Source organism: Sodalis sp. RH20 (assembly GCF_047324205.1).
In the GTDB taxonomy this organism is placed as follows: Bacteria; Pseudomonadota; Gammaproteobacteria; order Enterobacterales; family Enterobacteriaceae; genus Acerihabitans.
Window position 1 is genome coordinate 2,650,825 of sequence record NZ_CP178733.1, and the last position, 57,671, is coordinate 2,708,495.

The 57,671-nt window shown below is 61.5% G+C and carries 51 protein-coding genes (2 of these 51 only partly in view); 23 read left to right on the plus strand and 28 right to left on the minus strand.

Going from position 1 to position 57,671, the window contains the following annotated elements:
- The 7 genes from ACL2XM_RS12265 to ACL2XM_RS12295 form a co-directional block, all read right to left on the minus strand.
- Positions 1-283: the 5' end (the start) of an ABC transporter permease gene (locus ACL2XM_RS12265; RefSeq protein ID WP_410015558.1), read on the minus strand. 593 nt of this gene lie to the left of the window's left edge; 283 of the gene's 876 nt are visible here — the first part of the coding sequence; it begins with the start codon at positions 281-283; the stop codon falls past the left edge of the window.
- Between the two features lie 3 nt (positions 284-286).
- On the minus strand, positions 287-1,252 hold the full coding sequence (locus ACL2XM_RS12270; RefSeq protein ID WP_410015559.1) for an ABC transporter permease: 966 nt from the start codon (positions 1,250-1,252) through the stop codon (positions 287-289).
- 4 nt (positions 1,253-1,256) lie between these two features.
- Entirely contained in the window at positions 1,257-2,900 is a 1,644-nt protein-coding gene (locus ACL2XM_RS12275; RefSeq protein WP_410015560.1) for an ABC transporter substrate-binding protein, read from the minus strand.
- Positions 2,897-3,334 (minus strand): PaaI family thioesterase, encoded by a 438-nt coding sequence (locus ACL2XM_RS12280; protein ID WP_410015561.1) that lies wholly within the window; start codon positions 3,332-3,334, stop codon positions 2,897-2,899. Before ACL2XM_RS12280 ends, ACL2XM_RS12275 begins: the two co-directional genes overlap by 4 nt.
- A complete protein-coding gene (locus tag ACL2XM_RS12285; RefSeq protein ID WP_410015562.1) occupies positions 3,331-4,344 on the minus strand; it encodes a zinc-binding dehydrogenase in 1,014 nt (337 codons plus the stop codon). Before ACL2XM_RS12285 ends, ACL2XM_RS12280 begins: the two co-directional genes overlap by 4 nt.
- A gap of 27 nt (positions 4,345-4,371) precedes the next feature.
- Entirely contained in the window at positions 4,372-5,220 is an 849-nt protein-coding gene (locus tag ACL2XM_RS12290; protein ID WP_410015563.1) for a VOC family protein, read from the minus strand.
- A 166-nt stretch (positions 5,221-5,386) separates the two neighbouring features.
- Entirely contained in the window at positions 5,387-6,331 is a 945-nt protein-coding gene (locus ACL2XM_RS12295) for an AraC family transcriptional regulator N-terminal domain-containing protein (RefSeq protein ID WP_410015564.1), read from the minus strand.
- 190 nt (positions 6,332-6,521) lie between these two features.
- On the opposite strand from ACL2XM_RS12295, the gene ACL2XM_RS12300 reads away from it, so the two are divergent.
- From ACL2XM_RS12300 to ACL2XM_RS12315, 4 genes are all read left to right on the plus strand, one after another.
- Positions 6,522-6,767, plus strand: a complete 246-nt coding sequence (locus ACL2XM_RS12300; protein ID WP_413730611.1) for an Atu4866 domain-containing protein — start codon at positions 6,522-6,524, stop codon at positions 6,765-6,767.
- A 16-nt stretch (positions 6,768-6,783) separates the two neighbouring features.
- Positions 6,784-7,521: an SDR family oxidoreductase gene (locus tag ACL2XM_RS12305; RefSeq protein WP_413733040.1), complete on the plus strand. Its 738-nt coding sequence runs from the start codon at positions 6,784-6,786 to the stop codon at positions 7,519-7,521.
- A 67-nt stretch (positions 7,522-7,588) separates the two neighbouring features.
- Positions 7,589-7,792, plus strand: coding sequence for a hypothetical protein (locus tag ACL2XM_RS12310; RefSeq protein WP_413733041.1), 204 nt, complete (start codon positions 7,589-7,591; stop codon positions 7,790-7,792).
- 196 nt (positions 7,793-7,988) lie between these two features.
- Positions 7,989-8,639, plus strand: a complete 651-nt coding sequence (locus ACL2XM_RS12315) for an HAD-IA family hydrolase (RefSeq protein WP_413722534.1) — start codon at positions 7,989-7,991, stop codon at positions 8,637-8,639.
- A gap of 123 nt (positions 8,640-8,762) precedes the next feature.
- On the opposite strand, the gene ACL2XM_RS12320 is transcribed toward ACL2XM_RS12315, so the two are convergent.
- Positions 8,763-13,499 carry an ATP-dependent helicase gene (locus tag ACL2XM_RS12320; protein ID WP_413733042.1) on the minus strand — a complete coding sequence of 1,579 codons (4,737 nt, stop codon included), beginning with the start codon at positions 13,497-13,499 and terminating at the stop codon, positions 8,763-8,765.
- 467 nt (positions 13,500-13,966) lie between these two features.
- On the opposite strand from ACL2XM_RS12320, the gene ACL2XM_RS12325 reads away from it, so the two are divergent.
- From ACL2XM_RS12325 to araC, 3 genes are all read left to right on the plus strand, one after another.
- Positions 13,967-16,003, plus strand: coding sequence for a beta-galactosidase (locus ACL2XM_RS12325; protein WP_413733044.1), 2,037 nt, complete (start codon positions 13,967-13,969; stop codon positions 16,001-16,003).
- Positions 16,003-17,376: an MFS transporter gene (locus ACL2XM_RS12330; RefSeq protein ID WP_413733045.1), complete on the plus strand. Its 1,374-nt coding sequence runs from the start codon at positions 16,003-16,005 to the stop codon at positions 17,374-17,376. The genes ACL2XM_RS12325 and ACL2XM_RS12330 overlap by 1 nt, the downstream gene beginning before the upstream one ends.
- 83 nt (positions 17,377-17,459) lie before the next feature.
- Complete coding sequence (gene araC / locus ACL2XM_RS12335; protein WP_413723426.1) at positions 17,460-18,329, plus strand: arabinose operon transcriptional regulator AraC; 870 nt, start codon at positions 17,460-17,462, stop codon at positions 18,327-18,329.
- Positions 18,330-18,475: 146 nt separating this feature from the next.
- Here the strand turns inward: araC and ACL2XM_RS12340 are convergent, their stop codons facing one another.
- From ACL2XM_RS12340 to ACL2XM_RS12355, 4 genes are all read right to left on the minus strand, one after another.
- Positions 18,476-19,858 carry an MFS transporter gene (locus ACL2XM_RS12340; RefSeq protein WP_413733221.1) on the minus strand — a complete coding sequence of 461 codons (1,383 nt, stop codon included), beginning with the start codon at positions 19,856-19,858 and terminating at the stop codon, positions 18,476-18,478.
- A 147-nt stretch (positions 19,859-20,005) separates the two neighbouring features.
- Positions 20,006-20,887 (minus strand): aldose 1-epimerase, encoded by an 882-nt coding sequence (locus ACL2XM_RS12345; RefSeq protein WP_413733047.1) that lies wholly within the window; start codon positions 20,885-20,887, stop codon positions 20,006-20,008.
- The gene (locus ACL2XM_RS12350; protein ID WP_410015572.1) at positions 20,865-22,295 is read right to left on the minus strand and encodes a sugar porter family MFS transporter; all 1,431 of its coding nucleotides are present in this window, start codon (positions 22,293-22,295) and stop codon (positions 20,865-20,867) included. The genes ACL2XM_RS12345 and ACL2XM_RS12350 overlap by 23 nt, the downstream gene beginning before the upstream one ends.
- Positions 22,296-22,305: 10 nt before the next feature.
- Entirely contained in the window at positions 22,306-25,623 is a 3,318-nt protein-coding gene (locus ACL2XM_RS12355; RefSeq protein WP_410015573.1) for a DUF5107 domain-containing protein, read from the minus strand.
- Positions 25,624-25,735: 112 nt separating this feature from the next.
- Here ACL2XM_RS12355 and ACL2XM_RS12360 point away from each other — a divergent pair, with 112 nt between their 5' ends.
- Positions 25,736-26,968: an ROK family transcriptional regulator gene (locus tag ACL2XM_RS12360; RefSeq protein ID WP_413733049.1), complete on the plus strand. Its 1,233-nt coding sequence runs from the start codon at positions 25,736-25,738 to the stop codon at positions 26,966-26,968.
- A gap of 38 nt (positions 26,969-27,006) precedes the next feature.
- Here the strand turns inward: ACL2XM_RS12360 and ACL2XM_RS12365 are convergent, their stop codons facing one another.
- On the minus strand, positions 27,007-29,262 hold the full coding sequence (locus tag ACL2XM_RS12365) for a heavy metal translocating P-type ATPase (protein WP_413733050.1): 2,256 nt from the start codon (positions 29,260-29,262) through the stop codon (positions 27,007-27,009).
- Between the two features lie 85 nt (positions 29,263-29,347).
- Between ACL2XM_RS12365 and cadR the strand changes: the two genes are divergently transcribed.
- Positions 29,348-29,779, plus strand: coding sequence for a Cd(II)/Pb(II)-responsive transcriptional regulator (gene cadR, locus ACL2XM_RS12370; RefSeq protein WP_410015576.1), 432 nt, complete (start codon positions 29,348-29,350; stop codon positions 29,777-29,779).
- Positions 29,780-29,958: 179 nt separating this feature from the next.
- Here the strand turns inward: cadR and ACL2XM_RS12375 are convergent, their stop codons facing one another.
- From ACL2XM_RS12375 to ACL2XM_RS12405, 7 genes are all read right to left on the minus strand, one after another.
- The gene (locus tag ACL2XM_RS12375) at positions 29,959-31,200 is read right to left on the minus strand and encodes a pyridoxal phosphate-dependent aminotransferase (protein WP_413733052.1); all 1,242 of its coding nucleotides are present in this window, start codon (positions 31,198-31,200) and stop codon (positions 29,959-29,961) included.
- 114 nt (positions 31,201-31,314) lie between these two features.
- Positions 31,315-32,289, minus strand: a complete 975-nt coding sequence (locus ACL2XM_RS12380; protein WP_413733054.1) for an arginase family protein — start codon at positions 32,287-32,289, stop codon at positions 31,315-31,317.
- 4 nt (positions 32,290-32,293) lie between these two features.
- Positions 32,294-33,094 (minus strand): amino acid ABC transporter ATP-binding protein, encoded by an 801-nt coding sequence (locus ACL2XM_RS12385; protein WP_410015579.1) that lies wholly within the window; start codon positions 33,092-33,094, stop codon positions 32,294-32,296.
- A complete protein-coding gene (locus ACL2XM_RS12390) occupies positions 33,091-33,813 on the minus strand; it encodes an amino acid ABC transporter permease (protein ID WP_413733055.1) in 723 nt (240 codons plus the stop codon). Before ACL2XM_RS12390 ends, ACL2XM_RS12385 begins: the two co-directional genes overlap by 4 nt.
- Before the next feature lie 3 nt (positions 33,814-33,816).
- Positions 33,817-34,476 (minus strand): amino acid ABC transporter permease, encoded by a 660-nt coding sequence (locus ACL2XM_RS12395; protein WP_410015581.1) that lies wholly within the window; start codon positions 34,474-34,476, stop codon positions 33,817-33,819.
- 31 nt (positions 34,477-34,507) lie between these two features.
- A complete protein-coding gene (locus ACL2XM_RS12400; protein ID WP_410015582.1) occupies positions 34,508-35,362 on the minus strand; it encodes a transporter substrate-binding domain-containing protein in 855 nt (284 codons plus the stop codon).
- A gap of 33 nt (positions 35,363-35,395) precedes the next feature.
- Entirely contained in the window at positions 35,396-36,361 is a 966-nt protein-coding gene (locus ACL2XM_RS12405) for an agmatinase (protein ID WP_410015583.1), read from the minus strand.
- A 383-nt stretch (positions 36,362-36,744) separates the two neighbouring features.
- Here ACL2XM_RS12405 and ACL2XM_RS12410 point away from each other — a divergent pair, with 383 nt between their 5' ends.
- The gene (locus ACL2XM_RS12410) at positions 36,745-37,707 is read left to right on the plus strand and encodes a LysR family transcriptional regulator (protein WP_413733056.1); all 963 of its coding nucleotides are present in this window, start codon (positions 36,745-36,747) and stop codon (positions 37,705-37,707) included.
- Between the two features lie 60 nt (positions 37,708-37,767).
- Here ACL2XM_RS12410 and ACL2XM_RS12415 read toward each other — a convergent pair whose 3' ends face one another.
- From ACL2XM_RS12415 to ACL2XM_RS12445, 7 genes are all read right to left on the minus strand, one after another.
- The gene (locus tag ACL2XM_RS12415; protein ID WP_410015585.1) at positions 37,768-38,460 is read right to left on the minus strand and encodes a DUF1989 domain-containing protein; all 693 of its coding nucleotides are present in this window, start codon (positions 38,458-38,460) and stop codon (positions 37,768-37,770) included.
- 14 nt (positions 38,461-38,474) lie between these two features.
- Entirely contained in the window at positions 38,475-39,140 is a 666-nt protein-coding gene (locus ACL2XM_RS12420; RefSeq protein WP_410015586.1) for an amino acid ABC transporter permease, read from the minus strand.
- Positions 39,140-39,790, minus strand: a complete 651-nt coding sequence (locus ACL2XM_RS12425; RefSeq protein WP_410015587.1) for an amino acid ABC transporter permease — start codon at positions 39,788-39,790, stop codon at positions 39,140-39,142. Before ACL2XM_RS12425 ends, ACL2XM_RS12420 begins: the two co-directional genes overlap by 1 nt.
- A gap of 7 nt (positions 39,791-39,797) precedes the next feature.
- Complete coding sequence (locus ACL2XM_RS12430; protein ID WP_413733058.1) at positions 39,798-40,451, minus strand: urea carboxylase-associated family protein; 654 nt, start codon at positions 40,449-40,451, stop codon at positions 39,798-39,800.
- 1 nt (position 40,452) lies between these two features.
- Positions 40,453-41,067: a DUF1989 domain-containing protein gene (locus ACL2XM_RS12435; RefSeq protein ID WP_413730625.1), complete on the minus strand. Its 615-nt coding sequence runs from the start codon at positions 41,065-41,067 to the stop codon at positions 40,453-40,455.
- 3 nt (positions 41,068-41,070) lie between these two features.
- Positions 41,071-41,910 carry a transporter substrate-binding domain-containing protein gene (locus ACL2XM_RS12440; RefSeq protein ID WP_413722521.1) on the minus strand — a complete coding sequence of 280 codons (840 nt, stop codon included), beginning with the start codon at positions 41,908-41,910 and terminating at the stop codon, positions 41,071-41,073.
- A gap of 260 nt (positions 41,911-42,170) precedes the next feature.
- Entirely contained in the window at positions 42,171-43,022 is an 852-nt protein-coding gene (locus ACL2XM_RS12445; protein ID WP_410015591.1) for a MurR/RpiR family transcriptional regulator, read from the minus strand.
- A 138-nt stretch (positions 43,023-43,160) separates the two neighbouring features.
- Here ACL2XM_RS12445 and ACL2XM_RS12450 point away from each other — a divergent pair, with 138 nt between their 5' ends.
- Positions 43,161-44,093, plus strand: a complete 933-nt coding sequence (locus ACL2XM_RS12450; RefSeq protein ID WP_413733059.1) for a LysR family transcriptional regulator — start codon at positions 43,161-43,163, stop codon at positions 44,091-44,093.
- 60 nt (positions 44,094-44,153) lie between these two features.
- Here the strand turns inward: ACL2XM_RS12450 and ACL2XM_RS12455 are convergent, their stop codons facing one another.
- The gene (locus ACL2XM_RS12455; protein ID WP_413722519.1) at positions 44,154-45,317 is read right to left on the minus strand and encodes a mandelate racemase/muconate lactonizing enzyme family protein; all 1,164 of its coding nucleotides are present in this window, start codon (positions 45,315-45,317) and stop codon (positions 44,154-44,156) included.
- A 390-nt stretch (positions 45,318-45,707) separates the two neighbouring features.
- Here ACL2XM_RS12455 and ACL2XM_RS12460 point away from each other — a divergent pair, with 390 nt between their 5' ends.
- The 12 genes from ACL2XM_RS12460 to lldD all read left to right on the plus strand — a co-directional run.
- Complete coding sequence (locus ACL2XM_RS12460) at positions 45,708-46,463, plus strand: GntR family transcriptional regulator (RefSeq protein ID WP_410015594.1); 756 nt, start codon at positions 45,708-45,710, stop codon at positions 46,461-46,463.
- Positions 46,460-47,392, plus strand: coding sequence for a carbohydrate kinase family protein (locus ACL2XM_RS12465; protein ID WP_413733061.1), 933 nt, complete (start codon positions 46,460-46,462; stop codon positions 47,390-47,392). Before ACL2XM_RS12460 ends, ACL2XM_RS12465 begins: the two co-directional genes overlap by 4 nt.
- Before the next feature lies 1 nt (position 47,393).
- The gene (locus tag ACL2XM_RS12470) at positions 47,394-48,245 is read left to right on the plus strand and encodes a BtpA/SgcQ family protein (RefSeq protein ID WP_413722516.1); all 852 of its coding nucleotides are present in this window, start codon (positions 47,394-47,396) and stop codon (positions 48,243-48,245) included.
- Entirely contained in the window at positions 48,242-48,979 is a 738-nt protein-coding gene (locus tag ACL2XM_RS12475; protein WP_413728609.1) for a hypothetical protein, read from the plus strand. The genes ACL2XM_RS12470 and ACL2XM_RS12475 overlap by 4 nt, the downstream gene beginning before the upstream one ends.
- Before the next feature lie 10 nt (positions 48,980-48,989).
- Entirely contained in the window at positions 48,990-49,313 is a 324-nt protein-coding gene (locus ACL2XM_RS12480) for a hypothetical protein (RefSeq protein ID WP_410015598.1), read from the plus strand.
- Positions 49,294-50,064: an ATP-binding cassette domain-containing protein gene (locus ACL2XM_RS12485; RefSeq protein ID WP_410015599.1), complete on the plus strand. Its 771-nt coding sequence runs from the start codon at positions 49,294-49,296 to the stop codon at positions 50,062-50,064. The genes ACL2XM_RS12480 and ACL2XM_RS12485 overlap by 20 nt, the downstream gene beginning before the upstream one ends.
- Complete coding sequence (locus ACL2XM_RS12490) at positions 50,061-51,113, plus strand: ABC transporter permease (protein WP_413728611.1); 1,053 nt, start codon at positions 50,061-50,063, stop codon at positions 51,111-51,113. Before ACL2XM_RS12485 ends, ACL2XM_RS12490 begins: the two co-directional genes overlap by 4 nt.
- 180 nt (positions 51,114-51,293) lie before the next feature.
- A complete protein-coding gene (locus ACL2XM_RS12495) occupies positions 51,294-52,247 on the plus strand; it encodes an ABC transporter substrate-binding protein (RefSeq protein WP_410015601.1) in 954 nt (317 codons plus the stop codon).
- A 583-nt stretch (positions 52,248-52,830) separates the two neighbouring features.
- Positions 52,831-54,558 (plus strand): non-ribosomal peptide synthetase, encoded by a 1,728-nt coding sequence (locus ACL2XM_RS12500; RefSeq protein ID WP_413733063.1) that lies wholly within the window; start codon positions 52,831-52,833, stop codon positions 54,556-54,558.
- Positions 54,559-55,052: 494 nt separating this feature from the next.
- Positions 55,053-56,702 (plus strand): L-lactate permease, encoded by a 1,650-nt coding sequence (gene lldP, locus ACL2XM_RS12505; protein WP_410015604.1) that lies wholly within the window; start codon positions 55,053-55,055, stop codon positions 56,700-56,702.
- A complete protein-coding gene (lldR, locus tag ACL2XM_RS12510) occupies positions 56,699-57,496 on the plus strand; it encodes a transcriptional regulator LldR (protein ID WP_410015605.1) in 798 nt (265 codons plus the stop codon). The genes lldP and lldR overlap by 4 nt, the downstream gene beginning before the upstream one ends.
- Positions 57,493-57,671 carry the start of an FMN-dependent L-lactate dehydrogenase LldD gene (gene lldD / locus ACL2XM_RS12515; RefSeq protein ID WP_413733065.1) on the plus strand. The gene runs 967 nt beyond the window's last position, so only the first 179 of its 1,146 coding nucleotides appear in the window; the start codon lies at positions 57,493-57,495; its stop codon lies off the right edge, out of view. Before lldR ends, lldD begins: the two co-directional genes overlap by 4 nt.

The window sequence follows — 57,671 nt, forward strand, 5'->3', positions numbered from 1 at the left end:
CGATAAGCAGGGTGGCGCGCGCGCCGTGGACGATAAGCGCCGTGATGTCGCGACCCAGGGAGTCGGTGCCCAGCGGATAGCGCCAATCGGTAAAGGGCCAAATCTCCGGCATGGCCACAATGCGCAGCGGGTCGACGGGATAAAGCCAGCCCGCCAGCAGCGCGGCGGCGGCGATGACCAACACAATCAGCGCGCCGCATACCGCGCCGCGATGGCGGCAAAACCGGCGCAGCAGCGCCAGGCGCGGCGCGGCGGCGGGCAACAGGGGGACGACTACAGACATATTTCAGCTCCCAATCCGCGGGTCCAGGCGGGAATACGCCACGTCCACCAGGATATTCACCACGATCACCACCAGCGAGCTAAGCACCAGCACCCCCATCACCACGGGAAAATTGCGGCTCATCACGCTGTCGAACAGGACCTGGCCGATGCCGGGCCAGCTGAACACGGATTCCACCACGACGCTGCCGCCCAGCACGGTGCCCAGTTGCAGGCCGAACAGGGTTACCACCGGCAACAGGGCATTGCGCATCATATGCCCGGTTATTACCCGCAGCCGGCTCAGGCCCCTGGCCCTGGCGGCGCGCACAAAATCCAGCTGGGCGATTTCCAGCATCGAGGCGCGCATCACCCGCGCGTAGGTCGCGGCATAAAACAGGCCCAGGGTCAGCGCCGGCAGCACCAGATGATGGACGATATCCGCCACCCGTCCCCAGGGCCGCTCATCGGCGCCGATGGTTTCCATCCCGCCCACCGGAAACCAGCCGAGTTTTACCGAGAACAGGATAATCATCATGATGCCGAGCCAGAAACCCGGCGCGGCGAAACACAGCACCGCCAGCGCCGATATCAGTGTGTCCCAGGCGCTGTTGACTTTTATGGCGGCCAGCACGCCGGCGCCGACGCCCACCAGCAGGGCCACCGCGATGCTTGCCAGCATCAGCAGCAACGTGGCGGGCAGGTGCGATAAGATGACGTCCAGCACCGGCAGGTTGTGCCGGTAGGAAAAACCCAGATCCAGCCGGGCCACCGCGCCGATATACTTCAGCAACTGCAGCCAGGCCGGCTGATCCAGCCCGTATAACGCGCGCAGCCGCTCGATCATCGCCGGGTCGGTAACCTGCTGTTCTGCGGTCATCACGTCCAGCAGGCTGCCGGGCACGCATTTCATCAATACGAAATTGATGATGACCACCCCGAGCAGCAGCGGCACCGCTTGCAACAGGCGGCGCAGAATAATGCGCATCATGCCGCTACCCCGCCAGCCAGACGTCGTTCAGGGACGTGCCCTGGACATTGGCATCGGTGGTGAAGTTGCGGACGTTGGCGCGCGCCAGGGTGTAGGACTGCATTTCCACCAGAGGCACGATGGGCACGTCGGTGCTGGCCAGCCGGGAAAATTGCTGGATCAATGCGCGGCGTTTGGCCTCGTCCACCTCCACTGTGATAGCGCTTACCAAGTCGTCCATCGCCGGATTGCTATAGCCGGTGGCGTTGCGGAAAGCGGCGCCTTTAACGATGCCGTCGCTGGTAAAAAACTGGGTTACCGTCGGTACCGGCTCCAGCGGGGCGGTAAAGTTGGAAATAGCGATATCATAATCGTAATCGCTGTAAATGCGTTTCAGCGCCGTGGCGCGATCCACCGAATCGAGCCGCACGGTGATATTGAGATCCTCCAGGGCCTGTTTCAGGTATTGGCCCAGCTTGGCGTTCTCCTCGAACCAGGCCGCCGCCAGCAGGTTGACGGTAAACCGGCTGCCGTTTTTCACCGGCAGGCCGGCGGCATCCAGCAGGGCGGCCGCTTTTTTAACGTCAAATTCATAGCGGGGCACGTCGTCGGTGAAAAACAGGCTGTTGCTGCTGAAAATCGGCGCCACCGCCGGTTTCCCCCGACCAAAATAGATCGTGTTGACGATGAAATCACGGTCGATGCCATGCAGGATCGCCTGGCGCACTTCACGGCGCTTAACCACCTCGCGCCGCTGGTTAAACTCCACCGTTACCGTCCAGGCGCTGTTTTCATACCCGCTGGTATCAAGCACCACCTGGCCGGTTTTCAGCAAGCGGTCGATTTCCCTGGCGGGCACGGGGTTCGAATAGCCGAGTCCCAGTTCCCCGGTTTCCAGGGCGGCGGTACGCGACGCCGCGTCGCTCCACCACCTGACCAGCAGTTTGTCGAGATAGGGCTGGCCGGGCGACCAATAGCTATCGTTGCGGCGGTATTGCACATAGCTGCCGCGCGTCCATTTATCGAAAATCCATGGGCCGGTGCCTACCGGCTGGTTATTCAGCGGATGGGTCAGAATGTCCCTGCCCGCGTATAAATGTTTCGGCAGCAGCAGTTGGTATTGGCCCGCCAGTATGGATTTGAGGAAAAACTCAGGTACCGGATGATCAAAACTCAGCCGTACGTGATGGGCATCCAGGGCGGTGGCGGCGTTCAGGGCTTTCAGGGCGATACCGGCTGAAATGGCCTTCCAATGCTCGACAACGTTGTAGACGACGTCGTCCGCGGTAAAATCGGCGCCGTCATGCCATTTCACTCCCTGGCGCAGGGTGATGTCATAACTTTTATAGTCGGCGGCAGGCACCACCGATTCGGCCAGCGCCGGCTGAAAATGCAGCGTATTGTCGAGCTTCAGCAAACGCTCCAGTATTTTGGTTGACGTCTGGAAAGGCGATGAACCGCCGCCGCCCGGCACAAACAGCGCCTGAGGCTCAAGTCCCCCCCAGGAGATGACCAGGGTACCGCCGCGGCGCGCCGCGCCGCCCGCCACCTCGGCGGCGCTGGCGTTGGTCGCCAGCCCCAGGCCGGGGATGCCGCTGGACAACGCCGCAAGCGATCCCCCCACCCCCAGGATGCCGAGGAATTTACGCCGTGAAAAATGTCCGTTCATGATGAAACTCCCGGTTGTGCAACGCCGGTGGCGTAGCTTGCGCGGCCGATAGCCAGTAATTGTTGTTGTCCGTTAAATACGTCCACGTCGGCGACGCCGACGGTACGGCCTGAGCGCCTGACGCGGGCCACCACCCGCAGGGAGGTATTCACCGCCGGGCGCAGGTAATCGACACGAAAATTGATGGTGGGCAAACCGGTTCCGACCATCATTGCCAGCGCGAAGTCGCCGACGGTATCGATAATCGAGGCCAGCGGTCCGCCATGCCACTGGCCGCTGCCGGCGCTGCGCTCGAACTCCGCCCGCATCGGCACCGTTACCGTCAGGGTCTGCTGATCGTAATCCACCGCCTCCACGCGCAGCTGCAGCCAGGCGATAAACGGCGATAATCGGAACTTTTCCTCGATTTGCGTTTTGCTCAGCCGCGCGCTCATACCACCACCACCTTGCCGATCACCTGGCGTTGCTCCAGCGAGGCCAGCGCCTGCGCGCCCTGCTCCAGCGGCCATTGGCGATCGATCAGGACGTTAAGCCGTTTGTCGCGCACCTGATCCAGCAACTGATGCAGGTCATCGCGCTCCCAGCCATTGGCGCCGCGGATCTGCAATTCATAGGTCCAGATGTAGCGCAAATCCTCGACGGGATTAAAACCGGCGGTGGCGCCGCAGGTCAGCAGCCGCCCCCCCACGCGCAGGCAGCGCAGGGATTTAACCCAGGTATCGCCGCCGGTAAAATTGACCACCACATCCACGCCGCCCGGCACGGCGGCGTGGCGCGACCGCGCGGGCTTGCCGAAGCGCTGGAACACTTCTTTGGCAAAGTCCTGTTCGGTGTAGCGGATGATATGGTCGGCGCCGACGGCGCGCAGGCGTTCGGCTTTCTCCTCGCTGCCGGCGCAGGCAATCACCTGCGCGCCGGCCAGCTTCGCCAGTTGCACGCAACAGACCCCTACGCCGCCGCTGGCGCCGAGGATCAAGACCTTTTCCCCGGCCTGTATCTGGCCGATAGTCACCATCATGCGCCGGGCGGTGCCGTAGGCCACCGGCAGCGCCGCCGCTTCCGCGAAGCTGATTTCATCGGGCAAAGCGATCAGCTGATGGGCCGGCACCCGGCATAGTTCGGCCAGGCCGCCGTGGGTGGTCTCGCCCACCAGTCCGCCGTCAACCCGGTTTATCGGGTCCACCACCACGCGGTCGCCGATATGCCAACCGGTCACCCCTTCGCCCAGGGCGACGATCTCGCCGGCCACATCCAGGCCGATAATCAGCGGCAGGGGCAGCGTAATGCCCGGCATGCCGCGCCGGGTAAACACATCATGGTAATTGAGTGAGGAGGCGCGCACGCGCAGCACCACATCCCCCCTGCCGGCGATGGGATCGGGAAAAGCGTTTTCCAGCCGCAGCTTCTCATTACCGCCATGTTCACGTAATACGATGGCTTTCATGCTTAACGAACCTTAAAATAAAGAAAATCAAGAGGCTGCGAACAGCAGGGCGACATTGAAAGCGTGGTCGGCGCTAACCAGCAAGGTATCCGGCGCCGGGGATAAGGCCTGGATGCCGCTGCGCTGAAAATAGTCGGTGGTGGCGCTCAGCGACGAGACCGCAAATTCCAGCGCCACCATGCGCTCGGCGCCGTTTTCGCCTGCCGGGACCGGGCCATACAGCCCGGCGGCCCGCTGCGGGGTGATAAATCGCACCCGGGTTTTGCCCGCCTGCAGCCAATAGCCGCCCTGGCCGTCGTCATGAATAGCCTTATGACCAAACAGCGTGCCGTAAAGGCCGGCCACCGCCGCGGGGTCGGCCGCGGCAATCACAAAGGCGCTGATATCGACGACGCCGTTGGGATGCCGGCGCCATGGGGCGCGCCAGACCAGTTCCGGCGTTTCATGCTGGCAAAAAAAACTGCGGCCGTTTTTTATCCGCCCGGCGGCCAGCCTGACGGTACGAAAACGGGCTTCAGGCCGGCTGCCGTCGGGCAGCGTCACGGGACGGAAAAACGAGGCGGGGGGATCGCCGGCCAGACCGACGGATTGCAGATGGCGGTAGACCGCATCGGCGTCAGTGGTTTTCCACACCAGGCCGGTGAGCCCGAGGGGCGCGTTCCACAGGTCCTGGCGTTTATCGGCGTTGCCCGCCTCAAACCCCAGCAGCTCAAAATAGTTTTCGCCAAAAATGGCCAGATGGTTGCTGGAGCCCAGGGAATGGTGACCGCGCGGCGTCAACTGGAACCCTAAAAGCGTAAATAATCGCTGCGTTTCATCAAGCTTGCCCGCGACGTTAATCACCGCGTGATCCACTACCGGAATTAAGGCATCCATTAACTTTTACCTGACTATCCAATAACTAAACAGAGGTATAACTCTAACCAAGGCATGGACGGATGCAAAAGTACAAATCCGGTAAAGGTTAACCGGAAACCGGCTAACCGAATCGCCGCCAGTCGTGTGGATGCGTCAGGGTATTGCTGGACGTCGGGAACGGCGCTCAGTGCGCCAGGGTAAACTCGGAAAGGGGCTTTGCGGGGGACAACGAAAACGACGCCTTCATATCGCGAACCTCTTCCATGGGGCTGCGGCCAAAGAATCGCTTGAATTCGCGACTGAACTGCGAGGGGCTGTCATAGCCGACCCGGGACGAAGCGGATGCCGCGGTCAGGCCATCACGGATCATCAGTAGCCGGGCCTGGTGCAATCGCGTCGACTTGATGTACTGGATGGGCGATGTTTGGGTCACCGTCTTGAAATGGGCATGAAAGGCAGGCACGCTCATGCCGGCTTCGCCGGCTAAATGCGCGACATCCAATGACTGCGCATAATCGGCATGGATCCGGCGCAATGCCTTGGCAACGCGGCCGAACTGGCCCTGATGCGCCAAAGCCGCCCGCATGGCGCCCCCTTGTTCCCCGACCAGTACGCGGTAATAAATCTCCCTCACCACCGCGGGGCCCAATATGTGCGCGTCGCGCGGACAGGTCATGATTTCAAGCAATCGCAGCGTGGCATCGGCCAATGCGCCGCTCAGCGGGGTCGAGGCGATACCCAAGGGCATGCCGGGCACGGCCTGTGGGCCAGAATGATTTATTTGCAACATCAAATCGGCCACTTGCGTCAGATCTAAGCTTATGGCGACGGCCAGCATCGGCTCGGATGCGCTCGCCTCGGTTTGGGTGGAAAAGGGCAAGGGCACCGACAATACCAGGTAATGCTGGGCGTCATAAACATAGACATCGCTGCCAAGAAAGCCGCGCTTACGTCCCTGGCAAACAATCACGATGCTCGGTTCGTATAAAACGGGCGTTCGTCCCAAAGGCCGGTCCGAGCGCATAAAGCGAACGGCATCCAGCGCGGACAGCGTGTAGCCCTCATTGGGCGCCAATTGCATCAGCAGCGCCGACATCCGCTGGGTGGTGGTGTCCTCGATTGCCGCCATATGCCATCGTCTCCCGTTGCGGCCGTTCAGAGGAATCAGCCATCGTTTCGCCAACCTTAAGGGAAATAAATCACCAGCGCAATAGGAATAGGCAATGATGCAATAGCCATGGCTATTCCCGCAACGGCGCCCCGCTCCTACTATAGGCCTTCGGCCCGTTATTGTTGCCAGGACACAGGAGGCACCCGTCATGAATCACAACAGGTACGTCGGCGTTTGGGTGACAGCCGATGGCTACATTCGCCATGAGCTGCTTGCCAACGGCCGCTACGACGAGGCCCGGGGCACGCGCAAAAGCGCTTATCAGGGCAGCTACCGCATTGAAGGCGATCATATCCTGTATTGCGACGATACCGGCTTTTCCGCCGACGGCGACTTCCGTGACGGCGTTTTATACCACGCCGGCATGGTGCTGCGCCGCGAGATAACCCACTGAAAAGGAGTCAGCCATTATGGCCGTAACTACAGAATCCAAAGTCATCCTTATTACCGGCGCCAGCAGCGGCATCGGCGAGGCCACCGCGCGGCTTCTCGCCAGCCAGAAACACCAGCTCGTCATCGGCGCCCGCCGCACGGAGCGGCTGGCCGCGCTGGCCGGGGAGATCCAGGCCGGCGGCGGCTCGGTCTGCTTTCGGGCGCTCGACGTCACATCGGCAAAGGACGTCGATGACTTTGCCAGGTTTGCCCAAGAGACCTTTGGCCGCATCGACGTCATCGTCAACAATGCGGGCGTCATGCCGCTTTCGCCTCTGGCCGCGCGCAAGGTGGACGAGTGGGATCGGATGATCGACGTGAATATCCGCGGCGTCCTGCACGGCATCGCGGCGGTGCTGCCCGTCATGACGCAACAGGGCCATGGCCAGGTGATCAACGTGTCTTCCATCGGCGGGCTGTCGGTATCGCCCACGGCGGCGGTGTATTGCGCAACCAAATACGCGGTACGCGCCATCTCCGACGGCCTGCGCCAAGAGTCCGACGCGATCCGCGTAACGGTTATCTGCCCGGGCGTGGTCGAATCGGAACTGGCCGACCAGATTTCCGACGAAACGGCCCGCAACGCCATGCGCGAATTCCGCCGCATCGCATTAACGCCGGATGCCGTCGCGCGCGCCATAGCCTATGCGATCGCGCAGCCCGACGATGTCGACGTTAGCGAAATCGTCGTTCGACCCACGGCCAGTCCCTACTGATTTTATCAACCCTTCGCAGTTGCAAGGGGTGCGCGGGATATCCGGAATATCACGCAAAACGTCCAGCATGGACAAAGCAGGCTATCCCGTCGGCGCGGTGGCCATGACCTTAATCAAGGGACATATCATGAAAACAACTGAGAAAATAGGGTTCATTACGGGTGAGTCGAAAGGCATCGCCAATGAACTGGCATTGCAGAAGATGCAGGATGTGCGTGCAGACATCGATGCCTGGCAGGGAACGGCGCAAGCGACCGACTTCACCGATTGACCGCCTGCGCGCGCCATTTAACGGGCCCGGGGGGGAATGAGGTAAAAGACGGCCGGCCTGATATTGCGGCGCTGGCATGTCGGCTATTGCGGCCGTTGATCTTGCCGAGACTGTCGTTGATACTGGCATACGCCCGGATTGTCCCGCCCGCAACGGCGCCATAGGCGGGGCGCCGCAAACCTATCCCGGAGAGACTATGTACACAGACCAGCGCTTTGCCGCTTTCCTGTTCGATATGGACGGCACCCTGCTCAACTCCATTGCCTCGGCCGAACGCGTCTGGTCGCGCTGGGCCGCGCGGCACGGGCTGGACGTGGCGACGTTTCTGCCCACCATCCACGGGGTGCGCAGTGTCGAAACCATTCGCCGCCTGAACCTGCCGGGCGTCGACCCCGAGGCCGAGGCCCGGGCAATCACCCAGGCGGAGATCGAGGATACCGACGGCATCGTCCCGATTGCCCATGCCCCGGATTTCCTGGCCGTGCTGCCACCGGACCGCTGGGCTATCGTTACATCCGCCCCGCGGGAACTGGCCTTGCGCCGCCTGCGGGCCGCCGGACTGAGGGTGCCTGCGCTGCTGATAAGCGCCGAAGACGTGGTCCGCGGCAAACCCGCGCCTGACTGCTACCTGATGGCCGCCGATCGGCTGGGGGTCGACGCCGGCCGGTGCCTGGTATTCGAAGACGCGCCGGCCGGGATTGCCGCGGCTGAAGCGGCGGGGGCCAGGGTGGTGGTCATCACGGCGACGCACCGCCATCCGATGCGGGTTCGCCACCTTGCCCTGGCGGATTATGGCGAATACCGGGCAGCGGCGGATACCGGCGGGCTGATACTGGCGCGGCGGTAAATCAGGGCGGCGGCATGGCAAGGCCAGGTCGGGTGCGGCAAGCCTTGCCAACCCTTCCTGCGGAACCTGGGCTGGGGCGCCACAGGCGCTATACCGCGCCGTGGCCCTCCCCGCGCGCCCGGTTCACCCGTACCAGGCATATCCCCTGGGCACGCGCGAGAAGCCGGCCGCGGACAAAGCGTGCGCGACCGGGCTGCCATGCGCCGGCCGGCCGTCGACATCCTCAAGCGTAAACACGCGGCGTTTCTCGCGCTGCAGCGCGGCGGCCAGCGCGCGCAAACCGCTGGCCCGCCATCCGATGTCGTCGTTATCGATAAAGGTTAACAGCTGGCGGCCGCTTTGCGCCAGATAGTATGCCAGCCTGCCGTTGCAGATCACCACCATGGCGCCGACGCGCCGGGCCGGACGCAGGTCTGCCGGGTTGGACGGCCAGGGCAACAGCCAGCCGAAGGGATTGGCCGGATCGCTGGCCGACAGCGCCACCGGTTCGCCGGACGCCGCATCCGTTTGCGCCAATTCACGCAGGCGTTCTATACAGTCCTTATCGGCAAACTGCGCGGCGCCCAGGCCGGTGATAAAGCGCCCACGCAGCACGCGGCCCGCCTCTTCCATCCGCCGCAGCACCGGCATCAGCGCGGGAAAGCCTCCCGGCACCTGCTCGGCCATCGCCACGCCGCGGCTTACCACGCCATAGCGGTCGAACAGATTCTCGACCTGGGTCAGCATCCTGAGGGTCGGGCTGGCCGCCTCGCCGGCCAGCAATGACCAGCGGCCGGCCAGGACCGCATCGCCGAACCGGGCGTTCCGCGCCGATATCGGTTTGGCCGGCGCCCACACCGGTACCCAGCCCGCCACCTGGCGCCGGTGCCGTGGGACGCGGGCCGGGCGCGAACGGGTGGGCGGGCGTATCCCCGTCAGCGCGCGCAGCGGCGACCAGGTGTCGCTGGTGAGACGGCCTTGCCAGACGAGATCCCAAACGGTTTCCGCCATTTCAGCGGGCGATATTTCCGCCCCGGCCTCCAGGCGCGTCTGGACGAGCGGCGCCAGCTGACGGACAAAATAGGCGCCGCCATCGGCCAGCACGGCGAGAATGGACTGTTGCAGCGCGGAGGCGGTTGACGCGCCGGCCTCATCATTCACCCGCGGCAGCGTTGCGCCGGCGTTTTCGCGCAGATGCAGGGAGACCAGTCCATCGTCGTCGCCAAGCGTGCCATGGCCGGCCCAAACCACCTCGCCGGCGGCAATCAGCTCATCCAGCATCGACGGATGATAGTCATGGACCCTGGCGGGCAAAATCTGGCGTTCCCACAGTGAAGCCGGCAACGCGACCCCCGCCAGTTGCTCGATGACCCGGGCGACGCCCTCGACGCCTTCAAATGCGCCGAGCGCGGCGGACGGGTCGGGATCCGACGCCGGCGCGGCGGCGTCGGTCAGTACGCCCTGGCGCTCCAGCACCAGCCGCACCACGGCCTCGCGCGGCACCGGCCGGGTCGCCTCGCGCGCCGCCTGCAAAGAGCGCGCCCGCAAACGGCGGAATACCTCATCCCACACCCACCGACGCTGCTGGCCGCCGTCGGCGGGCGCGCCGGAGTCGGTGTCCGGTCCGGGCCCGCCCGCGACGTTGCAGGGTAACACCCTGCCCTGATCGCGCAGGCGCTCCAGTTGCTCATTCACAATGGCCACGCCCAGCCCAAAGTGCGCCGCCGCCTGCGCCGCGGTAAAAGGCGCGTGCGTGCGCGCATAGCGGCTGAGCAACTCGCGCAGGGGATCGCCGGCCGCCTGCAAAAACGCAGCCGGAATGCCCGGCGGTAAAGCTATCCCCAGCGCATCGCGCAGGCGGGCGGCATCTTCTATGCCGGCCCAGCGCGCCTCGCCCGCGATGCGCACGGGAATAATCCGCGCCGCCGCCTCCAACTGCGCCAGATAATCGCCGGCACCGTCGCCATCGGCCAGGCGCGCGGCGATTTCCGCGCGCGACAGGGGACCGAGCTCGCGCAACAGGTCGGCCACCCCTTCAGCGCCCTTTGCGCGCCGAGCGGCGGCGGTGCGCTGCAATTCCTGACCGACCCGTTCCACCACCCGGGGGTCGAGCAGCTCGCCAAGCTCCACCTGACCCAGCAGTTCGCCGAGCAGGCCGCTGTCCAGCGACAGTACGGACGCCCGTCGTTCCGCCAGCGGCGCATCGCCCTGGTACATAAACTCAATGACATAGCCGAACAGCAGATTAGCCGCAAACGGCGAGGGGATCTCGGTGGTAACCTCCCGCATGCGCACCGCGCCGTCATTGATGCGCTGCATCAGCGCCTGCAATGCCCCCAGATCATATACGTCCTGCAAACATTCCCTGGCGGTCTCGATAATCAGCGGAAAATCGTCATGCTCCCGGGCAATTTCCAGCAGCTGACCGGCGCGCAAGCGCTGCTGCCACAACGGCGAGCGTTTGCCGGGGCGCCGACGCGGCAGCAGCAAGGCGCGCGCCGCGCATTCGCGAAAGCGGGCGATAAACAGCGCCGACTGTCCCACCGCATCGGTGACGATTTGCGGCAGCGTATGGGGATCGAACACAAAGAGTTCCGCGCCGGGAAGTCGGCCGACGCTGTCCGGTATGCGGACAATAATACCGTCGTCGCTGGCGACGACGGCGGGATCGACTTTTAAACGCTGGTGGACGCGCGCGGCGATGGCCAGCGCCCAGGGGCCGTGCACGCGCTGGCCATAAGGCGAGTGCAGCATGACCCGCCAGTCGCCGCTCTCGTCGCGGCAGCGCTCAATCACCAGCGTTTGATCGGTGGGCAGCACCTCGGTGGCCTCGCGTTGCTCCGCCACCAGTTCGACCAGATTAGTTATGGCGTTATCATCCAGACCCGCTGCCTTAAGCCGCGCCGCCAGCGGGTGGTCCTGCGCCAACGGGCCGCGGATGCCCGCCGTCGCCGCCTCCGCCTCGCGCAGGAAGACGCCGATGGCCTCCCCCAGTTCGGCCGGCCGGCCGGCATTGTCGCCGTGCCAAAACGGCAGGCGGGCGGAGCGGCCCGGCGCCGGGACCACCACCACCTGATCGTGGGTAATCTGCTGGATGCGCCAGGAGGTGGCGCCCAGGGTTATCACATCGTTGACCCGCGACTCGTAGACCATCTCCTCGTCAAGCTCGCCGACCCGACGCGCGCCGCTTTTTTCCTCGCCTTGCGGCAAGACGACGCTGAACATGCCGCGATCGGGAATGGTGCCGCCGCTGATCACCGCCAATTGCTGCGCCCCCGGGCGGGCGGTAAGCAAACCGCTCGCCCGATCCCAGACCAGCCGCGGGCGAAACTCGCCGAACGCCTCCGACGGATAGCGGCCGGCCAGCATATCCAGGGTGGCGTCGAAGGCGCTGCGCGGCAGGGCGCGAAACGGATCCGCGCGCCGCACCCGCACGAACCACTCCTCGATATTCAGCGGTTCCATGGCCACCGCGGCCACGGTCTGCTGCGCCAGCACATCGAGCGGGTTACGCGGCGGCGCCACGGATTCCAGCCGTCCGGCCAGCATGCGCTCCACCGTCACGGCGGCATCGATCACATCACGTCGAGTTCGCGGATAAACCACCCCGGAAGAAATGCCGCCCACCTGATGGCCGGCGCGCCCCACCCGCTGCAGCGCGCTGGCGACCGTTGGCGGCACGCCGACCTGGATAACCTGATCCACCAGTCCCATGTCGATACCGAGTTCCAGGCTGGAGGTGGCGACCACGCAGCGCAGCTCGCCGGATTTAAGCGCCATTTCAATTTCCGCCCGCTGCTCTTTCGACACCGAGCCATGATGGGACCGGGCGACGGTCGGCGGTTCGCCGGCGGCGCGCTTGCCGGTGCCACCCGAATTAGAGAGATAATGTGCGGCCGTCTCCTGCTGCAATGGCGAGACGGCGGCGCGCTCGGCATAGCGTTCATTGAGCCTGGCCGTCAGTTTCTCGGCCAGGCCGCGGGAATTGGTAAAGACAATGGTGGAACGGCAGGCGAGGATTTGCTCGAGGATGCTGGCTTCCACATGCGGCCAGATCGACCCCGCGCGCCCGGTAGCCCGCATCTCCGGCGCGGCGTCGTCGCGCGCCGGTATCGCGGTCATATCCTCCACCGGCACCACGATGCGCATCGCAAGGGGCCGCCTGGACTGCGGGTTAACCACCGTCACCGGCAGCGCGCCGCCCAGGAAACGGGCCACGCGTTCCACCGGGCGCACCGTCGCCGACAGGCCGATACGCTGCGCCGGCGCGGGCAGCAAAGCATCCAGGCGCTCCAGGCTCAGCGCCAGATGCGAACCGCGTTTGCCGCCGGCCACCGCGTGGATCTCGTCGATAATCACCGTGGTCACGCCGCGCAAGGTCTCGCGCGCCCTGGAGGTGAGCATCAGATACAGCGACTCGGGCGTGGTGATCAGGATATCCGGCGGCCGTCTTTGCAGGCCGGCGCGTTCAGCGGCGGGCGTGTCGCCGGTGCGCATACCCACCGTCAGCGTCACCTCGGGATCGCCGCGCCGCCGGCGCCTGGCGCTGACGCCATCCAACGGCACGCTCAGGTTGCGCCGCACATCGGCGCCCAGCGCCTTAATGGGCGAAATGTAAACCACCCGGGTGGCGGTCTGGCGCGCGCGGCCGGGGTCGCGTTCGCGCTCCCGGAACAATCCATCGATGGCGTGCAGAAAGGCCGCCAGCGTCTTGCCCGAACCGGTGGGAGCGATGACCAGCGTGCTGTCGCCGGCGCCAATCGCCGTCCAGGCCGCCTGCTGCGCGGGCGTGGCCGCGTCGAAGGTGGCCGCGAACCAGTCCCGGGTGGCGGGCTGGAACCGGCTTAGGGGATCGGGCGCTGTCTCTCCTGACGTCAGCATCGCGTGCCAGCGCCTGACGGCGCAGTAATGAAACCATGGCGGGGATAAAGAGTTAAAGACATGGCAAGACGTTCCTTTTAAGCTCCGTAAAACCAACCACCACCGCCTTCCCGCCCCCGGGGCGGGCAAGTAGAAGCGGGACTTGGCAGGCAACAAATAAAAGCTTAGCACCTTGCCGCCGGCGCCATGTCTTTTTACAGTGATATCGTTGATAACCTTCTACAAAAATCTTAAGCCAAAACCCCCGCTATTTTTGTAGTCAAGAGTGAAAAGCCAGCCGACCCGGCACGGACTGGGCATGACCAGGCGCGCGCGGCGGCCGCGTGGCCGGCATTGGCGTTTTGTGACGCGGATCATAACAAATTCCCGGCAGCAGTTTTCTCTATGTCTGCGGCAGCTAATTTAATTTTTATCAGCAGCAATTGGGATATGTTAGCCCTAGCAATCACCGCCACTAAGGTATATTAATGGATAAATTTTTATATGGCGTCGCTTATTATCGTGAATATATGCCAGAAGAAAGACTTGATGATGATATCAAGATGATGAAAGACGCTGGAATAAATTATGTACGTATAGCGGAAAGCACCTGGAGTACTTACGAAAAACAGGATGGTATATTTGATTTTTCATCTGTACTGACAGTAATGGATAAAATGCATAAAAACGGCATTGCCGTTATAATAGGAACACCCACTTACGCCATCCCGGCATGGCTGGTAAAAAAACATCCTTCCGTAATGGCCACGACGCCTCATGGCATCAATAAATACGGGCCTCGACAAAAAATGGATATTACCAGCCCTATTTATTTGCGATATGCGGAAAGAATTATTCGCAAGCTGATGGCGGCGACAGCACATCATCCCGCCGTGATTGGCTTTCAAATTGATAATGAAACAAAATATTACGAAACATCCGGCAGCCATGTGCAGCAAGATTTCGTTAAATATCTGAAATCAATTTTTAATAACGATCTTGATCGGTTAAACAAAGCGTTCGGTCTTGATTACTGGAGCAACCGCGTCGATGCCTGGGAGGATTTCCCTTCCGTGGAGGGCACCATCAATGCCAGCCTGGGAGCGGAATTTCAAAAGTTCCAGCGCGGGCTGGTTACGGAATTTCTCCACTGGCAGGCAGGTATTGTCGGAGAATATAAATCAGACGCGCAGTTTATTACCCATAATTTCGATTTTGACTGGCGCACATATTCTTTTGGCATCCGAAGTGAAGTGGACCATTTTGCGGCGGCCGCTACGCTGACTATTACCGGCATTGATGTTTATCATCCCAGCCAGGATCGCCTGACCGGGGCGGAAATCGCCTTTGCCGGCGATATTGCCCGTACCACAAAGGACGATAATTACCTGGTGCTGGAAACGCAGGCGCAGGCCTTCAAGGAATGGACGCCTTATCCGGGCCAGTTGCGGTTGCAAGCCTTTAGCCATATCGCCTCCGGGGCCAGGCTGGTGGGCTACTGGCACTGGCACTCCATTCACAATTCCTATGAAACCTATTGGAAAGGGTTGCTTAGCCACGATCTGCGGCCCAACCCGGTTTATCATGAAGCGCAACGTATCGGGCGAGAGCTGGCGCAATTGTCGCCGGCGCTTGTGGGCCTGAAAAAAACCAATCGCGTGGCGTTGCTGGTCAGTAATGATAGCCTGACGGCTATTGACTGGCATCCTTACCGGGGTCATCAGTTTGGCCGACCCACGGAGCATCAGTATAATGATGTGTTCCGCGCATATTATGACGCTTTATACCGTCTTAATATCGAAGTGGATATTCTCAGCGCCGACGATGCGCGCATCGACCGCTACGATTTACTGGTGGCCCCGCTACTCTACGCGGCATCGGACGCGGTGCTGACCCGCCTGAACCAATATGTCGCCGCGGGCGGCCACATGATTTACTCCTTTAAATCCGGCTTTGCCAACGAGCATCTGAAGGTCAGGACCCTACCCCAACCCGGCATTATTTCTGAGGCCTGCGGCGTGACCTATCAGCTGTTTGCCGCGCCGGAAAGCGTGTCTCTCAGCTCCGATGTGCTGCAATTAAACGCCGCAGACGCCAGGATAGAGGACTGGATGGAGCTGTTGGAAGCCGACACCCCAAGCGTTGAGGTGATCGCACGCTACCAGCATCAGTACTGGGGTAAATATGCGGCAATTACCCGCAACCGATACGGCAAAGGTTCCGCCGTGTATATCGGCTGTCCGCTTTCGCCGGCCGCGTTGGAACAACTGTACGCTTATGTGCTGGGCGATCTTCCGCTGGCGGCGGAACTGTCCGGACATCGCTTCCCGGTGATCCGCAAACGCGCCGAGACGCGCCGGGGTGAAACGGTGCTGTTCTATCTGAACTATTCACATCAACCGCAGCAATTTTCCGTGCCGTGCCGCCGGGGAACAACGTTGTTGAATAATAATGCGGTAAAAAAAGGCGACATTATAAATCTCAATGACTGGGACGTTGCCATTATTTTGGTGGAGGAGGAGTAATGCGCGAAAGAATTCAAAACGAGGACCTTGGGAAAATCAGGTTTTCCGAACGGCTGGCTTTCGGAATCGGCGATTATGGCACCAATCTGACGTATACCATGATGGTGACCTTTCTGGCGTATTTTTATACTGATGTTGTCGGCGTTTCCGCGGTAGTGGTGGGTTCGCTGATGTTTTTCGCCCGTGCTCTTGACGGCGTAATATGTATATTTATCGGTATTCGTATTGATAAAACCAACACCCGCTACGGCAAAGCCCGCCCCTGGTTGTTATGGACCGCGGTGCCCTTCGGCCTGTCGGCGTTCCTGATGTCGACCGTGCCGGATATTAGCTACGGCGCCAAGGTGGCTTACGTTTGCGTTACCTACCTATTGGCCAACATCTTTTTTACCGCCAATAACATCGCCTATGGATCCATGCTGGCGCTGATCACCCGCGACGCTTATGAACGCGGCATCCTCAGCGTATTCCGCAAAGGGCTTTCCACCTGCGGTTCACTGACCGTCGGCGTCTGTACCCTGCCGTTAGTGGCTTTCTTTGGCAATTCGGCCACGTCATGGATCATCGTATTCGGCATTTACGGTTTTTTTACCGCGCTGTTTTTGCTGATAACCGGTATGGGCACCCGGGAAAGGATACGGCCGGTGCGCCAGGACAATACCCGCCATATTACCGCGGGACAGGTAGTGCGCTCGATGCGCGCCAACCGATACTGGATCATGATTTTCTGTTACCTGCTGGTTACCTTTACCAGCCTGACGGCGCTGACGACCGTGAGCGTTTATTATTCCAAATATATTCTGCAGGATGTTACGCTTATATCCTATATCAGCATGGCGCAATATATCCCAGGATTGCTTACCTTGCTGGTAATCCCCATGCTGATGAAGCACCTGGGCAAGCGCAAACTGGCCATGCTGGGACTGGTGATATGCTGCGTCGCCTATCTGATCCCGTTATTAAATAAGCAGGATTCGCTGTTTATTATCATCTCCACCGCGGTGCGCAGCGTGGGCTTTTGCGGTATCGGCGCCACCATGTTCGCCTTTCTGGCGGATACGATTGATTATGGTGAATGGACCACCAAACTGCGCCTGGAAGGGATCCTGTTCAGCGCCGGCACCCTAGGCCAGACCCTCGGCATGGGGCTTGGCACCGCCAGCGTCGGCTGGATACTCGGCGCCGTCGGTTTCGTCAGCGGGGGCGCCGCCGCCCAACCGCAAAGCGTGGTGTATACCATCGAGTTTATGTTTATTTTCTTCCCGCTTATTCTGGCGGCAATTAATTTACTGATTTTGTATTTTTATAAATTGGATGCTATCTATGACCATCTGGCGGTGGATTTATCGGCAGGGCGCTATCGCCCTGATTGATACCGGGCGCAAAAACAGATAAACAGATATTGTAGCTATTATCATAATGCAATGGACAGACAGGATATCGGGGATTACCCATGGTGAAGATGAATGATGCCGATATGGTAAATTTTTCGCCGCTGATGAAAAGTTTTACCTTCAATGCCTATATGGTATCGGGGTTTACGCCAATTTCACCCGGCAGCAAGCTGGACTTTTTCATAAACCGGCCCAACGGCATGAAAGGATATATGCTTCATCTGACGCAGAAGGGCGAAGGATTGATCCATACCCCCTCCGAGCCTTTTATCTGTCGCCAGGATGATATGCTGCTGTTCCCCCCCGGCATTCCTCATCACTACGGCCGGGCCGAGGGCAGCACCGCCTGGGACCATCTGTGGATTTACTTTATCCCCCGCCCCTATTGGATCGACTGGTTGCATTGGGATGCAACCGGGGACGGCATCGGCAGATTGCGGCTGGATGACAATGTCGAGGACATGACCTTGCTGTTTAAGGAGGTCATCCACCACAACGCGGCCAACGAATCGCTGGCGGACGCGTTGGCGATGAATGCCCTGGAACGCATTATCCTGATGTGCTTCGAGCGGCAGCCCATAAGCAATCGTCATAATCTCGACCCCCGGGTGAAGTCGCTCTGCCAGTACGTCAATGAACATATTGACGAAGAAATCCGCATCGATCATCTGGCGCGCATGACATTTTTATCGCCGTCGCGCCTGGCGCATCTGTTCAAGCGCGAAATGGGACAAACCATCTTTGCCTGGCGGGAAAAGCAGCGCGTTTCCCGCGCCTGCGATTTATTGCAAAAGTCCCATCTGTCCATTGCGCAGATTTCGCTGGCGGTGGGTTATGACGACCCGCTCTATTTTTCCCGCATATTTCGCCATCATCTGGCCGTCAGTCCACGCGATTATCGCAAAAAGTTCGAGAAGATGCCCAGTATATGACATCGTCCACCAGATTATCGGCTATCTGGGACGCGGCCACGCCGGCGCCCAAGGCACATATCATTTCTGAAAAAGCGTCCACTGGGCGAAGATCCGCAGCAACACCCGCGGATTGATTGTATAGCCCGTGACGAGGCGGCATCAGATCAGATATCTTCCAGATCAAGACCACGCGTTTTCGGGCCGAACACCGCAATCACGCCCATCACAATCAGCATGCTGACCACGATAAACGCGATGACGCCCTGCACGCCCGTATGCTGCAGCAACAGGCCGATAATGATGCTGCTGAACACCGTAGACAGCCGGCTGAAGGAATAACAAAACCCCACGGCGCGGGCGCGGATAAAGGTGGGAAACACCTCCGACTGATAGGAATGGTAGCTGTAGGTCAGCCAGGCGTTGGACCAGGTGACAAAAAAACCGCATATGATAAGCAGCAGCGGATTATTCTGCACCGCGAACAGCGCGCCGAAAATAACGGTCACCAGGCAGGATAAAACGATTTGCCATTTATTTTCCATTTTATCAGCGTAAAGGCTGCATAACAGGGAACCCAGCGGATACGCCAGGGTGATAAAAAAGGCGTACAGCAGACTGTGGGTAATGGTGGCGCCCCGGCCCGCCAGCAGCGCCGGCAGCCAATTGCCGAAACCGAAAAAGCCGATGGCCTGGAAAAAATTCATCACCGACAGCATCAGGGTCCGGCCGCGATAGGGCGCGGACCAGATGTCCCTGAAGGTGCCGGCTTTCGCCGTCGCCGGCGCCTGGTCGCGCCGGGGAAAATCAACGGCGGCGGTAATGCCGCAGCGTCTTTCCATCTCCAGCATCACCTCGCGCGCCTCGCGGTAGCGCCGCTGCTGCACCAGCCAGCGCGGCGATTCCGGCAATTTCTTGCGCACCAGCCAGATGACCAGCGACGCCACGGCCCCGGCGATGACCACATAACGCCAGCCGGTCAAGCCGAAAATAGTCTGCGGCACCAGCCACCAGGACATCAGCGCCACCGCGGGCACCGACAGGAACTGGATGAAAAACGAAAAGGCGAACGCCTTGGTGCGCAGACCCGCCGGGGTCCATTCCGCCAGGTAGGTGTCGATGGTCACCAGTTCGATGCCCAACCCCACGCCCACCATAAAACGCAGGAAAATAATCCACTCCGCCTGATGCTGAAAAGCCAGGCATAACGAAAACAGGCCGTACCAGGCCAGGGCGAACATAAAGGTCAGCCGGCGGCCATACCTGTCGGCATACGGACTGAGCAGGCTGGCGCCGATAAACAAGCCGAGGAAGGTGGCCGAGGCGAACGCCGCCTGATCGGAGACGCCGAACACCCCCTGCGCGCCGGTATGGAAAATGCCTTCCGCCACCAGTCCGCCGCTGATATAGCCGGTCTGGAACAAATCATACAGCTCAAAAAAACCGCCCAGGGCCAGCAGTATGATAAACCGCCACAGGCCGGCGGTTGCCGGCAAGGCGTCGATGCGAACCGATAAATCTTCTTCATAAATGGTTAATGGGGCCGCCATCTCGGCATTTGAAACGTACGCGTCACTCATCGTTAACCCTGCCATAACAAACATAAGCTTGCATGTTAATGGCTTTTTACTGCGGGAAACAACTCCCTTTAGCAAGATAGTGTATCGCCGCTGCCCGGATTGCCTTCGTGACGCCGGTTAGCCCGGGGAGGACCGCCGCCGCGCCGTCGTCCCGGCCCAGCCGATGCGCATGGCAAGCCGCAGGGTCCCGCCCGGCACCAGCACCGCCAGTCCCGGCATGCCGGGCTGGTTATGGGCGTTCACCGGATGGGTTTGAGGTTCCAGGCAGATAAAATCGCTGTTTTGCGGCTGATAGACCATCAGGATATCCGTCGCGCTGTCCAGGGTAACGGTGGCGCCGCTGCCGGCATCATGCAATACCGCCCTGCCGGTCCAGCCGGAAAAGGCATTATTCATCCAGCCCGCCCCCGGCAAGCGGGGCGTGGCGAAATCCCAGCCGCTGGGCACCTCTTCCCGCCAGTCCGCCGGCAGGTGATGGGCGCGCTCCGGCCAGTAGCCCCGCGCCTGAAACCACAGCGTCATGGCCGGGGTTTTGCAAAAAAACGGATGAAACCCCAGCCCGAAAGGAAACGGCTGGGCATCGGTATTGGTGATGCTCAGGGTGGCCAGCAGGGCATGGTCCCGCAGTTGATAGCTCAGCTGCGCACGGTAACGGCAGATGTCCGTCAGCGTGCGGGAGAGGGAAAACGCCACCGCGTCGGGCGCAGAGTCCGCCACCGTCCAGGCCGACAGCCAGCCGTCGCCATGTAAAAAAAACCGTTCGTCCCAGGGCGAGCGGGGAAAGGTGATCGTCCGCCCCCGCCAGTTGAACGCATTGCCCTCCACCCGGTTCGCCAGCGGCAGCATCGGGAATAAGGCGCACTCCCCCGGCGGCGCCAGGGGATCCCGTGCCGGGCGCAGGATCGCGATCCCGCTGCGGGTGGCCAGGCTTAATACCGCGCCGCCCTGCGCCCGGCACCGCAAGACGAGCGCCTCGTTACTTAGCGTGATGCTGTTCATAATCCAGCTCCGCCTGGTCGCCGAAGCGTTGTTCCAGCGCCTCCAGCGTGACGCCTTTGGTTTCCGGCACCTTGCGCCAGATAAAGGTAAAACCCGCCAGGCAGATAACGCCGTAGAGCAGGAAACTGCCCGACGCGCCCAGCGCGGCGTTTAACAGCGGGAAGGTGTAGGTCAACAGGAAACAGGCCACCCACAGGGAAAAGGTGCCGACCGCCATCGCCATGCCCCGTACCCGGTTGGGGAAGATTTCCGACAGCAGCACCCAGGTGACCGGCGCCAGGGTCAACGCGTAAATGGCGATGGCCACCAATACCAGCAACAGTACCGGCAGGCCCAGGATGCCCATGGCGTAGGCGGCGGCGATTAAACCGTAGATAATGGTCAGCCCCAGCGACCCCAGCAGCATCAGCTTGCGGCGGCCCAGCTTATCCACCAGCGGCAGGGCGATAAGGGTGAAAATCAGGTTGATAAGGCCGGTGGCGACAATGGATTTGAGCGTATCGTTGATATCGAATCCGGCGGAGGCGAAAATTTCCTGCGCATAATTGAAGATCACATTAATGCCGCACCATTGCTGGAATACCGCCAACACGATGCCGATGATCATCACCGGCCTTACCCGGCGGGAGAACAACTGCGGCAACCGTACCCGGCGGGTATCGTCCCCGGCCATGGACTGGCGGATCTCCGCCAGCATGGTGCGGGCGTATTGGGCGTTGCCGATTTTGGCCAGCACTTTTTCCGCCTGGTCGAAACGGCCCACTTTCACCAGCCAGCGCGGCGACTCCGGCACCATAAACAGCAGCAGCAAAAACGCCACCGCCGGCACCGCGCCGGAGCCGAACATCCAGCGCCAGCCCATCTGGCCGTTCCAGGACTGGGCGATGTCGGCCATGCCGGCATGCGCCGCCACCGGCTCGGCTATCATCAGATTCACCAATTGGGCGGCCAGCACCCCGATAACGATGGTCAACTGATTCACCGCGACAAAAATACCGCGTTTTTCCGCCGGGCTGACTTCGGCGATATACATCGGCGATAATGCCGACGCCAGGCCGATGCCGAGCCCGCCGATAATGCGAAACGCCACGAATAAAGAGAAATTATGCGCCATCGCCGCGCCCCAGGCCGACAGGGTAAACATCACCGCCGCCAGCAGCAGGGGCAGCTTGCGGCCAAAGCGCTCGGACAAGGTGCCGGAGGCGATGGCGCCCGCCACGCAGCCCGCCAGGGCGGAACTCATCGCCCAGCCGGACTGGGCCGGATTGGTAATACCAAAATAGGCTTCATAGAACGGCTTGGCGCCGCCTATCACCACCCAATCATAACCGAACAGCAGACCGCCGCAGGCGGCCACCAGGCAGATAGCCCAGACGTAGGGTAAATTCAACGGACTTGTGCTTTTCATGAGACCACCCCTATTGGTTTTGTTGTGAGCAGTCCTGCAATTCGCCGGTCAGCGTAGGGGCCAACACCGCGAATAACTGCGCCTTATCATGGTTGGGATTACAGGCGAGCAAGGCGTCGAGCTGCTGTTGCCAGCGCAGGGTATCGCCGAGCCCGAGGGCTGCCAGGGCGCCGACAAACAGGCAGTGCTGACGGTGGTTTTGTGCCGGGTCATTGTCCAGCACCACTAAATCGGGCAGGGATACCGCAAAGAAGTCCGTCGCCACCGGCCGGTCGAGGGCGGCGTCGGACCAGTGCCGCAGGGCGGTAAAGAGGTCGTGCGCCTCCCGGACGCGGCCCAGGCGCGCCAGCGCCGCGCCCTGGTAGAACACATAATCCACCGGCTGATCGTTGTAATAACGGCTTTCATTGACCTCGCCGTTGCCCCGTGCCGCCCGTTGAAAATGCGCCCGCGCCTGTACGTCGTCCCCCAGGCGCTGCGCGCAAATGCCCAGCCAGAAGTAAATATCGTTGTCGGTTTGCCCCACCAGCCGCCCTTCCCCCAGGTTCGGCGGATAGCGCAGCGCCGCCTGCAGGCTTAACGACGCGGTATGCGGCTTACCCGCCGCAAGCGCGCCATGGGCCTGGCGAAGCTGCGCGATCAGGTATTGGGCGGTCACTTTGCCCTCGCCGCCTTCCCAGGGGTGGAAGACATGGGACAACAGCACCGACAGCGCTTTTTCCGGTTGCCCGAGCTGATTATATAAACTCAGCAGCTCGGCAATCAGGTCGTCGCGCCGGAGGACCACAGGCATATGCGCCGTCAGTTTGGCCAGGCGTTCCGCCGGTTTGACCCCGCATAACCTGCGCAGGCAATCCCCTTCAAACAGCAGGCGCGCGTCGGTGGGGGCCAGGGTGAACGCCTGTTCCAGATGGCGGGCGGCCAGCCGGCGATCCTGTTGCTTATTGAAATAGAAAACCCCCAGGTCGCGCCAGACGCCGGCAAAAGCGGGCTGCAGCGCAAGACTGCGCCGCCAGCAGTCCACCGCCCGCGGGTAGTTGCGTTTGCTGTAATGGAAGCACCCCAGCAGATACTGGGCGAAATAGCACTCAGGCAGTTGTTCCAGCATCGCCACTTCCGCCAGTTGGTTGGGGAACCGCACCAAGCGGCCGAAGTTATCCCGCGCCTGCTGCAGTAACGCCAGGTATTGCCCTGGCGAAAGCGTCCCTTTTGCCAGGACGGCGCGTAAATACAGCGGCAGGGTTTCCCGGCTGTCGAGCAGCGTCAGGATGGCGAGGGCCTCGTCACGCAGGCCGAACGATAGCAGGGTAGTGGCGATGCCCAGGGCGTTAACGCCCCGATCGCCGGTGACCCGGCGCAGCTCGGCAAGCGATGCTTCCTGGTTATCAAACAGATAACGCAGGGCAAACAGCACATAATGCAGGGGATAGACCTGCAGTTGCCGTTCAATATACGCCAGGCTTTCAGCCGGCCGGCCGGTGCGTTGCAGCAGGACGGCCCTCAGCGCCAGCAGCGGATAATTGGCGCCGTTGTTCAGCAGGCTCTGGTCGGCAAAGGCTAACGCGTCCCGCCACTGCCGGCGGCGGGCGGCGATGCGCGCCAAACCGAAAAAGCCCCCTTCCTTGCCGTTGCCGCTCCAGGTCGCGCGATAAAAATCTTCATAGGCGCGATCCCATTGCCGCAGGCGTTCCCAGGCACAGGCGCGTATCAGGCTGGCGCCGCCGTCCTGCGGATTTTTATTCAGGCGATGGCTACGGGCTAAAGCGGCATCGGCATAGGCGATCGCCTGCTCATAGCCGGCACGGTTATACTCTTTTATCGCCAGCGCCAGGTTGCAACGGTAGTCGCCGGCGTCCAGGGCCAGCCCTCGCCGGTAATACTCGTCCGCGCCCTGTCCGGCATGGTTATATTGTTCCAGGTGCTGGCCGATAAACCAGGCTTCGTCGGCGCTGTCGATATCGGCGGGCGGGCGCGGAGGCTGGGCCGGGGCCGGCAAAGGCGCGTCCGTGGGCTGGTGCTCAAGGTAGCTGAGGACCACGTTATTCTGCGTATCCCTGAGTTCGATGGACAACCGGCCGGAAAAATCGCCCGCTAATTCTTCCTGTAACGCCTGGGTGGGGGTCAGGTCCACCGTGATATCCAGTAGCGGCGCAGGCAGGCGCTGGTCGCGGATAACCAAACGATACCCATGCAGTATCGCCACCGCGTAGAGCCCCCATATCAATCCCGCCGCGGTTCTTTCGAGTTTCAGGGCGGCGGTGGTATTGGCGTTTTGCAGCGTGCCCAGGGTATTGTAAGGGAGGAAATTCTGCACAAAGCGCTTTTCTTCCCCGGCATCCAGCCAGCTGAAATCCGGCTGGTTATCGGTAAATACCCCGGTCATCAATTCAATATAGGGGCCATTGGCGTCGGTCAAGTTAGCGTCCCAGGCGCGGCCGAACTCGCCGTTGCCCCAGGTCCACTGTTTTTTCCCGGGCGACACATGATGATCGGCAATATGCAGTAAGCCGCCCTGCTCATCATGGCTGTAAGCGCCGACAAAATCGTAGTCCGACTTATAGGCCATATACGAGGTGGGCACCGGGATATTCTTATAACGGGAAATATCCACCCCGGCGGAATAATCGACTTTATAGTAGGTGCCGGTGGCGATGGGAAACGTGGATACATCGCGTTTGCCGTGATCAAATACCGCGGTGACATCGGGCGGAAAGATGCTTTGGTGATCGTCGCCGCCTTTTACCGCCGGATTCGCCCACCATAAAAAATGACGGGGCGTATCGTTGCCGTTGAAGATCCTGGCCGAAATTTCGATTAACGCCCGATCCGGATACAGGGTAAACCCGGTCATGACCTGCAGGCCGCGCATAGGCTCCAGCTCGCCCAGCCAGACCGTGCATGCGCCGTCCTCGTGCTGTTGCAGCCGGTAATCCACCGGCATATAGGTGGTCGGCCGGTGATGCTGCGGCCAGTTGAATTCGATGCCGCCGGATATCCACGGCCCGAGCAGGCCCACCAGGGCGGGCTTAATCACCTCGTTGTGATAAACAAAATCGCGCTGTTTGATCTTGTCGTAGGCGCGCTGGATACGCCCCCCCAGTTCCGGCAACAGCATGACCCGCAGATAATCGTTTTCCAGCCACAGCGCCTGATATTCCCGCGGCGCTTTTTCCCCGGTCAGGGTATCCGTTACGCCGTAGGGATAGACCGCGCCGGACGATCCCTGGTACACCCGATGTTCCAGAAACATCGGATGCGTATCCTGCCCACCGGTCAGGTAAGTGGGAATCGACACGCTTTCCCGCCACATCTTCACTGTACCTGTCATAGCCGCCTCAATTAAAGTTTTGATTAAACAAATCAGAGGAGGCAGTATAAAGGACAGTTTGTGGTCAATATTCGTCAAGCGGTCACGCAATACAGTTAAGTGAGTTGAGTGAATGAACCTCTGCGGCATGAACAGCCATATGATGCGCGGTCATAATAAAGCAGTAATAATCAGCCACTTATACCGCGAAAAAATCGCCAGCAAGTCTACGCTGGCACGATTAAGTCAATTGAGCATCCAGGCGGTGAGCAATATTCTGGATGAATTGCTTGCGGAGGGTTATTTGTGCCGTTCAGCACGCAATTTGCACAAGCGCGGCAACAACAGCGGCAGCTTCCAGATCGCCACCCGGGGCAATATCCTGTGCCTGAATATCTCGCCTTTTTTGATTGAAAGCGTCCTGGTGGATGGTCTGGTCCGGCCGCTGCAGCCCCTGCGGCAGCAGCCGGCGCGGATTGCCACGCCCGGGCAATTGGCGCAGGAAATCGAGCGGCAGTACCATGGATATCGCCAGCATGATCCACAGACGCCGCTGCGCATTGCGCTGTCCATCCACGGCCAGGTCAATCCGCGCACCGGCGTGTCGGAAAGAATGCCCCAGGCGTTGTGGCACGAGCCCGTTGAACTGCGTTATCTGCTGGAAGAGAAACTGGCTACCCGGCTGTTGATGGACAATGATTGCGTGATGCTGGCGCTGGCGGAGAAATGGCAGAACCGGGCTAACGCCGGTGATTTTTGCGTTATCAACGTCGATTACGGCATCGGCTCATCCTTCGTTATCGATCGTGACATCTATCGCGGTACGCTGTTCGGCAGCGGCCAGATCGGCCATACCATTATCGATCCCGACGGGGCGGCCTGCTCGTGCGGGCGCTACGGTTGCCTGGAGACCATCGCCTCGCTCTCTTCCCTGAAGAAAAAGGTCAGGATGCAGTTAAAAATGACCCCGGACAACGACCTGGAAAACCAGCAGATCACCACCGCCTGGCTGCTGAGTCAATTCCACGCCGGCAACCCGTCGGTGCGCCTGCTGGTGCAGAACGCGGCGCGGGCGATCGGGCTGAGCCTGTATAATTTCCTCAATATCCTGAATATCAACCGTATTTATCTCTACGGCCGCAGTTGTCAATTCGGCGCCGACTGGCTGGCGATCATCCATGAGCAAACCCGCTATAATCCCTTCGATCACGCCGAGACCGCCATAGACAACGCGACACAGATTTTGGTGGGCGGATTGAGCCGGCAACAGCAGGTGATGGGCATCGGTTTTCTCTATGCCGAGGACATCCTGAAAAACGGACTGTTCGATCGCGCCGCGCCGGAGGTCCAGGCGCGGCAGGAATGACCGCGCTGCGCCCGAACGGCGGAAAACGGCCGCCGGCGCTACTGGCGCGTCAGGCGCAGTCCGTTCGCCACCACCAGCAGGCTGGCCCCCATATCGGCGAACACCGCCATCCACATGGTGGCCATGCCCAGCATGGCCAGGATCAGGAAGGCGGCCTTGATGCCCAGGGCCAGCGTAATATTCTGCACCAGCACCCGGCGCGTGGTGCGCGACAGGCGCACGAAGCGCACGATTTTATTCAAATCGTCATCCATCAGCGCCACATCGGCGGTTTCAATGGCGGTATCCGTGCCCGCCGCCCCCATGGCAAAACCGATATCGGCCCTGGCCAGGGCGGGGGCATCGTTGATGCCGTCGCCCACCATGCCGACCTTGCCCTGGCGCGCGTACTCCTCCACCGCGCGCAGCTTGTCCTCCGGCAGTTGATCGCCCAGGGCCTCGTCGATGCCGACCTGGCTGGCGATGGCGCGGGCGGTATGGGCGTTATCGCCGGTCAGCATCACGGTTTTGATGCCCAGGGCCTGCAGCGCCTTGATGGCGGCGCGGCTGCTTTCCTTTACGGTATCCGCCACCGCGAACAACACCAGTACCCGTTCGCCGTCGCTGAGCATGATAACGGTCTTGCCCTGCGCCTCAAGCGCGCCAAGCCGCGCCTCCAGCTCGGGCGTACACACCCCCAGTTCATGAATCAACCGATGGTTGCCAAGCTGGTACTGTACGCCGTCCACCGTGCCGCGCACGCCGCGTCCCGGCAGCGCGCCGAAATCGGCGACGTCCGGCGGCGGCGCGTCATTGCGCCGGTTCGCCGTCGCCACGGCGCGGGAGACCGGGTGATCGGAGCGGGAGGCGATGGCGGCGGCGATAAGCACCGGGTCCCGCCCCTCCCCCTGCGCCAGCGGCACGGTATCGGTCAGCGCCGGTTTGCCATGGGTAATGGTGCCCGTCTTGTCCAGCGCCAGCCAGGCGAGCTTGTGGCCTTCCTCAAGATAGACGCCGCCCTTGATCAGAATACCGTGGCGGGCGGCCGCGCCCAGGCCGCTGACGATGGTCACCGGCGTCGAGATCACCAGGGCGCACGGGCAGGCGATAACCAGCATCACCAGCGCCCGGTAGGCCCATTCGTACCACCCGCCGCCGAACAACAGCGGCGCTCCCAGGGCGATGGCCAGGGCGAGGACAAACACCGCCGGCGTATAGATCCGGGCGAACCGGTCGATAAAGCGCGCGGTGGGCGCGCGCGCGCCCTGCGCTTCCTCGACCGCATGGATAATGCGCGCCAGGGTGGATTGGGTGGCGGCGGCCGTCACCCGGAACTCAAACGCGCCCGATCCGTTAATCGTGCCGGCGAACACCGTATCGCCGGCGGTTTTTTCCACCGGCAGGCTCTCACCGGTAATGGGCGCCTGATCCACGCTTGAGGTGCCGTCCGTGATCACGCCGTCGAGAGCGATGCGCTCGCCGGGTTTTACCCGCACGATCCGGCCCGGCGCAATATCCCCGGCGGCCACATCGACCCAGCCGCCGTCCGGCAGCCGCACCGTCGCCAGTTCAGGGCTGAGCTGCACCAGTCCACGGATGGCGTTGCGCGCCCGGTCCAGGGATTTGGCCTCGATAAGCTCGGCCAGGGTAAACAGCACCATCACCATGGCCGCTTCCGGCCATTGGCCAATCAACATCGCCCCCGTGACGGCGATACTCATCAGCGTATTGATATTCAGATTGCCGTGGCGCAGCGCAATCCAGCCTTTCCGGTAAGTTTCCAGGCCGCAGACGGCAATGGCCGCCAGCGCCAATACCGCCCCCGCCCATTGGGGCCATCCCGCCCAGTGGCACGCTTCCGCGCCCAGCGCCGCCGCGCCCGCCAGCGCCAGCGGCCACCAGGGTTTAGCCGCCGGCGTCTCCGGCGGCCGAGCGTCCACCACCGGGCTGCTGTCCATGCCCAGCGCGCGGATCGCCGCCTCGACGGCGGGCAGGGTGCCTTCGCTATGAGCGACGGTCAGCACCTGCCGCATCAGGTTGAACTCCATGCCCTGCACGCCGGGCATACCGCCCAGCGCCTTGCGGATCATGCCCTCTTCCGTCGGGCAATCCATCTGGGCGATATACAGGCGGCTGATCAGGCTGCCGGCGGGAAAGCCGGCCGCGCCCGGACTGGCCGCGCCGGCGGTGGCGGAGTGCGCCGCATCCGTCCGGCAGCAGGGCTGAGGCGGGTTATCCTGGCCTAATGGCCCTGAAACACGGGCGCGACAGCAGTCGCGGGGGGTGGTGATGGGGGTCATGCGCTGAAAAGCCATGTTGTGCTCCTGTTAGCATCCGTTATGGCGTATTGCACACCCTGAAGCTACTATAGAGTCAAGCCATATAATAAAGGAGCCCGTGATGAAAATCGGTGAAGTCGCGTTAACGGCGCATTGCACGGTGGAAACCGTGCGTTTTTATGAAAAACAGGGTTTGCTGCCCGCCCCCCTGCGCACCGCGGCCAATTACCGCAGCTATACGCCGCAGCACGTGGAGCGCCTGCGGTTTATCCGCCACTGCCGCGTGCTGGATATGACCCACGGGGAAATTCGCCAGTTGCTGGATCTGGTTGAAAAGCCCGATGCCGGATGCGGCGCGGTCAACCATCTGCTTGAGGAGCATATCGCCCACGTGGAGGCGCGCATCGCAGAGCTTACCCAGCTTAAGGGGCAGCTTACCGACCTGCGCCGGCGCTGCCAGCGGGAACAGCGGGTGGATGGCTGCGGCATTGTGCAAGGCATTGCGGCAATGGACACCGGGCCGGCGCCGGAGCGGCATACGCATTTGGGCTGAATGTCCGATCTCGGCGGATGAACGGGGTAACCCGCCGCCCAGCGCTAATTATCTTAGACGCCTGACGCCGTCGGCAGGACGAGGACATTGCCGGGGCCGGCATCGGCCGCTTTACCCCTCGCGGTTGGCGACATGAGGGGCAAACCCTGGCTCCGCCGGGAGGCAGGATGCCGCGCCACTCAGCGTGGTTGCTTTGCCAAGCCCGTGGCCAGGAACGCGCGCAGCCTTGCCACCCCCTGTGCTAGCCTGTCCTGCGAACTGGCGAAACACCAGCGGATACAGCCCTCGCCCGCCGGGCCGAACGCACTGCCCGGCGCCAACCCCAGCCCGGCGTCGGCCACCAGCGCCTTGCACAGCGCCAGGCTGTCCCGCAGCCCCGCCACACGGAAAAAAAGATACATGGCGCCCTGGGGCAAGGGCGTTTCTATCTGCGCAAAGGCGCTCAGTTCGCGGTAGAGAAAATCCCGCGAGGCCTGGAATCGGGACAGGGTGTCGCGCAGCGCCGCCTCCCCCTGGCTGACCGCCGCCAAGCCCGCCTTTTGCACGAATGCCGGCGCGCAGCTGCTGTTATATTCGATTAATTTACCCATATCCTCGATCAGCGTATCGGGCACCACCATCCATCCCAACCGCCAGCCGGTCATCATCCAACTTTTGGAAAAGCTGTTAATCACGATCAGTCGATCCCGCGCATCGGCAATATCAAGAAACGACGGCGCACAGCGGTTTGCGGGCATGTCAAACACTATGCGGCCGTAGACCTCGTCGGAGACAATCCAGATACCGTGCCGGCGGCAATGCGCCAGCACCATCGCCTGCTGCGCCGCCGACATTACCCAGCCGCTGGGATTATTCGGCGAGTTAATCACCAGCGCCCGCGTGCCCGGCGTCAGGGCGGCAAGCAGCGTCTCCATATCCAGGTGCCAGCGGGAGACGTTTTGCGGTTCACGCAGCAGCCGCAGCGGCACTTCCGCCACCCGCGCGCCGAGAATTTTCGGAATTTCCACCAGGTTCGGCCACACCGGCGTCACCACCACCACCCGGTCGCCGGGACGGTAAAGCGCCTGCGCCGTCAGCATCAGCGCCGACACGCCGGAATTGGTCACGGCAATGCGGTTTTCGTCTACCGGCCGGTGCCAGGACGACAGATAACGCGCCAGCGCCTCGCGCAGCGCCGGCTCGCCCAGGTTGGGGGTATAAAACGTCTCCCCCGCCGCCAGCGACGCCTGCGCGGCGGCGCAGATAAACTCCGGCGTGCTGCGATCCGGTTCGCCAAACCAGAACGGCAGGATATCCTCGCGGCCAATAGCGGCGTTGGCCACCTCGCGGATGGCGGAAAAACGCAGATCGCGCACGCCGGACTGCATCAGCGGCGCATCATCGGGGCCGGGCGGCAGAGCGCCATCGTCTGACAGTGACATGTCTTCGCCTTGTAAAAGATGAACGGCCGTGACCGTCGTCACGGGATTGCCCCAGATTAACAACGTTCGGCTGAAAAAGGGAGGCCGGCGCGCTGATATCCCGCCGGCAATCTATTATTCCGCCGCGCCTTCCCGCGCGCGCAGCGACTCGCGCCAGCGCGGCTGGTCGCAGATATTGCCAAGGAACTCGATTACCACGTGCGCGCCCAGGTAAGACGTCACGCCGGAGCCGACATCCAGCAGCGGGTTGACCTCGACAAAATCAAAACCCACCACCTGATAGCGTTCGGCTATCGTCTTCAGGCTGTCGCGCAATTCGGCGTAGGTCATGCCGTCCGGCTCCGCCGAGACGCAGCCCGGCACCAGCGACATATCCAGCACATCCACGTCGATGCTGACATACACCCTGGCGTTTTCCGGCAGCAGCGCGCCGATACCCTGCGGCCCGATGCGCCGGAACTCGCCCATCGGTATCACCCGGTTTCCCCCCTCAATCACCTGCTCAACGATTTCCGCGCTGTGGCGCAGGCTGCGAATGCCAATCTGCGTCAGGCTGCTGACCTTGGCCCGCTCCACCACATGGCGGAAAGCGTGGCCGTTGGTGTATTGCATATCCTGCTCCAGCGTGCCGTAATCCGTATGGGCATCAAAATGCAGTACGTGGATATCGCCGTCAAACGCACGGAACACCGGGTAGGTAATCGAATGGTCACCGCCCAGGATCACCGGCAGCGCGCCGCCGTCCAGGATGTGCTTAACCGCGTCGGTGATAAGCTCAAAGGTTTTTTCAACATTGGTGGGATGGATATCCACATCGCCGGCGTCCACGATCAGCCCGCCGCGGACCTCCTCGCCGAGGAATTCCCGCTTTGCCTCCGGGGAATAATAACCGCGATGCTCGCTGCAAAAACGCAGCGAGTGCTCGCGTAGGGAGCGCGGCGCCATACGGGTGCCGGGCATAAAGGGCGAGCCCTCATCGAAGGGAATGCCCAATATGGCGATGGCCGCGTCCAGTTGGGTGATATCAGGCGCAATCCTGGCGCGTAAAAACGAAGGAATGCCGACAAACGGCCGGTTGACTCGGGACATGATGTTACTCCTGGGTAGAGGGATTATCGCGCCCCGACGCATAGGTCAGGGTCAGAAACTGCCGCAGGCGGGGATCGCGCGGGGAACCGACCAGCTGTGACACCGGCCCTTCCTCGACAATGCCGCCCTCGCACATAAACGCGAGACGTCCGGCAACGTTCACCGCAAAACGGATATCGTGGGTGACAATCAGCATGGCCATGCCGCCCTGCGCCAGCGAGCGCAGCAGCGTCTGCACCTCGCCCACCAGCTCCGGGTCAAGCGCCGAGGTGGGCTCGTCGAACAGCATCACCGCCGGGTCCATCACCAGCGCCCGGGCAATCGCGGCGCGCTGCTTCTGCCCGCCGGAGAGCTGCCAGGGATAGCGGTCGGCTACCTGGGACAGCGCAAACTGCGCCATTTGCCGTTCCGCGCGCGCGTGGGCTTGTTCACCGCCGCGGCCCAATACCACCCGTTGCGGCGTGACGATGTTTTCGCGTACGGTGAGGTGCGGCCACAAATTGAACTGCTGGAATACCATCCCCAGCCGGGGGCGCAACATATCGATCTGGCGCCGGGACTGGTGGCGGATGATTTCCCCTTCCCGCCGCCGGCCGAAAGGGGCGCCGTTGATCTCGATAAAACCTTCATCCGGCGTTTCCAGCCAGGTCACGCAGCGCAGCAGCGTGCTTTTGCCACAGCCGCTGGGGCCAATCAGCGCCACAATTTCACCCGGGGCAATATCCAGATACACCTGATTAACGGCGCAGACCTGGCGAAAGCGTTTGCTGACAGCGGTGACGCGCAGAGCGGGCGGATTATTCATGGCATGTTCCGCCAGTCAAGGGAGAGGTAACGCCGGGCAATGGCGCTGCGCTGGATAGCATGGCGGCTGGGTTGCCCGCCGCCCAGCTCCACGCGGCGGGCAATCTCGGCGACAAGCGCGGCGATAAGCCAGTACAGGATGGTAATGGCGATAAACACCTCGAACGGCGCGAAGGTGGCGCCCTGCACCACCAGGCCTTGATAGGTGAGTTCCGGCACGGTGATGGAACTGAGCACCGCCGACTCCTTCATCATGGTCAGCGTCATATTGGTGGTGGGCGGCACCACCGCGCGCAGGACCTGCGGCGCGATAATATGGCGCATGGCCTGCGCGGGCGACATGCCTATCGCCCGGGCGGACTCAAACTGGCCGCGCGGCAGAGCCTGGATGCCGGCGCGCAGGATCTCGCCGTAGTAGGCGCTGGCATAGAGCGCCAGCGCCAGGGTGCCCACCACCTCGGCCGGCAGGCGCAGGCCGGTATAGGGCAACCCGTAATACACCACGAACAGAAAAATAATAAACGGCGCGCTGCGCAGGCAGGCGATATAGAGACCGATCGGCGCGGCCACCACCCGCAGCGGCACCAGGCCGAGTAGCGCCACCGCCATGCCCAGCAGGTAGCCGATGGCAAAGGCTATCAGCGTGATTTTCAGTGTCAGGCCGGCGCCCTGCAATAATAGCGGCCAGTAGGGGTAAAGCACGGTGAAATCAATATGCATACGTCATACCCGGGCGTCCGCTGCCCTGGCCTCCAGGTAGCTGCCGATGGCGCTGAACGCCAGATTGATCGCCAGAAAAATCAGCGCCGCGCCAAGCAGCGTTTCAAACGGCCGGTAATTACCGCCGGCAATTTGCTGCGCGGTGCGCAGCACGTCCACCACGGTAATGACCGATAGCAAGGCGGTGCCTTTGACGATAATCGTGGCTTCGTTGACAATGACCGGAATCATCCGCCGGAACAGCTGCGGTAATACCACGCATTGCCATATGGCGCGTGGGGGCAGGCCGAGCGCCGCGGCGGCTTCGATATGCCCCGGATCGAGGGTGGCAAGGCCGCCGCGCATGGCTTCGGCCAGGAATACGGTACTGTTGAGGGTAATGGCGATTATGCCCGCCGCCTCGGGGCTGAGGTCCAACCCCAGAGCCGGCAATACGTAATAACAAATAAAAATCTGGATCAGCAGCGGCGTGCCGCGCACAAAGCTTATCAGCACCGCGGACGCCCTCCCCAGCCAGACGATTTTTTTCGCCCGCAACAGGGTAAACCCGGTTGAGAAAGCCAGCACCAGCAAAAAAATAATCACGGCCAGGCTAAGGTTGACCCATGCCGCCTCCAGTAAAGGCGGGAAACTGGAAAATAATGTTTGCCAACTGAATTTCATCGCCGGGTCTCCGCGTTCGGTTTAATGAAAATTATTGCGCGCCGGGGGGAAGATAGCCGCTATCCGGGATGTCCATGGTAAAACCGAACCATTTTTGCTGAAGTGTCGCCAGGCGCCCGTCATCACGCATGCTGCGGATAACGCCGGAGATAGCATCGCGCAAATCCTTATCTTCCGGACGGGTGACCCAGGCCAGGTAGTCATAGCCGCCCTGGTTGGGAATCGCCGTCATCAGCGCAAAGGTATCCGGCCGCTGTTTTACCAATACCGCCAGGCTCGGCAACGATTGCACCACCGCGTCCACCTCGCCGTTGGCCAGCGCCATATACGCTCCCTGGAAATCGGTAAACAGCTTGAGCTGCTTATACCCCGCGCCGCCGTCGGCCTTCAGTTTGGCGTCCAGGGCGCGCGCCACGGGTTCGGTGGACGACGCCAGCTGGGTTGCCACCACCTTGCCGTTAAGATCGGCCAGCTTGGCCAATGCGTCACCCTTGCGCTTGAGCAGATACGGCGCGCCGTTGGCAATGGGCAGGGTGTAGGCATAACGCTTGGCGCGCTCTTCGTTAATTCCCACCGTGGTGGCGACGAAATCAAACTTACCGGCCAGCAGCCCCGGCAAAATGCCCTGCCAGGGCAGATCCAGCTGTTTTACCTTCACCCCCAGCGTCTTGGCCACTTCCACCAGGATATCCGACCCATAGCCGACGATTTTGCCATCCTGCACAAACTCGAAGGGGGGAAACGCCGCCTCGGTGCCGACGGTAACGGTGCCGGTGCGTTTGATTTTTTCCAGCGCGGTTTCAGCCGAGGCCTGGCCGGCAAGCAGCCCAAGGCCGGCGCACAGCAGTACCAGCCGGACAATAAACAGGTGACGGGTTTTACGCATGATTAACTCCCATTGAGGACCGGTAAGGTGGCGTCAAGACTGCGCCGTGACAAAATAATCCGCCCGCACCGCCGCGCCGATCACATTCACCATCAGGCGCGCGGCGGTAATACAGCTGATATGATTCACATCTTTGGCGGGGGTAATTTCGACGATATCCATGCCCACCACTCTGCCCTTGCGTACCAGGGCATGGATCAGGCGGCGCACCTGATGAAAGGTGAGGCCGCCCGGCGCCGGGGTTTCCACCGCGGGCATCACCGTAGGATCCAGGCCGTCCGCATCGATGGTGATATAGAATTGACCGCCGTCGGGGATGCGGTCGATAACGGCGTCGATGCCCGCGTCGTGGACCTCGAAGGCGGGAATGATATGCGCGCCATAGGCCAGCGCCGCGTCCACTTCCTCGGTGCGGGCGCTGCCCTGGGCGCGAATGCCGATCTGGAAGATTTCGCCGATATGGGCCATTTCTGACGCGCGGCGGATGGGGCTGGAAAGACCGTTGCGTACGCCGTTCACCTCATTGCGCCAGTCGATATGCGCATCGATCTGAATCAGGGTAATCGGCCCCCGGCCCTCGAACGCCGCCAGGATGGGAATGGGGATGCCGTGGTCGCCGCCCAGAGTAATGGGCATGGCGCCGGCCGCGAGGATTTTACGGATCGCCTGCTCGGCGCGCGGGGTATGGCTGCTGAGATCGGCGGGATCCGCCAGCACATTGCCCACGTCCACCAGCTTGATCGGCCGGTTATCCAGGATCGGGCCGCCGACGTCGAAATCATACTGATCCTTGCCCTTGCTGACGGTGTCGCTTACGGCGCGCACTGCGTCGGGGGCATGGATCTGATCGTTGCTGATGGCATGAGGGGCGTAGGCATTGCCGTAGGGCAGGCCGATAATGGCGATATGCGCGTCCAGGTGGTCGAGATCGGTGGACACCGGCGATCGCAGGAAGCCCTGGGGGCCGTGGGAGGGCGGAACGGTAAGGGGTTGCGACATGTGCTGCTCCTGAAGGATGGGTAACGCTTGGGAGTATAGATCGGTTGCCGGCCGCGCTTGGTAACCGCCGGTGAACCTATGCGTGTATGGCGTACACCCTTTTCGCCGGCAACATGCATCCGGCCCGCTCCCGAGCCCCAGGATGGGGCATGCCTGCTCAGATAAAGAGCAGCCGTGGCCGGCGGTGACGCATCACCGCCGTCTCCCGGCATGGCATTTATCTTGCATATTGTCTTTTGCATATTGTCTTTTGCATGTTGTATTTTGCGCGTCGTTTTTTTGCGCACGTTTTTGTTGCAGGGTCCGTTTGACCCACTCTGACCGCTCTCAGGGCGCGCGTTAAGCGCGCCTTCCGATGTAGCCCCGACGTTAGGCAGCGAAACATGAATCAATCCGCCAAAAATCTTAAACCCGTGCCGCCTCTGACGGAGGCCGATCTTAAACTGCTGCGCATCTTCCGCATGGTCGCCGAGGCCGGAGGTCTGACCGCGGCCGAGGAGGCGCTGAACATCGAGCGGTCCACCATCAGTCGCCATCTCCAGAACCTGGAGGCCAGGCTGGGTGAAAAACTCTGCTTTCGCGGGCCGGCCGGTTTTCAACTGACGCTATTCGGTGAAAGTGTCTTAAGGGCATCCAGCCTGGCGGACGATACGCTGAAAAAAATACGTGACGATCTGAACGACGCGCGTAATATCCTGGCGGGCGATTTGACTATCGGCATCGCCGATAACTGCCTGTCCAATTCCGGCTCCAAGGTGTCCGAGGCGCTGGCGGCATTCCGCTCCATCGCGCCGGACGTCACCGTGCATCTGTCCATCCATCAGCATGATTCGCTGCTCACGCACATGCTTGACCGGCAATTGCATATTGGCATCAGCGGCATGCCGGAGACCAACCGGCAGTTGCAAAGCGTGCCATTGTTCAACGAGGCGTTCCGCCTCTACGTGGCCATCCCCTTCGGCCAGCCGTCGCCCGGGATGGCGGATTTGATTGACCAGAATTATGTCCTGGTCACCCGCGATCGCGATCCCTACAGTTCCCGGTTAAGCCAGCGGCTTAATATGAAACGCAAGGCCGTTGCCTCGGGACTGGAGGCGGTCGCCACCCTGATTGCCGCCGGCGGTTATGTGGGACTGTTGCCGACCCATTACGTGCAGACGCTGTCCCAGTTCTATTGTTTTGTTGAAGTCGCGGATGCGCAAACGTTCGCCTATGAAGTGACGTTTTCGCTGCTGTCGCTGCGGGGGCATCCCCTGCCCCCCAGCGGCCAGCGTTTTATGCGTTTATTGCTCAATTTAATGCACCAGGAAACCCGCGGCGGGTTCCCGCTGAAGGCGGCCAGCTAACGCCCGCCTATCGTGCCGTGCCGCCAGCGACGCGGCCGGGGCCAAGCCACGCCACGCGTATTACCGGGTGCTCGGCGCCGCCGTCTCCGGTATCCATGGCCCTTTCACCTCCCCGCCGGGAAAATCGCCGGTGAGAATACGCAACAGCATGTCGCGCGGCGTGTTATCGCCCTGCCCCTGGATGCTGACGATGTCCTGTGGACAGGCGGAAAACGCCACGTAGCAGTCCATTTCGGCGCGCAGGATAATGTAATCCCCCGGACGCGTCACCGTCGGCAGCGTGCTGAGCGTGATGCCGTCCGGCTGCACGCGGATGTTCATAAACACATTAAACGAGGCGAGATTGCCGTGCGGCAGGGCAACGCCCAGTTCCGCCAGTCCTTGATGCAGGTTATCGTGGCAGTTGCGATGCGGCTCCGTGCAGCCCAGCAGCTCATAGCGGCGGGCGTCGCAGGCCGCCATAAAGGTGTCGTGCACGCCCGGGGAGGTATCCGCCACCAGGGTCAGGATCGGATGGCGCTGATTGGTGATAAAACTGTCGCCCACCACCGGATTCAGGCGCTGGTTCCAGACCCGCGTCGCCTCCATGCACATGTACTCGCCCACGTCGCGGGCGTTATAAGCCCAGCAGTCCGCCACCTGGGTGCCGTGCAGGTTAATCAACTGCACCGCTTCACCCGCGGCCAGGCGGATCGCCTTGCCGTGGCGGGCGGGGATCAGCCGCTCATCGCGGCAGGTAAATTGTGCTTCCATTGGTCTTCTCCAGGTTAATTCGCCGTACGGCGGCTATAGCGCGTCATGCGCCGCTCCACCCGCCGGGCCAGAATGTCGATAACATTGTTAAGCAGCCAATAACACAGCGCCACCGCCAGATAGATTTCCAGCGGGGCGTAGGTGGCCGAGATGGCCTGCTTGGCGGCGTACATAAATTCCCGCACCGAGACAATCGACAGCAGCGCCGAGTCCTTGATCAGGCCAATCAGCAGGCCCGTCAGCGGCGACAGCATCTGCGGCAGGGTTTGCGGCAGCACCACGTCCACCAGGGCGCGGGTCCGGCTTAAACCCAGCACCCGCGTGGCTTCCCACTGCCCGCGCGGCAGGGCCGCCATCGCGGCCAGGATCACCTGCGCGACATAGGGAGCGTAATAGAGCGTCAGCGCCAGCACGCCCACGGTGGGCGACGAGAACGTGATGCCATATTCAGGCAGCACAAAATACAGCAGATAAATCACCACCAGCAGCGGCAGGCCGAGGGTCAGCGCGCGATAGGCGCGCAGCAGCGGCTGCCAGAAAGGCGGCGCGCGCAGCAGACACCACGCCAGCAGCGCGCCGGCAAGCCCCGCGCACCATGCGGCGATAAGACTCAGCAACAGCGTGATTTGCATCCCCGCCCACAGCGCGGGAGCCGACGAGGCAATGGCATGCCAGTCCATTATACCGGTCTCCCTTTGCCTTCGAGATAACGCGCCGCGCGCAGCAGCGGCAGGGCAATCAGCAGATAGCCGAGCGCCACCAGCAGCAGCACCTGGGCCGGCTCGTAGCTGCGGGCGATGACGATCTGCCCGGCGTAGGTCAGCTCGGTCAGCGCCACCACCGACGCCAGCGGCGTGGTTTTCAGCAAAAGGGTAAATTCGTTGACCAGCATGGGCAGGCTGGCGCGCATCACCTGCGGATTGACCACATACCACCAGGTGAGCCAGCGTCCAAGCCCGAGCGTGCGCGCCGCCTCCAGCTGTCCTGGCGTGACCAGGCGCCGGTTGACCCGCAGGATTTCCGCCACATAGGCGCCGCTGTTCATGCCGATGGCGATCGTCGCCGCCAGCAGCGGTTGCCCGCCCAGCCCGAGCCTGGGCAAGGTAAAAAACACCACGAACAGCTGGACGATGGCGGGCGTGCCGCGCATCAGGCTGACATACAGCCGGCCGGCAAAACGCGGTACCCCGCCCCGCCGCAACTGCAGGTAGCAGCCCAACTGGCCCAGCGCCAGGCTCAGCAGCGCCGCCAGCATCGTCAGTTGCAGGGTGACCCACAGGCCCCGCGCCAGCTCCGGCAATCCGGCGCTGACCTCAGCATCCAGCCCCATGGCTACCTCACTGAGCCGGAAAATCGGTCAACGCTTCCGCCGCCGATAGCCGCAGCGGCGCCGGACGGTCATTACCCTCGATCCCTGTGCAGCAGGCGCTGACGATAAACAGCGTATCCATCACCACCCGGCAGGTGATGCTGTCGCCGGCCCGTGTCTCATTAGGCCGCGGCGCGATAGCGCCATTGCGTTCCAGGTCCACATGCATAAATAAATTGACGGGGTCGGGCAGTTTCGGCACTGGCATCTTCAGGCGCGCCAGTTCGGCGGCCACCGCGTCCATACAGCCCTGCTGCCCGGCGTAACCGCGTCCGGCCAGCCACGCCGTGGTGGAGCCCGGCAGCAGCAGATCGTGGCGGCGCACGCTATCCTTGCCGAGCACCATAACCGGCCGGCGGCGGTTATTGACCAAACGCATGCCCGAGCCGAGCAGATAGCTGTTGCTAAAGACGCGCGTGTGATGCACCGACAGCCAGATCCCCGGATCGTCGACGCTGAAACCAAATAGCGAGGCGACCGCGCCGTCGCCCAGCGCGGTGATGCGCAGCAACTGTCCGCGCACTACGCGGATAGCACCCGCCGCGCCCGGCGTCACCATGACCGGCTCCGCCAGCGAACGCGTGGTTTTTTGGGCGGCAACATCCTCTTTCATCAGTAACATATCAGGCCTCGCCGGCGTTGGGTTGATCGGAGATAAGGATATCGATGGGGGTCACCTGTAGCCCGTTGCCGGGAATAATGTCTTGCGGACAGGACGACACGGCGCAGACCAGATCGCACAATGCCAGGAAGGTAATGCGGTCCCCCGCCCGGCTATGCGGATCGGTCACCTCCATTCGGCCGTCGGCGGTGACCGGGCCATTCTGGAACAGGTTGAACGGTTCCGGCAGGCTGTAGTAGGTAACGCCAAAGCCGCGCATGCCTTCCAGCAGGTTATCGACGCAGTTGCGATGCCCCTCGACGCCGAAGTCCACGCTGAACCGAGTACGGTCGCAGGCGGGCACGTTGGCGTCGTGAATGCCGATGCTGTCGTCGATAATACGCAACATGGCGCGGTTATCGCTTGACCAAAGCGCGTCGCCCGGCTTAAAGAACAGCGAGCGCAGGTGTTGGCGCGTATGCACCGGCGACAGCTTCTCGGCGGCATTCGCCGCGTTTACCGCCACAAAATCCGCCGCCTGCTGCCCCTCGCTGTCGATAATGGTGAGATATTGCCCTTTACGGACGGTGAATGCCCGGCCGTGCCCGGCGGGGACATGGACCTGTTGCTGACACATGCCTTACTCCTGCGGAATGAAATTATCGGCCGGCACCGTAAAGGTGGTGCCCAGGTATTGGGTTTGCAGCCGTGCCAGTTCGCCGGTTTTCTGCATCGCCAGGATACGGTCGCTGATAACCTTGTTCAGCGTGGCGTCCTCTTTGCGGGTGGCCCACGCCATCCACTGCGATGGGCCTATCTCGCCCACCTGCGCCACCTTGCCGGGATATTTTTTCGCGACAGGCGCCAGCACGGCGATATCGTCAATCACAAAGTCGGCGCGTTTGGTCATCAGGGTGCTGACGGTCTGGTCCAGCGTATCTACGCTGATGATGATGATAGGTTTAAGGCCTTTGCCTGCCAGTTGGTCATTAAAGGTTTTCAGCAGTTGTTCCGGCACGCTGGCGCTTTTTGCCGCGCCGCGCAGCCCCGCCAGGTCTTCCACTTTCAATGGCTTAGCGCTGAAATGGCCCGCGTCGGCTTGGCGTACCAGGATACCGTTGACGGTTTTACTGAAGGGCACGGTAAACAGCACCTTCTTCGCCCGCTCGGCGGTGACGTTAAGGGAGGAACCTTCGGTGTTGAAGGCGCCGGAGATCAGCCCGGGAATAATGCCGCTGAAGGCGGTTTTCTGAAACTCCAGTTTCACCCCCAGTTCTTTGGCTACCGACTGCATAATGGCGGCGCTGTAGCCGACCACCTCGCCTTGGTCGTTGGTGTATTCGTAGGGGGGAAAGGTGGGATCGATACCGACGGTCATTTTGCCGCTGGATTTGATATCGGCCAGCGTATCCGCCTGGGCCGTGGCGCAGTAAGCTCCTAAGGCCAGCAGCGCGGCGGCGAAAAAGGCGATTTTATTCATAAGGGTCATATCCTGGTGTGGTGGCGATGTCTAACAATTAGGCAGCTTTCATGCCACTTTTTACCGCCATCGTTATCCGCGCCGGGAGAGAAACCCTTTTTTCTGTATAAAATCAGAGTGAAACTATTGTTTCTTTATCATTATATTTTATTTCTTTTGTTTCTTAAGAGCCGTTTACAGCCGCGCCGGACCGGCGGTTGCCGCGCCGCCGGCGCACCATCCCCGGGCAAAATCTTGCGCTAATGCACCATGACGATCGGTTATTCCAGTTCATCAAGCCACTGGTGCACGGATTCGATTAGCGCCAGCTGATCGTTGCGGGCTTTGCCCCGCTCGCGCGCCACCAGCGAACACAGCAGGTTGCATACCCCCGAGAGCGACGCGGTGCTGTCAAAGATCAGGCTGCCCTCGGTGTGGCAGCGAATAATCCAGGTCGCCTGTTTCGAGGGTTTGCCGGAAAGGACGTCGGAGAGGTACAGCATCGGCACCCGCAGCTCCGCCATGGCGTTCATCGCCGCCTCCAGGGCGGGCATCCGGCGGCGCAGGCCGACGCAGATCGCCACGTCCAGCGGCCCCAGCACGGCAAGGTGCTCCGCCAGCGAATCGCCGGCGCGCGGCAGCAGCCTCACGTCGTGGTGAACATGGATCAGATCGCGATAGAGCATGGCGGCAATGGTCTGGCTGAATCGCCAGCCCATCACCACCACCCGGCGGGCGCCTGCGACCGCTTGCGTGATGTCGCCCAGTTGCTGCGCGTCCAGCGAGCGGTAGGTATTGACCAGGTTGGCCACCTCGCGCTCCAGATGGTTTTGGATCACCGCATCCAGCGGCGAGCCGGATTGAAATTGCTGCAGGTAAAGGGGCGAGCCGCTGTTTTGCATATCGCGCGCCTGCCGCCGGGCCGCGTCGTAATTGTCATAGCCCAGATGGCGGAAAAAACGCGTGGTGGTGGCTTTTGAGACGCCGGCGCTCCGCGCCAGCTCGGTGGCGGTATTCATCGCCAGTTGGCCCGGCGCGGCCAGAATCACGTCAGCCAGCCGCTGCTCATGGCTGGAAAGCTGCTCCCAGCATTGACGGATGCGGTTCTCAAGGGAGGCGGTTTTCACACTCATCAGATTTGTTGCCCTGGATAAATAAATCTCATCCTGCACAGAGTGCGCCGACTTGTCATCAGGAAAGTGCGCGCCGGCTGTGCGATAATGGCGGCAGCGCATGCTGACAAGAGGCGTCGGACGCCATGGAGCCGAGGTATGATGAATCATCCCCACATTGAGCTGGCGTGGCTTGAAGACTGCGCGGCCCTGGCCGAGAGCCTGAATTTTTCACGGGCCGCGGAGCTGAGGCATGTGACGCAGCCGGCGTTCAGCCGGCGCATTCAGGCGCTGGAGGAGTGGGCCGGCACGCCGTTGTTTGAACGCAGCCGGGGCGGCGTCAGGCTAACGGCCGCCGGCGAGGTGTTCCACCCGCAGGCGGTGGCCCTTCTGCGCGCGATTCAGGACCTGCGGGCGAAAACGCTGGAAGCGGCGGGCAAAGGCGCGCAGATGATCATTTTTTGCGCAACCCATTCGCTGTCCTCTTTGTTTTTCCCCCACTGGCTGCGTGAAAGCGGCATCACCCCTTTGGATGGCCAGGTAAAGCTGGTGTCGGACACCTTGCTGGCCTGCGAACGCCTGTTCCTGCGCGGCGATGCGCAATTCTTGCTGTGCCATTCCCATTCGGATGCCGGCCGCGGGCTGGAGAACGCGCACTTTACCAGCGTCCAGGTCGGCGAGGATATTCTGCTGCCGCTTTGCGCGCCCGACGCCACCGGCAAACGGCCGAAATGGTCCCTGGACGACATGGCCCGGCCGATACCGTACCTGTCCTACAGCACTGATTCAGGGCTGGGCCGGATAATCGCCACCCAACGTCACATGACCGCGCAGCTGGCAAAAATGGACAGGGTTTTTACCTCCGATCTCGCCGCCACCCTGCTCGCCATGACCCGGGCCGGAGACGGCGTGGCCTGGCTGCCCAGGACGCTGGCGCAGGCGGATCTGCTCAGCGGCGCATTGGTCGCGGCGGCGGTACGGGACCGGCGCCTCGAGGTACCGGTGCAGATTAGGGTGTTCCGCCCGGTATCGTCGATGACCCGGGCGGCGGAGCGGTTATGGCAGGCCATCGCCGGCCAGGGCCCGCGCTGACGCGGGATGCGCGGACAGCCATGCCGGCGCGGTATCAGGCGTTACCGGGCGCGCGGGCGATTATTCGGCCAGCGCGCGCATCACGCTTATCAGCTCGGATTTCCCCTCGAACCCGATGCCCGGCAGCTCGGGCATCGTGATATAGCCGTTGTCGACGGTCACCGCATCCGGAAAACCGCCGTAGGGCTGGAACAAATCCGGATAGCTTTCGTTTCCGCCAAGCCCCAGCCCCGCCGCGATATTCAGCGACATCTGGTGACCGCCGTGCGGGATACAGCGCGACGCCGACCAGCCGAACTCCTTCAGCACCGCCAGGGTGCGCAGATACTCCACCAGGCCATACGACAAGGCGCAGTCGAACTGGAGATAATCCCGGTCCGGGCGCATGGCGCCGTAGCGCAGCAGGTTACGCGCATCCTGGTGGGAAAACAGATTTTCACCCGTCGCCATGGCGCCCGGGTAAAAGCCAGCCAGGGCGGCCTGCAGGGCATAGTCCAGCGGATCGCCGGCCTCCTCGAACCAGAACAGCGGATACTCGCGCAGCATTTTGGCGTAAGCGATGCCGGTTTCCAGATCAAAGCGCCCGTTGGCGTCCACCGCCAAACGGGCGTCGTCGCCGATCTCATGCAGTACGGCGGCGATACGGCGGCGATCCTCGTCGATTGGCGCGCCGCCGATTTTCATCTTCACCACCGTATAACCGCGGTCCAGATAGCCGCGCATCTCCCGGCGCAGCGCGACAAGATCCTTGCCGGGATAATAATAACCGCCGGCGGCGTAGACAAATACGCGGGGATTGGCGTCTACGCCGTGGGTGTCCGCCAGCAGCCGGAACAGCGGCTGGCCGGCGATTTTCGCCGTGGCGTCCCAGAGCGCCATATCCAGCGTGCCCACGGCCACGGAACGCTCGCCGTGGCCGCCCGGCTTTTCATTGGCCATCATCAGGTCCCAAATCCGGTGGGGATCGAGATTATCGCGGTTAGGATTAAGCACGGCGTCGGCATCCGCCCGCAGGATACGGTCGCGGAAACGTTCACGGATAAGGCCGCCCTGGCCATAGCGCCCATTGGAATTAAAGCCGTAGCCCACCACGCGCCGGCCGTCCTTAATCACATCGGTGACCACCGCCACCAGGCTGGTGGTCATCTTGCTGAAATCGATATAGGCATTACGGATAGGCGAGGCAATGGGTTTGGTGATTTCAACCACGTCGAGAATTTTCATTATTATCTACCCCGGGGATACTGGTTCGGATGTCGCGGCGATTGTAGCCCCGGGGTGCGCCGGCGGCTAATGCCGGTTGCTATTGTCGCTATGCGCGCAAAGCATGGCGGATGGGCGCGTGTTGACCGCGCGCATTGCCCGATTTAACACGGAGATCACAATCATACTAATTTCCTATGACGGCATTGCCGCCGTAAAATCCGCGCCGACGACGGTCAAATGTCTGGTATTAATTCACTGTTTCCTGACGATAAAAAAGCAAATGCACCTACCCTTCAGTTGCGTCAACCCTATTGATTTTAATGATTTTTCTGTGAATTAGCCGGTTGACAGGGATTGTCATGTCATTCAATTATCATGACAACCTATCGGCAACCAGAAAGAATAAACATGCATTGGGATCAGCATGGGCTTGTTTCCGGCCCGCAGCCATTATGGTGGCAAATCGCAGACAGATTACGCCGTGAAATCGAATTCGGTGGATTTAAGCCCGGCGAGGCCCTGCCTTCGGAAACCTTGCTTAACCAGGTGTTCGGGGTCAGCCGCACCACCGCGCGCACCGCGCTGGATAAACTTGAGCAGGAGGGCTTAATCAGCCGCCGCGCAGGTAAAGGCTCCATCGTGCTGCCGCCGCAGGTGGTCCAGCCGCTGAGCCAGATGTCGAGTTTCGCGGAAGATATGCAGCGGCGCGGTTTCAGCGCCGGCTACCAGACCCTCGGCGCCCGCATGGCGGTTCCTCCCGCCGATATTGCCGCCGCCCTGCGCCTGCAGCCCAACGAAAAAGCCTTTATGTCCACCCGGCTGTTAAAAGCCGATGACATGCCGATGGCGTATTCCCACAGCTGGCTGTCGCCCGCCCTTTTTGTCCATCACCCGACGCCCGGGGCCGGCGACCTTGACCGCCAGTCGCTGTATGTCTGGCTGGAACAGCGGTGCGGCTGCCGCATCGTCGGCGGCCAGGAAACCATCAGCGCCGCCCTGCTCAACGGCGAACTGTCCCGCGCCCTCCAGGTGGCCAGGGGATCCGCCTGCCTGGTCGCCCGGCGCCTGAGCTACGACGCGGACCAGCGCCCGGTGGAATATGTGACGGTGCATTACCGCGCCGATCGCTACAGCTTTACCATCGATTTGGTGCGTAAATCATGATGGCCGGCAAAGGATTGTTTGTCGGCGATATCAGCCTGGATACCACCTTCGGCATGGATCATATCCCGCAGCCCGACGAAAAAGTCCTGGCGCGCATCAACAGCGAGTCCGCCGGCGGGGTGGTGAGCAACGCCGCCCTGGCCTGCCGCCTGGCGGGCGCGGACGTCACGCTCGCCGTTGAAACCGGCGACGACCTGGTGGCGGATCCCCTGCTGCGGGGCCTGCAACAATCCGGCCTGCGGATTATCAGCCGCAAAAGGCCCGGACGGACCTGCCGCGCCGTAATCCTCCTTGAGCCGCACGGCGAAAAACGGCTGCTGCTGGAGCCGGGCGTCTCGCTGTATCCCAGCCTGGCATGGGTGCAGGCCCTCGATTTACGCGGTATCGACTGGGTGCATACCGCCGTGTACGGCGAGGGGGCGTGGCCCCTGATTGAACAGTGCCGCCGGGCCGGCTGCAAGTGGTCGATTGACCTGGAGCCCGCCACCTTCGCCGGCGGTCTGGACCCCCTCTATCCCCTGCTGTCCGGCGCCGAGGTGGTGTTTTGCAACCAGCGCGCGCTGCGCCAGCTGGGCGATAACGCCGTGGCGCGGCTGCTGGCGCTGGGCGTAACGGCCGTGGTGTGCACCCTGGGCCCGCAGGGCGCGCGCTACGTCTCCGCGGTTCATGACGTGAGCGCCCGCGTACCCTTCGACCCGGTCATCGTGGACACCACCGGCGCGGGCGATTGCCTGGCCGGATGGTTTATCGCCGGGCGCCTGGCGGGCGAATCCCTACACCAGTCGCTTACGCGGGCGGTCTTTGCCGCCACCTACAGCTGCGGGGGCATGGGCGCGCAGCCCTCCTACCCCAGCCACGCACAGCTTATGCATTATCAACGCGCCGGCACGCCCGATGGCGATGCCCGCGCCCCGACAGACGAGAGATAAGATGGCCGGACCACAGGTACTTCCCCAAAAACCCGACATGCTTGCCGCGCTGTTCCCGGTAAAAAAACCGGTAATAGGCGTCATACATTTGCAGGCCCTCCCCGGCGCGCCGCGTTATAACGGGCAGGCAATGAAAGACATTTTCGCCGCCGCCGTCGCCGACGCCAAAACCCTGGCGCAGGGCGGCATCGACGGCATTATTATTGAAAACGCCAGCGATCTGCCCTTTTGCCGGCCGGAAAATATCGGCCCGGAGACGGTGGCCGCGCTGACCGCCGCCTGCATGGAAGTGCGCGCCGCGGTGGCGACGCCCATCGGCATCACCTGCGTGGCCAACGGCGCCATTCCCGCGCTGGCCATCGCCAAGGCGGTCGGCGCGCGCTGGGTACGGGTCAATCAATGGGTTAACGCCTATGTGGCCAATGAAGGCTTTATCAACGGTCCCGCGCCGGAAGCGATGCGCTACCGGTCGATGATCGACGCCCGCGATGTCGCCATTTTCGCCGATGTGCACGTCAAGTTTGGCGCCCATGCCATTACCGCCGACCGCGGCATCGCCGAGCAGGCCACCGACGCGGAATGGTTCGACGCCGATGTGCTGATCGCCACCGGCACCCGCACCGGATCGCCCACCGAACCGACCGAGGTGAACGACGTGCGCAACGGCACCAATTTACCGGTTATCGTCGGTTCCGGCCTGTCGCCGGCCCAGGTGCCCGCGCTGTTCAGCGCGGCCGACGGCGCCATTATCGGCCAATGGCTAAAACACGACGGCGCCTGGTGGAAACCGGTGGATGCCCGCCGCGTGGCGCAGTTAATGCAGGCGGTGATGCTGGTGCGGGAGGGCAAATGACGCTGCTGACCGGTGAAACCGACGTATTCTCTTCCCAGCCGTCGACCTCGGCGCGCTGCGTGGTGGCATTTTTGGCCAAACGCCAGACGGACGCGGGCGACGCGGTGTATCAGCGGCAACATTATCAGGCGCTGATGACGCTGCTGGATCAGTTGCGCGGCGAAGGCTGGCTGTTGTCTTTCCGCGCCATGTTTACGCCGGCCGACCAGACCCTCCCGGCGACGGCGCTCGACAGCGGCGCCCTGCACGAATGGGATATGGCCGGCGCCTTTGAGGCGCCGTCCCTTGACGCCGCGCTGGCGGGAACCGTACGTCTTGAACAGGCGGGCTGGTCGCGGCTGTTCGCCACCCAGTGGCTGTTAGGTCCGCGTGAATTCGCCACCGTGAACGGCGGCGGTGCGGATATCCGTCGCCCCTGGGGGTTTATGGCGCTGTGGGAATGGAACGACGCCTGGTGCGAGGCGACGCCCGCCGAACGCACGGAATATGACGCTGAATGCGACGTCGCGTTTAAAGGCGATCTGGCGCTGAATATCAATATCGCCGGCCGTCATCGCCTGGACTGGGCGCATAGCTGGCATCACCTCGGCATCTGGGAAACCGACAGCCTGGACAGCGTCTCCCGGGCCATTACCGGCCATCAGGACGCCGCGGATTTTAAATTCACCACCTCACGCCACGTCACCGGCAAGGTTCGCCCGCTGGCCGACCTGCTGTTGCCCGCCGGCGCTTAAGGAGCCCCCTATGTCAGAGAGTATTTGGATCCATTATGCCCGCCCGCGCCCGCGCTGGTATTTACTGACCGATGCCGAACAACAGGAAAAGCGGGACCGGTGGCAAGCGCTTGCCGATCGGGCGGCGACCGACGGCGCGCGGTTTATGGGCCGCTACCATATTCGCGGCCAGCATGATTTCGAGACCGTCGAAGTGTGGAATTTTCCCGACGCGGAAGCCGCCTTCCAGTATTGGTCCGGCCTGACGGGCGCGGCCTACAACCAGTGGTTCGCGTTTGCCAATAACATTGGTCTTGCGGTGGAGAAACACGAAAATGACCATCCCGGTACTTGAAGCCGTGGCCATCAGCCGACACTTCGGCGGCGTCAGGGCGCTGGAGCACGTGGATTTCCGCGTCTATCCCGGTGAAATCTGCGCCCTGATCGGCGATAACGGCGCGGGGAAATCAACGCTGACGAAAATTCTCTCCGGCGCCGATCGGCCCGATGAGGGCGTGATTAAAATCGACGGCCGCGAGGTGGTGTTCGCCTCGCCGGGGGCGGCCCAGGACAGCGGCATCTCCACGGTCTATCAGGATCTGGCCCTGGCCCCGGAGCTGACGCCGGTGGAAAACCTGTTTTTAGGCCGCGAGGAACTGCGCGGCGGCCCGCTGGGCAGGCTGGGCATGCTCAACCGCGCCGTCATGCGCCGCAAAGCGGTGGAACAGTTCGCCCGCCTGGGCGTCAATCTGCGCTCGCTGTCGGTGCCGGTTTCCTCGCTGTCCGGCGGCCAGCGCCAGTCGGTGGCCATTGCCCGCGCCGCCATGTGGGCCGGACGGGTGATTTTTATGGACGAACCGACCGCCGCGCTCGGCGTCGTCCAGACCGAGCGGGTACTGCAACTGGTGCGCCAGGTGCGCGACGCCGGCCTGGCGGTGGTTTTGATCAGCCACAATATGCCGCAGGTCCTGGAAATCGCCGACCGGGTCGAGGTGCTGCGCCTGGGCAAAAGCGTGGCGCAGATGCCGACCAAGGGCCTGCGGGTGGAAGATCTGGTGTCGGCCATGACCAGCGGCACCTACGGCAGCGCGGAGGCGGCGCCATGAACAAAACCTTAGTAAATAAACCGGCGCCTGGCGCTGAACACCCCGCCGGAGCGCGTGATACGCTGGCGCGGCTGATCGGCGGCGGCTGGATATTTATTCTGCTGATAGCGCTTATCGCGCTGTTCGGCCTGCTGCGCCCCGAACAGTTCGGCTCGGCCTACAACCTGGCGCAAATCGCCATTAACGCCGCCATTTTGCTGGTGCTGTCGGTGGGGCAAACCTACGTCATCATCGCCGCCGGCATTGATTTATCCGTGGGCGCGGTTCTGGTGTTTTCCTCGGTGGTTTCCGCCCAGGCGATGCTGTCTCTCTCAGGCCAGGCGGGCAATACCTTCGGCACCACCGACGCCGGCTGGGGCGTAATTGCCGCCGGCAGCCTGGTGGCGGTGGCGGCCGGGCTGCTGTGGGGCGCGCTCAACGGTTTCCTGGTGGCCGTGGCCAGAATCCCGGCGCTGATTGTCACCCTCGGCACCTTCGGCATGGCGCTTGGGCTGGCGCAGGTATTTTCCGGCGGCATCGATGTGCGCGCCATGCCGGAAAAGCTGGTGGATGTGGTCGGCGGCGGCGCCGTCGCCGGTATTCCGGTGCTGGTGTTGATCGCGGTGGCGGTGCTGGCCGTCGCCGCTTTTGTACTGCACCTCACCCGCTTCGGCCTGCATGTCTTTGCCGTCGGCTCCAACCTGGAAGCGCTGCGGCGCGCGGGCATCAATGTTAAAGCGCGCCTGGTCGCCATTTACATGATTTCCGGCGCGCTGGCGGGCGTGGCCGCCATCATGTCCAACGCGCGTTTTTCCACCACCACCATCGGCGGCCACGCCATGGATAACCTGGCGACCATCTCCGCCGTGGTGCTGGGCGGAACCAGCCTGTTCGGCGGCATCGGCAGCGTCGCCGGAACCATTATCGGGGTGTTTATCCCCATTATCCTGCTAAACGGTTTTGTCATCCTCGGCATCCCGCCGTTTTGGCAAACCGTGGCGATGGGCATGGTACTGATCCTGGCGGTCTGGATTGATCAGCTCAAACGCCGGGCCCGGGATCGACGTTAACCGCAGGTCACGCTACAGGCACGTTTGCCTGACCTGCGTCGCGAATAGGAAGGGCCGGGGTTTCGCACGCCATGGCCATGCGCCGTGCGCGCATGGCCACCACGCGGTTCGCCATTCCGCCCGCAGGCACGGTTTTATTATCAGTCAACTCAGGTTTCAATCACTTCCTAAGGGGAAATCATGATGCGTAACACCATGGCATTCGCTGTTTTATCGACCTTAACCCTGGCGCTGGCGCCTCCCGCCCTGGCCGCCGGACAAGATCATACCGTCGCGCTGGTCCTGGGGGTGAAGGGGAGTCCTTTTTATCAGGCATTACAGTGCGGCGCGCAGGAAAAAGCACGGCAGATGGGCGTTACCCTGCAGGTTTCCGCCCCCGATCAGTTTGCCGCCGACAGCCAGATCCCGGTGGTGAACGCCGTTACGGCGACCGCGCCGGCGGTGGCCGCGATTGTGCCGACCGATGCGCAGGCCCTGGTGGCGCCGATGAAACAGCTGGCGGCGCGCGGGGCAAAAGTGCTGACCGTCGACCAGACGCTCAATGACAATGGTTTCCTGGCGACGGAAATCATCTCCGACAACGAGCGCGGCGGTAAAATGGCCGCCGAGGCGATGAATACGCTGCTCGGCGGCAAAGGCGAAGTGCTGGTTATTACCCAACCGCCGGGCTCAAGCGCCCAGGACGCGCGTGAAAAAGGTTTTGCCGAACAGATCAAAACCTATCCCGGCATCACCTACCTCGGCCCGCAGTATCAAAGCGACGACCCGCAGAAGGCGGCGGAAATCATCACCTCCACCCTCTCCGCCCATCCTCGGCTGGCGGGCGTATTTTCCACCAACGATCAGGGCGCCATCGGGGCCGTAACCGGCCTGCGCCAGGCGGGCGCGGCGAAAAAAGTCAAGGTGGTGGCCTATGACGCCGCCACCGCCGAAGTGAGCGCGCTGAAAAACGGCACCATCAACGTGTTGATTGCGCAGAACCCCAAACAGGAAGGCGAAGCGGTCATTACCACCGCGCTGGCGCTGCTGGCCGGCAAGCCGGTGCCGAAACAGACGCTGACCGATCTGGTGACCATTACTGAAAACGATCGTCAAAAAGCCGATAAATACGAATATAAAGCCGACTGCCAATAAGCGCCGGCGCTGGTGGCGCCGCTTAACGGCGCCCTGGCCGCGACGAATAATCATCGATCCGCGCATCCGGCGCCCCTTGGCGGGAAGCCCGCCGGTTGCCCATCAGCCTGCCTTGCCCACTACCAGCCCGGCAGTGGATAAAAACCAATACTAATTAATTAATATGTTTTTTTAAAAAGCACAAATATTGCCATATGCTGGTTTATTCCGCCATTTTACTTATTTTTTTAGCGTTAAATTTTCAGGAATACATTTTTTTAGCAGCTTGTATTTATTATGGCCGATCCGCCACTGCCGGGTTGTGAAAATAGCATTTTACATTTAAGTTTTCAGTGAATAACTGATTAACGCCTGCCGCAGCCAGGGTGTCATAGCCCTTATCCGGCAGGCGGGCATTTAAGGAGGCAGCGATATTTTTTATTAAGCATAATTATTAATCTGCACATTATAATTGCTGATTATAGCGCTGATTAGCGTTGTAACCGGCGTTATCGGTGTGACAACGTTAATCACGTTGATATTAACTGCGTTATTATGAAATGGAGATTCGAGAATGGTGAGTAATTCCCCTTGCGCTGGAAACATGCATTTTATTCATGCCTTCGAGGCCGCGGCGAAGCGCACTCCGCAGGCTATTGCCCTGGTGGTGAATGACCAATCCATCAGCTACGCCCGGTTGCAGCACATGGCCGGCCATTATGCGCAACAGCTGGCGCATAAAATGGACGCCAAAACGGACGGCATTCTCCTGTGCCTGCCGCGAGGTGTGGAACTGATGGCATCCTTGCTGGCCTGCCATTACCTCGGGGTACCCTACATCCCGCTGGATATTTGCACCGCGCCAGGCCGCGTGATGAAAATTTTGGCGGCCTCGTCCTGCCTGTTGACCTACGACAGCCGCGCGGGTCATATCGGCGGCGCGGACGGGGCTGATGTGGCGACCTTTAGCGCCGTTGCGCAGATAAAACCCATTCCCGCGGAAAATCCGGCGCCGGCGGCTTATCGTATTTATACCTCCGGCTCCACGGGCGAGCCGAAAGGGGTCAGCGTGGCGCATAGGGGGTGCAGTAACCTGATCAACAGTTTCAGCCGGTTGCTCGAGGCCGGCGGCGAGACCCGCTGGCTGTCGGCAACCTCGGTGTCGTTTGATATGTTCTACCTGGAGTATGCCGTACCGCTGGCCAACGGCGGGACATTGTTTCTGCTCGACGATGCGCAAACGCATTCAGTCCAGGAGATTGCGTGGCAGTTAATGCGCTGTCAGCCCGATATTTTCCAGTCGACGCCGTCCATGCTCAAATGTCTTTTACCCTATCTGCAGGATGATTGGCGATTCAACCGGCTCCTGGTGGGAGGAGAACCCTTGGGACGGCAGTTATCCGCCCGGCTGTCGGCGCGCGCGCGCTGGTTATGCAACCTCTACGGGCCGACGGAAACCACCGTCTGGTCAACGGCGCATGTCATCACCCGCGCCGGCGATAACCGCATCGGTCGTCCAATCGACCATACGCAGATAAAAATTCTGGATGACGCGCGGCGCGAGATGAAGGCGGGGGAACCGGGTAATATTTTCATCGGCGGAGCCGGGGTGGCGTTGGAATACCTTAACAACCCTGCCCTGACCGCCGAAAAATTCATTGCTCTTCCCGGCGAGCAGACAGAGGGGCGTTTTTATGATACCGGCGATATCGGTTTAATCGATGCGGAAGGCGTGCTGAATTACCTGTACCGGGATGGCGATTTTTATAAGGTCAGCGGGTACCGTATCGACTGCGCCGAAGTGGTGGACGCCCTGGAGAAATGCGCCGGCGTCGCGGCGGCGGCTGTCGTTGTCCTGGAAGGCGATGGGGATGATGAATCGGTGATCGTCGGCTGGCTGAAAATGGACAAACCAGGGCAAGGGATTGATACGGGAGCCATCCGCCTGGAACTTGAAAATGAGCTGGGTCATTATATGATTCCGCGCTATTTTTATCCTATTGACGATTTGCCTTATTCCATCAGCGGCAAGCTGGATAAAAAAGCCTTGATCACCATGACCAAAACCAAGATCAAAGAAATGGAGCACATTGTGATGGGGCAAAAAAACGCGCCGGGAAAAGACGCCTTAAATCATCCATTAATAGATATTTTGGGTCATTATATAAATATTGACGGTATGTCGCTGAATGATAATTTTTTCCATCGCGGCCTGTCCTCCATCCAATTGGTCTCCTTCCATCTTGAGCTGAAACAATTATATCCCGATATTAATTTGCACGACCTGTGCGCGCGCCCAACGATTAATTTACTACTGGCGCCTTATCATTAATTTCTAGCGCGCACCGCCTTATATTCTACGTGGAAAAGCGCGGATATAGGGCGATATTACGCGCAGCTTCGCAACAGGTCGGCCGGCATCATGCGCGCAGCCTCTCCCGCACGCCGCGCGGCAACCGGCCCGCGTCAAGACGGTCTCCCGCCTATCCTCGCCCAAATGTACCGCTGCGAAACACTACGCCACGCCTTTTGGTCCGACCAATAACAAAAAAATTGTGACTATTGCAGGCAAATCAATAAAAAAGCCCATGAAGCGTTGCTATTTGTTATCGATTCATTAATTTTATGTATCAAGAGAATTGCTTAAATGTTTTGGTAGGACCAATTTTGTGTAACAGCCAGCCCGTTGGCGACCATTTCATTCACATTTTTTTCATGACCAAGGCCAAGTTTGCTGTCTGCGCCAACCCTATTCGCCGGGCAGGACGCGCCCGGGCGGCCCGGCGCATACCCACCGACGGACATCGAGTCACAGGAGAGCATGACATGCCAATCTGGCCACAAAATTACGACCCGCTCGGCAATATCTGGCTATCGAGCCTGGTCGCCGTGATTCCCATCGCGTTTTTCTTTTTTGCGCTGATTAAATTACGCCTGAAAGGCTACCTGGCGGGCACTATTACCACCATCCTGGCCCTGCTGGTGGCGCTGCTGTTGTTCCGCATGCCGCTCGATCGGGCGCTGGCCTCGGTGGTTTACGGCTTTTTCTACGGCTTATGGCCGATTGCATGGATTATCATCGCCGCCGTTTTTGTCTATAAGATTTCCGTCAAGACCGGCCAGTTCGATATCATCCGCTCCTCTATTTTGTCGGTTACCCCCGATCAGCGCCTGCAAATGATGATTGTCGGTTTTTGTTTCGGCGCGTTCCTGGAGGGGGCCGCCGGATTTGGCGCGCCGGTGGCCATTACCGCCGCGCTGCTGGTGGGGCTGGGTTTTAAGCCGCTGTACGCCGCCGGCTTATGCCTGATCGCCAATACCGCGCCGGTGGCCTTCGGCGCCATGGGCGTGCCGATTATCGTCGCCGGGCAAGTGGCCAATATCGACCCCTTTACTATCGGGCAAATGGTCGGCAGACAGTTGCCGTTCCTGACCATTATCGTGCTGTTTTGGATCATGGCGATCATGGACGGCTGGCGCGGGATCCGGGAAACCTGGCCCGCGGTCCTGGTGGCGGGGATCTCCTTCGCCCTGGCCCAGTATCTGAGCTCGAATTTCATCGGGCCCGAGCTGCCGGATATTATCGCCTCGCTGGTATCGCTGGTATGCCTGACCCTGTTCCTGCGCGTCTGGCATCCGGCGCACATCTTCCGGTTCAGCGACGGCGGCCAGCCGGCCCAGCCGGCACCGGCCGTGACCTATACGGCCGGGCAAATCGTCCGCGCCTGGATGCCGTTTATTTTCCTGACCGCCACGGTAACCCTCTGGAGCGTGCCGCCGTTTAAAGCGCTGTTTGCCGCCGGCGGCCCGCTGCAAAGCTGGGTGGTAAGCATTTCCGTGCCCTTCCTGGATAAGCTGGTGGCAAAAACGCCGCCGGTGGTGGCGACGTTCCTGCCGTACCCGGCGGTGTATAAGTTCGACTGGCTCTCGGCCACCGGCACCGCCATTATGGTGGCGGCCTTTATCTCGATCGCCTATCTGCGCATGAAGCCGCGCGCGGCGCTGGCGACATTTAAAGAGACCCTGCGGGATCTGGCGCTGCCTATCTACTCCATCGGCATGGTGCTGGCCTTTGCCTTTATTTCCAATTATTCCGGCCTGTCCGCGACGCTGGCCCTGGCCCTGGCGCATACCGGCCGGGCGTTTACCTTTTTCTCGCCGTTCCTCGGCTGGCTGGGCGTATTCCTTACCGGGTCCGACACCGCCTCGAACGCCTTGTTCGCCGCGCTACAGGCCACCACCGCGCAGCAGATCGGCGTATCCGACGTGCTGCTGGTGGCGGCCAATACCACCGGCGGCGTCACCGGCAAAATGATTTCGCCGCAGTCCATCGCCATCGCCTGCGCGGCGGCGGGGCTGGTGGGCCATGAGCCGGATTTATTTCGCTTTACGGTGAAGCACAGCCTGATTTTTTGCAGTATCGTCGGGGCTATCACTACCCTGCAGGCGTATATTTTGCCTTGGATGATCCCATGACCTTACCTGATGATATCCGCGTGGCCGACCATATCGCCCTGCGTCTCAAGCAGTTGATAGCGGAGCGCGGGCTGGCCGCGGGCATGCGCCTGCCGGCCGAGCGCCAGCTGGCATCCCAGCTTGGCGTATCGCGCTCATCGGTACGCGAGGCCATCCAGCAACTCAGCAGCCAGGGGTGGGTGGTCAGCCGTCGCGGCGGCGGCACCTACGTTCAGGATGATTTTCATCAATGGTCCGGGCAGCGCATCGTCCTGCCGCTGAAAATGCTGATGGCCGAGGATCCTGATTATCGTTATGACGTACTGGAAGCGCGGCTGGCTATCGAGGCCAGCACCGCATGGCACGCTGCGCGGCGCGCCACCGACACCGACAGGGAGCGGCTGCGGGTGTGTTTTGACGCCACGCTGCGGGTCAGCGAGAGCGACGATCCCGATCTGGCCGCGCAGGCCGACGTGCGTTTTCACCTGGCCATTGCCGAGGCCTCGCACAACCTGGTGCTTTTGCAAACCATGCGCGGTTTGTTCGAGCTGCTGCAATCCTCGGTAATGCAAAGCCGGCGGCGCATGTATACGGTGCCGGTGATTTTCGCCAAATTAACCGAACAACACCATGAATTGCTGCAGGCCATACTGGCCGGCGACCCCGAACGCGCGCGCAGCGCGGCGATAACACATCTGGAGTGCGTCCATACCACGCTGAAAGCCCTGCACGAAGACGAAGCCCGGCAGGCGCGCGTTACCCGCCTGGCTTATCAGGATACCGACACCGACATGATGCGAGAACAGGATACATGATCATTTCAGCTGCAACCGATTATCGCGCGGCGGCCCAACGTAAGCTGCCGCCCTTTTTGTTTCACTACCTGGACGGCGGCGCCTACGCCGAATACACCTTAAGGCGCAATGTCGAGGACCTGGCGCAGGTGGCGCTCAGGCAACGGGTGCTCAGGAATATGTCGCAGCTGAGCCT

Coding starts and splice junctions, on each gene's coding strand:
- ACL2XM_RS12270 (WP_410015559.1), bottom strand. CDS start 1,252: ATGATGCGCATTATTCTGCGCCGCCTGTTGCAAGCGGTGCCGCTGCTG.
- ACL2XM_RS12275 (WP_410015560.1), bottom strand. CDS start 2,900: ATGAACGGACATTTTTCACGGCGTAAATTCCTCGGCATCCTGGGGGTG.
- ACL2XM_RS12280 (WP_410015561.1), bottom strand. CDS start 3,334: ATGAGCGCGCGGCTGAGCAAAACGCAAATCGAGGAAAAGTTCCGATTA.
- ACL2XM_RS12285 (WP_410015562.1), bottom strand. CDS start 4,344: ATGAAAGCCATCGTATTACGTGAACATGGCGGTAATGAGAAGCTGCGG.
- ACL2XM_RS12290 (WP_410015563.1), bottom strand. CDS start 5,220: ATGGATGCCTTAATTCCGGTAGTGGATCACGCGGTGATTAACGTCGCG.
- ACL2XM_RS12295 (WP_410015564.1), bottom strand. CDS start 6,331: ATGGCGGCAATCGAGGACACCACCACCCAGCGGATGTCGGCGCTGCTG.
- ACL2XM_RS12300 (WP_413730611.1), top strand. CDS start 6,522: ATGAATCACAACAGGTACGTCGGCGTTTGGGTGACAGCCGATGGCTAC.
- ACL2XM_RS12305 (WP_413733040.1), top strand. CDS start 6,784: ATGGCCGTAACTACAGAATCCAAAGTCATCCTTATTACCGGCGCCAGC.
- ACL2XM_RS12310 (WP_413733041.1), top strand. CDS start 7,589: ATGGACAAAGCAGGCTATCCCGTCGGCGCGGTGGCCATGACCTTAATC.
- ACL2XM_RS12315 (WP_413722534.1), top strand. CDS start 7,989: ATGTACACAGACCAGCGCTTTGCCGCTTTCCTGTTCGATATGGACGGC.
- ACL2XM_RS12320 (WP_413733042.1), bottom strand. CDS start 13,499: ATGCTGACGTCAGGAGAGACAGCGCCCGATCCCCTAAGCCGGTTCCAG.
- ACL2XM_RS12325 (WP_413733044.1), top strand. CDS start 13,967: ATGGATAAATTTTTATATGGCGTCGCTTATTATCGTGAATATATGCCA.
- ACL2XM_RS12330 (WP_413733045.1), top strand. CDS start 16,003: ATGCGCGAAAGAATTCAAAACGAGGACCTTGGGAAAATCAGGTTTTCC.
- ACL2XM_RS12340 (WP_413733221.1), bottom strand. CDS start 19,858: ATGGCGGCCCCATTAACCATTTATGAAGAAGATTTATCGGTTCGCATC.
- ACL2XM_RS12345 (WP_413733047.1), bottom strand. CDS start 20,887: ATGAACAGCATCACGCTAAGTAACGAGGCGCTCGTCTTGCGGTGCCGG.
- ACL2XM_RS12350 (WP_410015572.1), bottom strand. CDS start 22,295: ATGAAAAGCACAAGTCCGTTGAATTTACCCTACGTCTGGGCTATCTGC.
- ACL2XM_RS12355 (WP_410015573.1), bottom strand. CDS start 25,623: ATGACAGGTACAGTGAAGATGTGGCGGGAAAGCGTGTCGATTCCCACT.
- ACL2XM_RS12360 (WP_413733049.1), top strand. CDS start 25,736: ATGAACCTCTGCGGCATGAACAGCCATATGATGCGCGGTCATAATAAA.
- ACL2XM_RS12365 (WP_413733050.1), bottom strand. CDS start 29,262: ATGGCTTTTCAGCGCATGACCCCCATCACCACCCCCCGCGACTGCTGT.
- cadR (WP_410015576.1), top strand. CDS start 29,348: ATGAAAATCGGTGAAGTCGCGTTAACGGCGCATTGCACGGTGGAAACC.
- ACL2XM_RS12375 (WP_413733052.1), bottom strand. CDS start 31,200: ATGTCACTGTCAGACGATGGCGCTCTGCCGCCCGGCCCCGATGATGCG.
- ACL2XM_RS12380 (WP_413733054.1), bottom strand. CDS start 32,289: ATGTCCCGAGTCAACCGGCCGTTTGTCGGCATTCCTTCGTTTTTACGC.
- ACL2XM_RS12385 (WP_410015579.1), bottom strand. CDS start 33,094: ATGAATAATCCGCCCGCTCTGCGCGTCACCGCTGTCAGCAAACGCTTT.
- ACL2XM_RS12390 (WP_413733055.1), bottom strand. CDS start 33,813: ATGCATATTGATTTCACCGTGCTTTACCCCTACTGGCCGCTATTATTG.
- ACL2XM_RS12395 (WP_410015581.1), bottom strand. CDS start 34,476: ATGAAATTCAGTTGGCAAACATTATTTTCCAGTTTCCCGCCTTTACTG.
- ACL2XM_RS12400 (WP_410015582.1), bottom strand. CDS start 35,362: ATGCGTAAAACCCGTCACCTGTTTATTGTCCGGCTGGTACTGCTGTGC.
- ACL2XM_RS12405 (WP_410015583.1), bottom strand. CDS start 36,361: ATGTCGCAACCCCTTACCGTTCCGCCCTCCCACGGCCCCCAGGGCTTC.
- ACL2XM_RS12410 (WP_413733056.1), top strand. CDS start 36,745: ATGAATCAATCCGCCAAAAATCTTAAACCCGTGCCGCCTCTGACGGAG.
- ACL2XM_RS12415 (WP_410015585.1), bottom strand. CDS start 38,460: ATGGAAGCACAATTTACCTGCCGCGATGAGCGGCTGATCCCCGCCCGC.
- ACL2XM_RS12420 (WP_410015586.1), bottom strand. CDS start 39,140: ATGGACTGGCATGCCATTGCCTCGTCGGCTCCCGCGCTGTGGGCGGGG.
- ACL2XM_RS12425 (WP_410015587.1), bottom strand. CDS start 39,790: ATGGGGCTGGATGCTGAGGTCAGCGCCGGATTGCCGGAGCTGGCGCGG.
- ACL2XM_RS12430 (WP_413733058.1), bottom strand. CDS start 40,451: ATGTTACTGATGAAAGAGGATGTTGCCGCCCAAAAAACCACGCGTTCG.
- ACL2XM_RS12435 (WP_413730625.1), bottom strand. CDS start 41,067: ATGTGTCAGCAACAGGTCCATGTCCCCGCCGGGCACGGCCGGGCATTC.
- ACL2XM_RS12440 (WP_413722521.1), bottom strand. CDS start 41,910: ATGAATAAAATCGCCTTTTTCGCCGCCGCGCTGCTGGCCTTAGGAGCT.
- ACL2XM_RS12445 (WP_410015591.1), bottom strand. CDS start 43,022: ATGAGTGTGAAAACCGCCTCCCTTGAGAACCGCATCCGTCAATGCTGG.
- ACL2XM_RS12450 (WP_413733059.1), top strand. CDS start 43,161: ATGATGAATCATCCCCACATTGAGCTGGCGTGGCTTGAAGACTGCGCG.
- ACL2XM_RS12455 (WP_413722519.1), bottom strand. CDS start 45,317: ATGAAAATTCTCGACGTGGTTGAAATCACCAAACCCATTGCCTCGCCT.
- ACL2XM_RS12460 (WP_410015594.1), top strand. CDS start 45,708: ATGCATTGGGATCAGCATGGGCTTGTTTCCGGCCCGCAGCCATTATGG.
- ACL2XM_RS12465 (WP_413733061.1), top strand. CDS start 46,460: ATGATGGCCGGCAAAGGATTGTTTGTCGGCGATATCAGCCTGGATACC.
- ACL2XM_RS12470 (WP_413722516.1), top strand. CDS start 47,394: ATGGCCGGACCACAGGTACTTCCCCAAAAACCCGACATGCTTGCCGCG.
- ACL2XM_RS12475 (WP_413728609.1), top strand. CDS start 48,242: ATGACGCTGCTGACCGGTGAAACCGACGTATTCTCTTCCCAGCCGTCG.
- ACL2XM_RS12480 (WP_410015598.1), top strand. CDS start 48,990: ATGTCAGAGAGTATTTGGATCCATTATGCCCGCCCGCGCCCGCGCTGG.
- ACL2XM_RS12485 (WP_410015599.1), top strand. CDS start 49,294: ATGACCATCCCGGTACTTGAAGCCGTGGCCATCAGCCGACACTTCGGC.
- ACL2XM_RS12490 (WP_413728611.1), top strand. CDS start 50,061: ATGAACAAAACCTTAGTAAATAAACCGGCGCCTGGCGCTGAACACCCC.
- ACL2XM_RS12495 (WP_410015601.1), top strand. CDS start 51,294: ATGATGCGTAACACCATGGCATTCGCTGTTTTATCGACCTTAACCCTG.
- ACL2XM_RS12500 (WP_413733063.1), top strand. CDS start 52,831: ATGCATTTTATTCATGCCTTCGAGGCCGCGGCGAAGCGCACTCCGCAG.
- lldP (WP_410015604.1), top strand. CDS start 55,053: ATGCCAATCTGGCCACAAAATTACGACCCGCTCGGCAATATCTGGCTA.
- lldR (WP_410015605.1), top strand. CDS start 56,699: ATGACCTTACCTGATGATATCCGCGTGGCCGACCATATCGCCCTGCGT.